The organism is Streptomyces sp. NPDC002690, from assembly GCF_053592415.1.
On the sequence record NZ_JBSFVR010000005.1, the window covers coordinates 1 to 57,671 of the forward strand.

Genomic DNA, 57,671 nt, shown 5'->3' on the forward strand with positions numbered 1-57,671 from the left:
GGCGTCTGGGAGTCCGCGAAGAACTGCATGCGCAACTACCTCATCCTCAAGGAGCGCGCCGCGGCCTTCCGCAACGACCCCGCCGTCCAGGAAGCGCTCACCGCCTCCCGCCTCGACGAGCTCGCACAGCCCACCGCCGCCGACGGCCTCAAGGGCCTCCTCGCCGACACCTCCGCCTACGAGGACTTCGACGTCGACGCCGCCGCCCAGCGCTCCATGGCCTTCGAAGCCCTCGACCAGCTCGCCCTGGACCACCTCCTCGGCGTCCGCTGACCCCAACGGACGGGGTGTCCCGCGCACGGTCGCGCGGGACACCCCCCGCCGGGTACGGAACCAGCCGGACCCGTACCCCGGAGCACCCAACTCCCCGGGACACAGTCGTCTCCGGGAGTCCGGCCCACTCCCCACGCAAGGGCACCCCCGTGACAGCACACATAACGGACGGATCGCGCCAGCGGCGCCGCCGTCTCGACCGGCGGGTCATCGTCCCGCTCACCGTTGTCTCCGCGCTCGTCGGCGCCGTCGCCCTCTCGGGCTGTGGCTCCCAGCGGGACGCGAGCGTGTTCACCGTCCTGAACTCCTCGACGGACGACTCGTATCACGGCTGGGACGCCGCGACCCTGAAGCGCTGCAGCGCGCAGCTGGGCGTCACCATCGAGCAGCAGTCCGTCCCCGCCGCGCAGGTCATGACGAAGTCGCTGCGCATGGCTTCCTCGAAGTCGCTGCCCGACATCATCCAGTTCGACGGCTCCGAGATGCCGACGTTCGCCGAGACCGGCGGTCTGCTGGACCTGAAGAAGCTGGGCGTCTCCACCGCGGACATCCCCCAGGGCATCCTCGACTACGGCTCGTACAAGGGCACGTACTACGGAGCGGCGCGCACGGTGAACACCCTCGCGCTCTTCTACAACAAGGACATCCTCGACAAGGCCGGCCTGCCGGTGCCCACCACCTGGGCCGAGATGCAGTCGACCGCCAAGAAGCTCACCAAGAAGGGGAGCTACGGCGTCGCGCTCAGCGCGGGCGGCGCGGAGGACGGCGTCTACCAGTTCACGCCGTTCATGTGGTCCAACGGCGGCGACGAGACCGATCTCGACTCGCCCGAGGTGGTCGGGGCCCTGGACTACTGGAAGTCCCTCCTCAAGGACGGCTCCCTCTCCAAGTCCACGGTCAACTGGACCCAGGCCGACGTCAACGACCAGTTCATGGCGGGCAACGCGGCCATGATGATCAACGGTCCGTGGCAGGTCGAGACGCTCAACACGAAGAAGAACCTGCACTGGGGCATCGCGCAGATCCCGGTACCGAAGGCCGGCGACGACTCGGTGGGTCCGCTGGGCGGCGGCATGCTGACCATCCCGGACGTCGGTGACACCGCGCGGGAGAAGACCTCCGCGAAGATCGTCAACTGCATGACCAGCGAGCAGGAGGAAGTCACCTACGCGCTGAACAGCTGGATGATCCCGGCCAACGAGAAGGCCGCCGCCGTGTGGCGCACGAAGGTGCCGTCGCTCAGCTCGCTCGCCGACCAGGTGGCCACCGCCCGCTCGCGTACCGCGAAGCTCGGCTCCGGCTGGACCTCCGTGTCGCTCGCGCTGCAGAGCGCCTTCCAGTCGGCCCTCACCGGGCAGTCCAGTGAGTCGGCCCTCCACCACGCTCAGCAGCGTGTCGAGAGCGGGAACTGAGGTATCTGAACATGTCATCCACCGCTGCCTCCGCACCCGCCGGCTCCGCACCCGCGAGCACCGCACCCAACGCTGCCCCCGTGGCGAAGGTCCCGAAGCCCGGCTCGCTCAAGCGCCGCCGCACGCTGGCCCAGTGGGGGTTCATCGCCCCCGCCGTGATCTTCATGCTGCTGTTCTTCGGCTACCCGCTCGTCCGCAACGTCGTGATGAGCTTCCAGCACTACACGCCGTCCACCTTCTTCACGGGTGAGGCGCCCTTCAACGGGTTCGACAACTGGAAGAACGTCTTCCAGGACGACCTGTTCGGCAAGGCCCTCTGGCAGACCATCCTCTTCACGATCGGCTCGCTGATCGGACAGTTCTGCATCGGCCTGGCTCTCGCGGTGTTCTTCAACCGCCGCTTCCCTCTCAACGGGGTGCTGCGGTCGCTGATCCTGCTGCCCTGGCTGGTCCCGATGGTCGTCTCCGGTGTCGTCTGGCGCCGCATCCTCGACCAGGACACCGGGGTGCTCAACTCCTTCCTGGGCCTGTTCGGTGCCGGTGACACCCCCTGGCTGAGCAGCACCGGCATGGCGCTGATCTCGGTCATCATGGTGAACATCTGGATCGGTATCCCGTTCAACATGGTGATCCTCTACGGCGGCCTCCAGGAGGTCCCGAAGGAGATGTACGAGGCGGCCTCGCTGGACGGTGCCTCCGCCTGGCGCCAGTTCCGCTCGATCACCCTGCCGCTGCTCAAGCCGGTCATCACCGTGGTGCTGGTGCTGGGCTTCATGTCGACCGTCAAGATCCTGGACCTGGTCCTGGCCCTGACGGACGGCGGTCCCGCCGACTCGACCCAGACGCTGGGCACCCTGACGTACCAGAACTCCTTCGCCCAGCTGGACTTCGGCGCGGGCGCGGTGGTCGGCAACATCCTGATCCTGATCTCCGCGGTCTTCGCGGTGTTCTACCTGCGGGCCAACCGCAACGAGGGGAAGTGAACGGCATGGCGACCACCACTCCCGCCGTTTCGGCCCGTACCGCGGGCGGGCCGGCCGAGAACAAGCCGAAGCGCCACTGGGGCGCGATGATCATCGGGATCGTCATCCTCTGCGTGATGCTGTTCCCGCTCTACTGGATGGTCAACACGGCCCTCCAGCCGGAGTCGGGTCTGCTGGAGGTCTCCCCCGTCCCGCACAGCCTGGACTTCTCGGGCTTCAGCGACGCGTTCAAGGAGCAGGGCGGGCACCTGCTGACGTCGCTCGGTGTCGCGCTCGGCGCCGTGGTCATCTGCCTCGCGTTCTCCGCTCCGGCCGCCTACGGGCTCGCCCAGTTCAAGCTGCGCGGCACGAAGACCGTCGTGTTCGGCACCCTGATCACGCAGATGGTCCCCGGCATCGTCATCGCCAACGCCCTGTACAGCGCCTACGTGGACCTGGGGCTGGTCAACTCGTACGCCGGTCTGATGCTGGCGGACGCCTCGCTGGGCATCCCGTTCGCGATCGTGCTGATGCGCTCGTTCATGGTGGCGATCCCGCGCGAGGTCATCGAGGCGGCCGAGGTCGACGGCGCGGGCAAGTTCCGTACCTTTGTCCAGGTTGTTCTGCCGATGAGCCGCAACTCCCTCATCACGGCGGGGCTGTTCTCGTTCCTGTACGCGTGGAGCGATTTCATGTTTGCCCTCACACTGAACACCACGGACGACGTGAAGCCGATCACCCTCGGCATCTACCAGTACATCGGTGCGCACGTCGGAGACTGGGGCTCGGTCATGTCCGCGGCGGTTCTGTCGGCGATCCCGGCTGCCGTGCTGCTCGTCCTGTCCCAGAAGTACATCGCCGCCGGGATTACCGGCGGCTCGGTCAAGTAAGGGCTTTTCATGAGTGAGTTCCCTGTCTTCCCTCCGGGTTTCGTCTTCGGTGCGGCCACCGCGTCGTACCAGATCGAAGGCGCGGTGGCCGAGGACGGCCGCGGCCCCTCCATCTGGGACACCTACAGCCACACGCCGGGACGTACGGACGGCGGCGACACGGGTGACGTGGCCTGCGACCACTACCACCGCTACCCCGAGGACGTGGCGCTCCTGCGCGACCTGGGCGTGGACTCGTACCGCTTCTCCATAGCCTGGCCGCGCATCCAGCCGACCGGCAGCGGCCCGGCCAACGCCAAGGGCCTGGACTTCTACTCCCGTCTGGTCGACAACCTGCTCGAAGCGGGCATCGAGCCCGCCGCCACCCTCTACCACTGGGACCTTCCGCAGGCCCTGGAGGACAAGGGCGGCTGGCGCGTGCGCGAGACCGCCGAGCGCTTCGGCGAGTTCACCGCGATCATGGCCGAGCACCTGGCCGACCGGGTGCCGCGCTGGATCACCCTCAACGAGCCCTGGTGCAGCGCCTTCCTCGGCTACTCGGTGGGCCGGCACGCCCCGGGCGCCAAGGAGGGTACCGGCGCGCTGGCCGCCGCCCACCACCTGCTGGTCGGCCACGGCCTGGCCATGAAGGAGCTGCGCGCCGCGGGCGTCCGCGAGGCGGGCATCACCCTCAACCTGGACCGCAACCTGCCGGCCGCCGACACCGACGCCGACCGCGGCGCGGTGCTCCGCGCGGACACCCAGCACAACCTGGTGTGGACCGAGCCGATCCTCGCCGGCCGCTACCCGGCCAGTGACGAGGAGACCTGGGGCGAGCTCATCACCGACCAGGACTTCCGTCTCGACGGCGACCTGGAGCTGATCTCCCAGCCGCTGGACTTCCTGGGCATCAACTACTACCGCCCGATCGTCGTCGCCGACGCCCCGTACCGCGAGGCCGACCCGGCGCTGCGCGTGGCGACCGACAACCGGCTCCGCGAGACGGAGTACCCGGACGTCCGCCGCACCGCGATGGGCTGGCCGGTCGTCCCGGAGACCTTCACCGATCTGCTGACGGATCTGAAGAAGACCTACGGCGAGGCACTGCCGCCCATCCACATCACGGAGAACGGCTCGGCCGAGTACGACACCGTCGACGAGGACGGCGCCGTGCACGACACGGACCGCGTCGAGTACCTGCGCGACCACCTGACGGCCCTCAAGGCCGCCATGGACGCCGGGGTGGAGGTCCAGGGCTACTACGTCTGGTCGCTGCTGGACAACTTCGAGTGGGCGCTGGGCTACGCGAAGCGGTTCGGGATCATCCGGGTCGACTACGACACCCAGGAGCGCACCCCGAAGGACAGCTACCGCTGGTACCAGGAGCTGATCAAGGCCCACCGGAAGTAGCGGGGCCCGGCTCCGGGTCCTGACCCCCGGAGCCATCGGATGCGGGGCCGTACGGCGTGTTGGTGAACACGCCGTACGGCCCCGCTTCCGTGTGCCCCGTGCCGCGCGGCGGGCGGGAGTTCAGAAGCGGACCAGTTCCAGCGCCTGCTTCAGGTTGTGCTCGGCGATGCCCGCCATGAAGGCCCGGTCGGGGAAGTCCCCGTCGAGCAGCCGCAGCGGTCCCGCCGTCAGCGAAAGCCGCTGGGCGAGCATGTACAGCGCCAGCCGGTCCTCGTCCAGCCCGTCCGCCTCCAGCGGCCGGTAGGCGTCGTGCAGGCGGATGCGCAGGAACACGTGCTCCCACTCGACGTCGAAGTACATCACCCCCTCGATGTCGATCACCACGGGGTTGCCGTCGGCGTCCACCCGCACGTGGTCGGGGCCCAGTTCGCCGTGGACGACCGCGTACTCCGCGCGCGGCCGCACCGCCGCCGCCAGGCCGAGCAGCCGTTCTTCCAGCCGGTCGCGGGCGTCGGCGATCCGGGGATCCCGCGAGGCCGCCTCGGCGAGGTCGCGCAGCGCACGACCGAGAACCACCTCCTCGCACGAGGAACCGCGTGACGTTCCTCCGCCGTCGACCACGGCCACCTTGCCGTAGGCCGGTGCCCGGTGGGCCCGCATCGCCTTCAGCGACTCCGCGAGCCGGTCCAGGACCGGACCGGCGGCGTGCCGGTCGCGCACCAGCAGTTCCTCCAGGCTCTCTCCCCGGAGGTCCTCGACGATCGCCAGGCCGGCCGGGCCATGGGTCCCGCCTTCGTCGAGGAGGCGGATCGCCGGCACGCGGACACCGAGGGCGTCGAGACGCGCGTGCGCGGCGCGGAACAGATCGATCCCGAGACCGGGCGAGAACGGGTCGGCGAGGTCGTCGTCGCCCTCGGCGGCGGGCCAGTAGTTCTCGTCCTCGTCCCACAGGTAGGCGACCACCGCCGTCGCGTCGTCCATCACCAGGCGGTACACGCCCTTCTTGCTGCCGCCCGTGACCCGTTCGACCGCCGCCAGCCGTCGCCCGCCGCCCAGCGCGGCCCGCGCCGCGTCCGCCAGCCGCTCCCTCGTCCCCGCCCCGGGTGCCACGTTCCGAACCGCCTCTCCCCGCCACGACGGTCGCGGCGCCCCGGGCACCGTACCCACACGCGGCAGGGGCCGCACCCCCGCCGGACTCTCGTCCGGGGTGGTGCGGCCCCTTCGTCGGCTCTTCACGGCGCGTGGTGGGCGCCGCTCGGGCCTACTTGCGGATCAGGCTGCGGAGCACGTACTGCAGGATGCCGCCGTTGCGGTAGTAGTCCGCCTCGCCGGGGGTGTCGATGCGGACGACGCCGTCGAACTCCACACCGGTGTCGGTGGTGACCTTGACCGTGCGCGGGGTGGTGCCGTCGTTCAGCACGGTCACGCCGGTGAAGGAGAAGGTCTCCTCGCCGGTGAGGCCGAGGGTCTCGGCGGTCTGGCCCTCCGGGAACTGGAGCGGCAGGACGCCCATGCCGATGAGGTTCGAGCGGTGGATGCGCTCGTACGACTCGGCGATGACGGCCTTGACGCCCAGCAGCGCGGTGCCCTTGGCGGCCCAGTCGCGGGACGAGCCGGAGCCGTACTCCTTACCCGCCAGGATGACCAGCGGGGTGCCGGCGGCCTGGTAGTTCTGGGAGGCGTCGTAGATGAACGACACGGGGGCCTCGCCCGCGGACGCACCCTGGGTGAAGTCGCGGGTGAAGCCGCCCTCGGTGCCCGGCGCGATCTGGTTGCGCAGGCGGATGTTGGCGAACGTGCCGCGGATCATGACCTCGTGGTTACCACGGCGCGAGCCGTAGGAGTTGAAGTCACGACGCTCGATGCCGTGCTCGGTGAGGTACTTGCCGGCCGGGGTGTCGGCCTTGATCGCACCGGCCGGGGAGATGTGGTCGGTGGTGACCGAGTCGCCGAGCTTGGCGAGCACCCGGGCGCCGGTGATGTCGACGACCGGGGTCGTCTCCATCGTCATGCCCTCGAAGTACGGGGGCTTGCGGACGTAGGTGGACTCGGAGTCCCACTCGAAGGTGTTGCCGGTCGGGATCGGCAGCGCCTGCCACTGGGCGTCGCCCGCGAAGACGTCCTGGTAGGACTTGTTGAACATGTCCTCGCCGATGGAGTTGGCGACGACGTCGTTCACCTCGGCCTCGGAGGGCCAGATGTCCGCCAGGAAGACGGGCTTGCCTTCCTGGTCGACGCCGAGGGCGTCCTTGGTGATGTCGACCTTCATCGAACCGGCGATGGCGTACGCGACGACCAGCGGCGGGGACGCCAGGTAGTTCATCTTGACGTCGGGGTTGATCCGGCCCTCGAAGTTGCGGTTGCCGGAGAGCACCGAGGTGACGGCCAGGTCGTGCTCGTTGACCGCCTTGGAGACCTCTTCCGGCAGCGGGCCGGAGTTGCCGATGCAGGTGGTGCAGCCGTAGCCGACGAGGTTGAAGCCGACCTTGTCGAGGTACGGCGTCAGGCCCGCCTTGTCGAAGTAGTCGGTGACGACCTTCGAGCCCGGGGCGAGGGTGGTCTTGACCCACGGCTTGCGGGTCAGGCCCTTCTCGACCGCCTTCTTCGCCACGAGCGCCGCGGCGACCATGACGTAGGGGTTCGAGGTGTTGGTGCAGGAGGTGATCGCGGCGACGGTGACGGCGCCGTGGTCGATCTCGTACGTCGTGCCGTCGGGGGCCGTGACCGTGGTCGGGTTCGACGGGACGCCGTTGGAGGCGGCCGGGGCGTCGGAGGCCGGGAAGGACTCCTTGCCCGACTCCTCGTCGTCCGAGACGTAGTTGCGCACGTCCTGGGCGAACTGCGCCTTGGCGTCGGCGAGGACGATGCGGTCCTGCGGGCGCTTCGGGCCGGCGATCGAGGGGACGACCGTGGAGAGGTCGAGCTCCAGCTTCTCGGAGAAGTCCGGCTCGGCGGCCGGGTCCAGCCAGAGGCCCTGCTCCTTGGCGTACGCCTCGACGAGGGCGACCTGCTGGGCGTCACGGCCGGTCAGGCGCAGGTAGTTCAGGGTCTCGTCGTCGATCGGGAAGATCGCGGCGGTGGAACCGAACTCCGGCGACATGTTGCCGATGGTGGCGCGGTTGGCGAGCGAGGTGGCGGCGACGCCCTCACCGTAGAACTCGACGAACTTGCCGACGACGCCGTGCTTGCGCAGCATCTCGGTGATCGTGAGGACGAGGTCGGTGGCGGTCGTACCGGCCGGCAGCTCGCCGGTCAGCTTGAAGCCGACGACGCGCGGGATGAGCATGGAGACCGGCTGGCCGAGCATCGCGGCCTCGGCCTCGATGCCGCCGACGCCCCAGCCCAGCACGCCGAGGCCGTTGACCATCGTGGTGTGCGAGTCGGTGCCGACGAGGGTGTCGGGGTACGCCTGGCCGCCGCGGACCATGACCGTGCGGGCCAGGTGCTCGATGTTGACCTGGTGCACGATGCCGGTGCCCGGGGGGACGACCTTGAACTCGTCGAAGGCGGTCTGGCCCCAGCGCAGGAACTGGTAGCGCTCCTTGTTGCGGCCGTACTCCAGCTCGACGTTCTGGGCGAACGCGTCGTTGGTGCCGAACTTGTCGGCGATGACGGAGTGGTCGATGACCAGCTCGGCCGGGGCCAGCGGGTTGATCTTCGCCGGGTCGCCGCCGAGCTCCTTCACGGCCTCACGCATGGTGGCGAGGTCCACGACGCAGGGAACGCCGGTGAAGTCCTGCATGATCACGCGGGCCGGCGTGAACTGGATCTCCTGGCTCGGCTGGGCCTGGGAGTCCCAGCCGCCCAGCGCCCGGATGTGGTCGGCGGTGATGTTCGCGCCGTCCTCGGTGCGGAGGAGGTTCTCCAGCAGCACCTTCAGGCTGTACGGGAGGCGGGCGGAGCCCTCCACCTTGTCCAGCCGGAAGATCTCGTACGACTCGTCGCCCACGCGCAGCGTGCTGCGGGCGTCGAAGCTGTTCGCCGACACGACAGTCTCCTTCATCAATGTGCGCGTACTACCGCGCCGCGCCTCACTCACGGCGGGCGCCGTGTGGTGCCGCCTACGACCTCTCGCCGATCCGCTAAGGTAAGGATTAGTTAGGTAACCCTTACCGGGCGGCGGCTGCGGTGCGCCTCGGCAGATATCTCGATGTCGAGATAACTCTAGTACATCGCCGTCGAACGGTCATGCCCGGGAGCCGGTCGAAGCAGTACGCCGAGCCGGCCTGGGCCATGTCCGACCGTGCGCGTCGGATCGGCGGCCGGCTGTCCGGTGCGGTGCGTCGCACGGCGGAGGCCGCCCGCGTACCGGAGGTACACGGGGGCGTCCGGCGCGACGCCGCGAGGTGCCGTGCCGGACACCCCCCTTCCGGCGGGAATGGTCGGACACGGCCTGGGCGAGTGCCGTACGCGGGCGTCGGCGGCATCGGCTGCCGGACCGTGCGACGGCGAGCGGGAGCGTCGGCACGCTCCGGACCGCTCCGGACCGCTCCAGACCGCTCCGGACCGCTTTGTACACCGCGCGGGCCACCGACGAAACGGATCGGGCCGCAGGGCGTGGAAGCTCAGCTTTCGAGGTCACCCGCCGGGCTGCGGCCGGGTGGGTGCAGCAGGGCGGTCCTGAACGACTCACGGTGCTCCGCCAGCCAGGTCTGCACACGGTCCCAGCGTTCCCATCGACCGCGCTCGGCCAGCGTCCGGAGATATACGGGGTCACCGTCGGCCACACGGCGGGCGACGAAGGCACGGCAGACCTCGGTGGCCTGCTCGATGACGCCCGGCAGCTCGGCACGGTCCTGCGGCGAGAGGCCGTAGCCGTCGGCCAGGACCGCCAGCCGCGTGGGCGCGTCCAGCCCGGAGGGGTAGAGGGCGGCCGCGGACGAGGGATCCGCCATGGGCACCCAGTAGCGGGCGGTCATGGCGACGTCCCAGAGGGGACGGCCCGGGGCTGCCAGGTCGAAATCGATCAGGGCGGCGGCACGGCCGTCGCGGAAGACGACGTTTTCGGGGCACACGTCGTTGTGGCACAGCATCGTTCCCCCCTCCGGGTCGGCCAGGTCCCCGGGCCATCCGGCACGGGAGTCGAATGCGACGGCCGCACCGGCCCCGTGCAGGCGCCGCAACAGGCGTCCCACCGAATCCAGGGCGCTCGTCGTCATCGCCCAGTCGGGGAACGGCGGCAGAGGCACCTCGCCGGGAACGAAAGTCAGCCGTTCCCGGCCGTCCTCGGTGAATCCGACAGGGGTCGGCGCCGCGTCGAAGCCGCGCTCCCCCAGTGCCAGGAGGTAGGCGTGCAGGGCGCGCGCGTGGCGCGGCGCCGGGCGCACCACCAGCGCACCACGCCGGAAGACCGCTCCCGCGTTCGCCATGCCCCCGACCAGCGCCTCACCCTCAGCCGTCACGACGATCACGCTACGGTCACATCGGCCCCGCGCGGGCGCGTTCCCGGAACTTCGCCGCGATCGCCTTTCGATCGGCCGGGGCAGGCACCACCGTGGCTGCGGACGGGGTCCGGGGCTCCACGACGAACGGTCAGCGCAGGCCGAAGTGCCGGACCCAGCCGGCCATGTCGGCGGTGGTCACGTTGCCGCCGCAGACCACCAGACCGAGCTTGGCCCGGTCACCGACGCGTTCCAGCACCCGGCGCGCTGCGGGCAGCAGGCATCCGGCGGCGGGTTCGGCCCAGACCTTCGCGTGCTCGGCCAGGTCGAGAGAGCCCTGGACGGCCTCGGCGTCGGTGACGGTGAGGACGTCGGTGACGAGTGCGGAGACGTGCTCGTGGGTGAGTGGTGAGGCGCTGGGGGCGCTCAGCGTCGAGACGATCGAGGAGAGTTCGACGGGAACCGGCCCGCCGCCGGCCAGGGCCGCCGACATGGCTTGCGCGCCTTCCGTTTCCACACCCCAGATCCGTACCCCGGGCCGGCGCGCGTGCAGCGCGGTGGCCATGCCCGCGACGAGTCCCCCGCCGCCGATGCTGACGAGTACGTCGGTGAGCTCCCCGGCGTCCTCCGCGAGTTCCAGGCCGACCGTGCCCTGGGCGGCGATCACGACGGGATCGTCGAAAGGGTGGACCAGGGTGAGACCCTTGGTCCGGAATTCGTCCACCAGCGCGAACGCCTCGCCCATGGTGTCGGTGAGGACGACGCTCGCTCCGGCGGACTCGGCGATGCGCACGGCGCGGCCAGGGGCGGACCGCGGCATGACGATGGTCGCTTCGATGCCCAGCGCGCCGGCCATGACCGCGACCCCGATGCCGTGGTTGCCGCCGCTCACCGCGACGACCCCGGCGGCCCGTTCGGTCGGACCGAGCGCGAGCAGCTTCGCCGTCGCGCCGCGCGCCTTGAAGGATCCGGTGCGCTGGAGCAGTTCCAGTTTCACGGTGACCTGAGCGCCCAGGAAGGCGGACAGCCCGGGGCTCGGCACCGTCGGAGTCCGTACGACGTGCCCCGCGATCCGCTCGGCCGCGGCTTCCACGTCAGCAACAGTGATCAGCACGTTCGCCCCGTCGTCCGACCCGAAGTGCGGTGACCGGGATCCGCGTCGCCCTCGGCGGAGGGGGCGGCCACGCGGCCACGCCGCCGCGCATCGGGATCCAGCGCGCGGCAACCGGATCATCCTACGCCGCGCGCCTCCGGCCGGCCCGGTCCGTTCGGCCCAATCCATTCGGCCCGCGCCCGGGTCGGGCGCCCCGGTTCGCCTCCTGCCGCACCCCGCCGCGGCGGGGACGGACATCTCCACCGGCGGCCGGGTGGCGCGATGTCCCGCGCGATCGGCGCCCCGGCCATCGGCCCCGTCCCCCGACGCGCACGGCGCGCCCCCGGGCATCGGCCCCGCCCTCTCCCGACGAGGTAGAGCCGCTCGACCGAGACGTGTATCGCGATATAGCGTAGGCCTTCCTCCCGCGCTGCCGACGCGCGTCGCGGAAGCCCTTCGACAGCACCCCTTCGACAGCACCCCCTCGACCGCACCGGGACGGAAGAAGCATGCCGGGAGAGATTTCGCCCCTTTCGCCCAGCGGGAAGCACTCCGGACCGGTGCCCTCGCCCGAGTTGCGGGCCTCCCACGCGGACCGGGACCGAGTGGTGGACGTACTGACCGTCGCGGCGGGGGACGGCCTGCTCACCGCGGAGGAGCTGGACGAACGCCTGGAGACCGCCCTGTCGGCGCGGACCTTGGGCGAACTCGCCCTACTCACCGCTGACTTGCCGGCCACGCAGGCCGGCCTCGCCGGTACCGCGACGACCGCCGAGGTCAAGGATGTCGTCCGGATCGAGCAGGTGTTCAGCGGCCCGGTCGAGCGGGTGGGCCGCTGGGTGCTGCCCCGGCGGCTGGAACTCGCGGTGAGCTGGTGCGACGTGACCCTCGACCTCACCGAGGCCGTGATCACGCAGGACACCTTGCGCGTGGACGTCGCCATGGCCGGGAAGAAGCTGACGCTGGTCACGAGGCCGGGCATCGAGGTCGACGTCGACGGCCTGTCCCTGGCCCACTGCAAGCTCAGCCACCGCCGGGAACGAACCGCGCCGGACACGCCGACCATCCTGAGGGTCGAGCTGGTCGGGCAGAAGGCCCACGGCAAGGTCGTGGTACGGCCCGCGCGCCGGACGCTCGGCCAGTGGCTGCTCCGTAGACCGGCGCCCTTCTTGGCCTGACCACGTGGTCGGCATACGCGAGTCCTGGCCTGACCACGTGGTCGGCATACGCGAGTCCTGGCCTGACCACGTGGTCGGCGTACGCGAGCCGCCTCCGTCCCGGAGCCTCCTGAGACGCCTCAGTGCGGCGGGCGGTTTTGGACCGACGCCGCGGCCTCTTCGGCGAAGCCTCCGGTGATCGCCTCCCTGATCCGCCGCCCGAGCCGCCGCTCGTCGGCGGGAGAGCGGCGCAGCACGCCGTTCTCGGCCATCAGCGCGTGGAACTGCTGCTCGGCGTACGGGACGCCGGGCGGCAGCGCCGCGACGTGCCAGTGGAGGTGTGCGTTGCCCTGCTGGCTGCCGAGCGAGTACAGGTACGTCCGCTCGGGCGCGACGACGGTCTCGACGGCCCGCGCCACCAGCCGGACGACCTCCGTCAGCCGGTGGAACCCCTCTGCGTCGAGGTCCGCGACCACGTGTTCCAGGTGCTCCTTGGGTGCCACCAGCACCTTCGCCGGGAGGGTCGGCCAGCGGTCCAGGAACGCGATGTGCAGAGCGTCCTCGTACACCACCTCGTGCACGTACCCCCGCCTCCGGGCCACCGCCGCGCACACGAAGCACGGGCCGCGGCGGGCCCGCTCCTCGTACGCGGCCAGGTCGAAGGGTTCCTCCGGAACCTCGGCCGTCACGCGGGCGCCTCGGGGCGTGGCGGCAGCTCCAGGTCGGCGGTGATGGCGGTCTCCAGCTCGGCCATCGTGCGCGTGAACGCGTGCCGGAGGTCGATGTCGTAGAGGTGGGCCAGGACGAGGACGGACCACAGGCAGTCGGCGAGTTCGTGGGCGAGGGCGCCGGGCGCGGCGGTGGGGTGCGGCCGGGCGCCCTCCTCGGCCATCACGATCTTGGCGAGGTCGCCCACGTCCCCGACGAACCCGAGCATGAACTCCTCCCGGCTCCAGGTGCGGCCGCGGGCCGTGAGGTTGAGCCGGTCGTACAGCGCGTGGATCCGCATCGCGCGCTCCGTGAGGGCGTCGAGCCCGTCAGGTTCCTGGTCCACGTAGGGGCTGTACCCACGAGCAGAGGTGCCGCAACGCCCGGAGCGCCCGGTCCGGCCGAACCGTGACACGGGTCCCGAAAAAGGGCGACATCCCCGCCCGGGACGGGTGCCCATGCGTTCATGGAGCGATCGTGCAACCCTGACGGCGGGTCACCGTCACGCGCGGACCTCAGCACCCGTGCGATGGAGGCCCGTGGATCCCGGGTGCGCCCGCGCCGGTGCCACGAACGGCCGCACGGCGCTCCGGTCATCATTTCACCCGATTGCCCCGCCCGAACGCATGCACATCTCATATGTGAGATAGCCTGCCGACATGTCAGACGACTACCTCGTACGCATCGGCAAGCTCATCCGTGACGCCCGTCAGCACCGGGGCTGGACACAGACACAGTTGGCCGAGGCTCTCGCCACCAGCCAGAGCGCCGTCAACCGCATCGAGCGCGGCAACCAGAACATCAGCCTTGAGATGATCGCCCGCATCGGCGAGGCGCTCGACAGCGAGATCGTGTCGCTCGGCTACGCCGGTCCCATGCATCTGCGGGTCGTCGGCGGCCGACGCCTCTCGGGCGCCATCGACGTCAAGACGAGCAAGAACGCCTGCGTCGCCCTGCTCTGCGGCTCCCTCCTCAACAAGGGCCGCACCGTGCTCCGCCGTGTCGCCCGCATCGAAGAGGTCTTCCGGCTCCTGGAGGTCCTCAACTCCATCGGGGTACGCACCCGCTGGATCAACGACGGTGTGGACCTGGAGATCGTGCCGCCCGCGCAGCTGGACATGGAGGCGATCGACGCCGACGCCGCGCGCCGCACCCGCTCGATCATCATGTTCCTGGGCCCGCTGCTGCACCGCATGGACCAGTTCAAGTTGCCGTACGCCGGCGGCTGCGACCTCGGGACGCGCACGATCGAGCCGCACATGATCGCGCTGCGCCGCTTCGGCCTGGAGATCGCCGCGACGGACGGCCTCTACCACGCGCAGATCGACCACACCGTCACGCCCGGCCGCCCCATCGTGCTGACCGAACGCGGCGACACCGTGACCGAGAACGCACTGCTCGCCGCCGCCCGGCACGACGGCACCACCGTCATCCGCAACGCCTCCTCCAACTACATGGTCCAGGACCTCTGCTTCTTCCTGGAGGAGCTGGGCGTACGGGTGGACGGGGTCGGTACGACGACGCTGACCGTCCACGGCGTGCCGCAGATCGACGTGGACGTGGACTACTCCCCCTCCGAGGACCCGGTCGAGGCGATGAGCCTGCTGGCCGCGGCCGTGGTGACGGAGTCCGAGCTCACGATCCGCCGGGTGCCGATCGAGTTCCTGGAGATCGAGCTGGCCGTACTGGAGGAGATGGGCGTGGACTGCGCCCGTACCACCGAGTACGCGGCGGACAACGGCCGTACCCGGCTCGTGGACCTGACCGTGCGCCCCTCCAAGCTGGAAGCGCCGATCGACAAGATCCACCCGATGCCGTTCCCCGGCCTCAACATCGACAACGTGCCGTTCTTCGCGGCCATCGCAGCCTCCGCGCACGGCCAGACGCTGATCCACGACTGGGTCTACGACAACCGTGCCATCTACCTGACCGACCTCAACCGCCTCGGCGGCCGACTCCAGCTCCTCGACCCGCACCGCGTCCTCGTCGAAGGCCCGACCCGCTGGCGCGCGGCCGAGATGATGTGCCCGCCGGCACTCCGCCCGGCCGTCGTCGTCCTGCTCGCGATGATGGCGGCGGAGGGGACCTCCGTACTCCGCAACGTCTACGTGATCAACCGCGGTTACGAGGACCTGGCGGAGCGGCTCAACTCGGTGGGAGCGCAGATCGAGATCTTCCGCGACATCTGAGAAGCCTCGGGGGAAGCTCCGTCACGCCCATCCTGACCTGCACAAATGCGGGGCGCGGAGAGGCGTGACGGAGTTCCTGGGACTTCCAGGGCGTACACCTGCGACAAGGTCGGCAACCGCCTGACCTCCATCCTCGGCACCGCGTCCACCGGCTACGCCTACGACGACGCCGACCAGCTCACCTCCACAACGGCCGGAGCGGCCACCACCGCCTGCACGTACGACGCGGAAGGCAACCAGGCCCGGGCGGGCGACAGCACCTTCACCTGCGATCTGGCCGGGCGGATCTCCGCCGCCACCGTCGCGGGCGCCACCTACGACCACGACGCCAGCGGCAACCAGGTCACCACCGCCAAGGACGGCACGGTCACTCCCGCATCCAGTGGGACCCCAACGCCCCCTGCCGATGCTCGCCACCGAGTACAACAGCGCGTGGGCCGTCAGGCAGTCGTACCGCTACGACCCCCTCGGCCAGCCCGCCGCCACCAGAACCGGCGCAGGCGCGGTCTTCTACTACCACCACGACGCCCGGGGCTCCCCGCTCGACGTCACCAGCAGCACCGGCCCCCTCCACCAGCGCTGGGCCTACGCCCCCTACGGCACCCGCGTCCTGGGCGCCGTCACCACCGGCACCCCCGGAAAGTTGTCGCAGGACGCCTGCTGTACGGGAACGCTGCCGGACCGGCCCGGCCGCAAGCAGCACCGCACCTCACCTCACCTCACCCATGACGAAGTGCCAGTGGGGGTCTGTCGGGACCTCTCCGGGACTCCCGGCAGCATCGACGTGCACGCGCAGGAGACACCTGATAGATGATCCACGCAGGTCAACGCTCTGCGACCGTGTGTCGCCGCAGGCCATTGAGCCGCGCGGTGCCTGGCGAACAGCCCGACATCACCCGATCAAGTTCAGTACTGGTTCCGCTCGGCCTCGCGCTGCTGGTAGTCGCGCGGGGACAGTCCGTGGAAGCGGGAGAAGGCGGCGCTGAACGTGGGCAGGTGGGCGTACCCGGTCCTGCGCGCGACGGCGCTGGGCGACGCGCCCCCTGCGAGCAGCTCGCGGGCGATGCGCATGCGGGCGGCATAGCGCCAGCGCCCCAGTGTCATACCCGTCTCGTCGCGGAAGGCTCGGTGGATCTCGGCGTCGACATCGACGTTCTGGGTCCCGCCCGGCTCGCCGATACCGCGCAGGCAGTCCATCGCGACAGCGCGGGCGCGCGAGTCCTGGGGCATCGGCACCGACAGTGCCCGCTGCGCGGCGACCTGTTCCGCGAACAGGTCGAGGATATGGCGGGGGTCGTAGTCGTAGGGGCGCAGTCCGGACCGGGCACTGATCGAACAGAACATCAGATAGTCGTCCCACGCGGGTGAGAACCGCACCTGCAGCGGCGCCGTGAGTGGGAGATCTCCGGTACTCGCGTTGCCCAGTGGCAGGGAGACGGAGTTCTCGCGGAGGCCGGTGACATGCTCCATCTCCGCGGGGATCCAGGTCGCTACCCCTCGCTCCCGCTCGTAGCGCCGGTCGCCGATGTCCAGGTACCCGCTGCCTCGGTACATCCAGCTGAGGACATGGACGTCGTTGGTGTGCGAGGGCGTGCTGGCCGCGGGCAGCAGCTCGGGCGCGGACGGGGTGTCCGTCGTGCGCATCATGCGGATCAGGTCGTCGGTCTGCCGTGCCGCCGCCGCCCGTTGCGTCAGCCCGCCGGAGCGGGGCCGGACGGAGAGCCTTCGTCCGAATTCGTGAGGGGTCAGTCCGAACCGTCCCTTGAAGGCCCGCGTAAGGCCGTTGCGGCTGGCGAAGCCCACACGGGCGGCCACCTGGTCGACGTCGTAACCGGCGGCGAGGAGCTCCACGGCGGCGGCGAGTCGGCAGCCCAGCCGCCACTGCTCGAAGGTGAGCCCGGTGTCGGTGAGGAAGTCACGGCGAAGGGTGCGCGCGCTGGAGAGCACCCGCGAAGCCCATTGCTCGACCGTGAGGTCGAGCGTGGGGTCCCGGGTCAGTTCCTCGGCAACGGTCCTGGCACCGAAGGCTCGTGGCATCGCGGGCGCGGCGAACTCCTCCGTGCTCGGATTCCGCCCGGCCTCGACGGGTGCCGGCGAGCGCGGACCGGGCCGCCGCAGGAGCTCCTCGATCGCCTCGGGTGAGTACCCGTCACCGCTGAAAGGGGTGACCTGCAGATTGAAGAGCTGGATCAGCCAGTCCTGCCAGCCACCGGGGACGTCGAACCGGGTCAGTTCCGACAGCCCTCGCGTACCGACACCTGCGTGCGGCCACAGCGGGAAGGCGACGGTGCCCGGTTCGGTGACGATCGTCCGCTCGGCCCAGCCGTCCGCGGGTATCCAGGTGCCCTCACCAGCCTTGAGAGAAACCTCCGGGCCGTCGTCGAGGCGCACCCGCGCCACCCCCGTGCGAACCCAGAGCAGCAGCGGTCGGACGGGCGCGTCCACCGGACCCAACCGGGCGGCCGGGATCGGCGGCGGGTCGCCGACGCCCGTGACGAACGAGGACGGATTCATCATGTCCTAACCCTACGGCAGTCTGCGCACACCCATTCAGGTAAGGTTCACCTAACTTTAGCAAGGCGCACCCTTCACGACGCCAGTGCGCGAACCCCTGCCTTCGAAGCGACCGGAAAGGTCCGTTCTCCGCATGCCCAAAACCTCGCGCCGACTCACCGTGCGCCCGCCGACCGTCCGCGAGGTCGAGGTGGTCCGGACCGTCGACATCACCCCGGGAATGCGACGGATCACGCTGCGCGGCGAACAGTTGCGCGCGTTCGCCACCGCGGACGGCCTCGCACGGCCGGCTTTCGAGTCCCCGGGCTTCGACGACGACCTCACGTTCTACTTCCCGTACCCGGGTCAGCGCGACCCGGTGCTTCCGGTCCAGGGCGAGGCCAAGTTGATCGCGCCCAAGGATCCCCGACCGCTGTCGAGGGTCTACACCGTCCGCCGGTGGGACCCGACGACCGGCGAGCTGGATGTGGACTTCGTCAAGCACGGGGTGGGCGCGGGAACGACGTGGGCCTACCGCTCCCGGCCGGGTGACCGTGTCCACCTCAGCGGCCCGAGCACGTCCAAGGCGTACCCGGCCGGCGCCGACTGGCTGCTCGTCGCGGGCGACGACACCGCGCTGCCCGCGATCGGCCGCCTGCTGGACGAACTCCCGTCCGACGCCCGGGCACAGGTGTTCGTCGAGATCGCCGAGGACGCCCACCGCCAGGAGCTGCGCGAGCTGCCCGGGGTCGAGGTGACGTGGCTGGTCCGCGCCGGCGCGAAGGCCGGGACCGCGAAGGCCGGGACCGCGAAGGCCGGGACCGCGAAGGCCGGGACCGCGTCGCTGCTCACCGAGGCCGTCCGCGGTGCGCAGTGGTGGCCCGGTCAGGCGTTCGCGTGGGTGGCCGGCGAGCACACGGCCGTACGCGACATCCGTAGGCACCTGGTCGAGGACCGTGGCGTGCCGAAGGAGGACATCGACTTCGCCGGCTACTGGCGTCGCTCCGAGGTCGTCGTCCTGGAGTCCGACGGAGCCGTACCCGACCCGGAGAAGACGGTCACCCCGTTCCAGAGACTCCACGACCTGACCGAACTCGTCGCGCCGCTCGCGATCCGCACCGCGGTCGAGCTGGGCGTTCCCGATCTGGTCTCCCGCGGCGTGACCGGTGTGACCGAGTTGGCCGCCAGGACCGGCGCCGACGAGCGCGCTCTGGGCAAGCTGCTGCGGTACCTGCACACCCTGGACGTGGTGGCCGAGACGGAACGGGGTCACTACGCCCTGACGCCGGTCGGCGACATCCTCACTCTCGAGTTCATCGCCGACCGGCTCCACTCCGGCGGGGTGATCGGTCGCGAGATGCTCGGGCTCCACGGCCTCACGGAATCGGTCCGCACCGGTCGGCCCGCCTACGTCTCGGTCACCGGTCAGACCTTCGACGACGTGCGGGCCGAGCAGGATTACGAAGACCGTCACCTGGAGCGCCTGGCGAAGTTCCAGCCCGCCTTGGCCGAACCCATCGCCTCGTCGGACCTGCTCGCCGGGGTCCAGCACCTGGTGATCCACTCCGGGGGCGCCGGCGCCCAGGCCCGTGAGTACGTCGCGGCCCACGAGAGCCTGCGCGTGACGATCTGTGCGCTGCCCGCCCAGGCCGACTGGCTGCGCCGCGACTTGCCCTCCACGATTCCCGACGACCGGCAACGCGCGCGGGTCGGTGTGCTGGAGCAGTCCGTCTTCGAGCCCGGCCCGCCGGCCGACGCCGTGCTCGTCAGCCGCGCCTTCAAGACCCTGCCCGACGCCGACGCCGCTCACGCACTGCGCCGGGCGGCCGAAAACCTCGTCCCCGGCGGGCGGATGCTGCTGATCGAGGAGGTTTTCGACACCGCCGAGCTCGACGAGCACGACGGCGAGGAAGACCTGATCGGCCTGGTCTGCCACGGCTCCGGCCTTCGCACCGCCGCGGAGCTGGACGCCGTCATCGCCCGGGCCGGCCTCACGCGCAAGACGGCGCACACCGTCGGCCTGGGCGTCACCGTCCACGAACTCCTCCGCTCCACCGCCGGCTGAGCCACCTCCTGCCCGCTGACCCCCTCCACCTCGAGAAGAAGAGAAATGAAGAGAACGCCCATGCGCACCATGCCCCTGATGAGACGCGGCGCGACCCTTGCCGCCGCGCTGTTGAGCGCGTCGCTCCTCCTCACCGCCTGCGGCGGTGACGGCGACGACACTGGTGACAAGGCCGCCGGGACCACCGGTGACAAGGCCACCCGGACCCGCGGCATCAAGGCCGAGAACGGCACCGTCGAGGTTCCCGTCGCTCCCCGGCGGATCGTCACGATCGGCAACACGAACCTCCCCTTCATCGACCTGGGCGGCAAGCCGGTGGGTGTCACCGAGGCGTCCGACTCCGATCTCGCCGTGCTGCCGAAGGACCAGAAGGCCGCGTACGAGGCGGCCGAGATCATCGGCAGCAGCGGTGGCGAGGTCGACGTCGAGAAGCTCGCCGCCCTCAAGCCGGACCTCATCCTGGTGCAGTTCTCCTCGGACGACTGGGCCAAGGTCGGCAAGCGGCTCGAGGCGATCGCCCCGACCGTGTACTGGGGGCTCGACACCGAGTGGAAGGCGTTCGCAGACGCCATCGCGCAGGCCGGCAACGTCACGGAGACGCTCGGCCGGCAGAAGGCGGCGTACCAGGAGAAGATCACCAAGATCCAGCAGACCTACGGCGAGATCATCGACGGCACCAAGTTCGTCGACGTCTCCCGCGGCGACTGGAGCGACCCGGGAACCTTCTACGTCGCGGACATCGGCTGCTCCGAGATCGCCCGGGACGACATCGGCCTCGACCTCCCCGAGGCAGCCGAGGGCAAGGACCCCCTGGCCTACGAGTCCCTGCCGTTCGAGCGGATCGGTGAGCTGTCCGAGTACGACGTGGTCACCTACCCCGTCGACGCCGACGGCAGTCCTAAGGAGCCCTTCGAGCCGGTCGTGAAGACCAACACCTGGAAGGCGCTGCCCGCCGTGAAGTCCGGTCGGGCGCTGGGGGTCTTCTGCCCCGGCAACAACTCCTACGGACCCGTCATCCAGTACCTGGACTCCCTCGACGGTGCACTGGCGACCCTCCCCGGCAAGCAGTGACGGCCCTCGCCCTGTGGCAGGGCGGTCCGGGCACCGAGAAGGTGCCCGGACCGCCCCGTCGTCTGCTGGGCCTGTTCGCCGCCCTGGTGGTGCTGACGGTCCTACTGGTGCTCAGCGTCATGATCGGTTCGACGAATGTCCCGCCGTCAGCGGTGTGGGACGCGCTGGTCCACGACGCGGCCGATATCGACCAGTTCGCGATCCGCGACTTCCGGCTGCCCCGCACGATCGTGGGTCTGGTCGTCGGCGTCGCCCTCGGTCTGTCGGGCGCGTTGATCCAGGCGCTCACCCGCAATCCCCTGGCCGATCCGGGTGTCCTCGGCGTCCACGCCGGTGCGTCCTTCGCGGTGACGGTCGCCGTGGGCCTGCTCGGCGTCCGCGACATCCAGGGCTACATGTGGTTCGCGTTCGCGGGGGCACTGATCGCCACGGTCCTGGTGCTCGCCTTCGGTTCGACACGGCAGGGCTCCTCGCCGGTGGTCATGGTGCTCGCCGGGGTCTGCGTCGGTGCCGTGCTCGGCGGTGCCAGGGAGGCCCTCCAACTGACCGACCCGGACGCCTTCGACGCGATGCGGAACTGGAACGCCGGGTCGATCGCGGGTCGTCCGCTCGACGCCGTGTGGCCGGTCCTGCCGTTGTTCGCGGTGGCACTCGTCCTGGCCTTCGCGGTGGCGGGTCCGCTCAACGCCCTTGCTCTGGGGGACGAGTTGGCGGTCGCCCAAGGGGTCCGGCTGATACCCACCCGTGTTCTCGCGGTGATCGCACTCACCCTCCTCGCCGGTGGCGCCACCGCGATCGCCGGGCCCATCGGATTCGTCGGGCTCATGGTGCCGCACGTGGCCCGCTGGATCGTCGGCCCGGACCAACGCTGGATCTTCGCCTACAGCGTCCTTCTCGCCCCCAGCCTGCTGCTGGTGTCGGACATCCTCGGCCGCGTCGTGATGCGTCCCGGCGAGATTCCCGTGGGTATCGTCACCGCCTTCGTCGGCGCCCCCGTTCTCGTCGCGCTGGTGCGACGGAGGAAGTCGAGCGGACTATGAGCACGCACATTCCGCGGGTGGATTTCGGGCGGCGGGTACTGGTGCTGCGGCGCCGGCGGATCGCGCTGAGACTCCAGTGGCGTCCGGTCGTCGTCTGTACGGTGCTCGCGGTCGCGATCGCCTCGATGGCGGTGCTCGCGCTGATGACCGGCTCGTACGCGCTGAGCCCCGGGCAGGTACTCTCCGCGCTGACCGGCCGGGAGACCGGCATCGTCCATGAAGTCGTGGTCGAGTGGCGGTTGCCCCGGGTGACCGCGGCGCTGGTGTTCGGCGCGGCTCTGGGCGTGAGCGGGGCGATCTTCCAGTCACTGATGCGCAACCCCCTCGCCGACCCCGGCATCGTCGGGTTCTCGCAGGGCTCCTACACCGGCGCGCTGATCGTGATCCTGGTCGTCAACGGCACCTACACGCAGCTGGTCGGCGGGGCGTTGCTGGGCGGGACGGCCACCGCCGTGGCCGTGTACCTGCTCGCCTACCGGCGAGGGGTGCAGGGGTTCCGGCTGATCATCGTCGGCATCGGTGTCTCGGCGATGCTCGGGTCGCTCAACACCTGGCTGATCCTCAAGGCCGACCTGGACCAGGCGATGTCCGCGGCGGCGTGGGGTGCCGGGTCGCTCAACGGCGTGTCCTGGAACCAGGTCGTCGTCGGCGGTGCCTGCGTCACCGGACTCCTGCTGCTGGCCGGGGTGTTGAGCCGGCCGATGCGGCAGCTGGAGCTGGGTGACGACGCGGCCGCCTCGCAAGGGGTGCGGGTCTCGCTCGTACGCCTTGGCCTGATCCTGGTGGGGGTGGCGCTGACGGCGACGGTCACGGCCGCGTCGGGGCCGATCGCGTTCATCTCGCTGGTCGCCCCGCAGATCGGACGCCGGCTCGCCCGTACCGCCGGGATCACCCTCGCCCCCGCCGCCTTCGTCGGCGCGCTGCTGTGCCTGGCATCGGACCACCTCGCCCAGCACGTCGCCCCCACCCCGCTGCCGGTCGGCATCATCACCGTCGTGCTCGGCGGCGGCTACCTCGCATACCTGCTGTTCACCGAAGCAAGGAAACGCCTGTGAACACGACCCCGCCCGACACCGCGCGCCTCCGAGTGGAGTCCGCGACGATCGGCTACGACAAGCGGATCATCTCCGAGCACCTCTCGGTGGCGATCCCCGACGAGTCGTTCACGGTCGTCGTCGGCCCGAACGCGTGCGGCAAGTCCACCCTGCTGCGCAGCCTGTCCCGACTGCGCAAGCCGTCGGCCGGACAGGTCGTCCTCGACGGTGCCGACATCAACTCCTACAAGACCAAAGAGGTGGCCCGGCGGGTCGGGCTGCTGCCGCAGACCTCGATCGCACCGGACGGGATCACCGTCGCGGACCTCGTGGCCCGGGGACGCTACCCCCACCAGGGGTTCGTCCGGCAGTGGACCGAGGACGACGAGCAGGCCGTGCTCAGGGCGATGCACCAGACCTCGGTCGCCGACCTGTCCCGGCGCCCGGTGGACGAGCTGTCGGGCGGTCAGCGCCAGCGCGTGTGGGTGGCGATGGCGCTCGCGCAGCACACCGACATCATGCTGCTCGACGAACCGACCACCTTCCTCGACATCACCCACCAGATCGAGTTGATGGAGCTGTTCACCGACCTCCACCACGCCGGCCACACCCTGGTCGCCGTACTGCACGACCTGAATCACGCCGCCCGCTACGGCACCCACCTGATCGCCATGAAGGACGGGGTCGTGGTCGCCGAGGGCGCGCCGGACGAGGTCGTCACGGCCGAGCTGGTCGAGGAGGTGTTCGGCCTGCGCTGCCTGGTGGTGCCCGATCCGGTGGCCGGCAGCCCCCAGGTGGTGCCGCTGGGCCGGGAACGGGCCCGGCGAAGGCCCACCCACCACACCGGTGTGAAGAGCGCGAAGAATGGCTGATCCGTCGGTCGGGAAGCCGGCAACCGGTGGATGGAGTCCGGAAGAGTTCGAACGACACCTCCGGGAGAGGGGTGCGCCGTTCGTCGAGCGGGTCTCCGCGGACGAGGTGGAGGTGACGTTCGTCGACGAGCCCGGAGACGGCACGTCGGTCACCCTCTCGGTGGTGATCGGACCCAGGATCGCCTTCAACCCGATCGACGTGGAGTTCTCCCCGGTGGCGGGGACGCCGTACCGCGTTCTCACCCTGCGGATGCGTTCCGACCTGCGCTTCTCGTACGTGTTCGTACGACGCGGGCCGACGGGTGGGAGCGTGCGGGTTCCGGACCTCTTCAACCCGCCGCCGAGGTTCTCGGAGTGCTCGGTGGAACGCTTCTCCGGGGCCTCCGTGGCCGTGCTGCCCGACGCGGTGCCGTTGCCCTGGCTCGATCGGGCCGAGGCACGGCCGGCCCCGGCGGTGGAACCCTCCGTACTGGCGAGCGAGTTCCTGGGAGACGAACGCCGCATCTGGGTCTCGATGCCCCCGGGAGATTTCCCGGAGGACGCCGCACTGCCTTTCGTGATCCACCTCGACGGGACGCCGCACCACAGCGCGCCGAGCGTTCGTGACGCCCTGGTCCGGGCGGGACAGATCCGCCCCTGCGTGGTGGTCCTCGTCGATCAGCCCGCATCGCGGCGCGACAAGGAACTGCTGTGCGACCCGGCGTTCTCGAACATGCTGGTCCAGGAACTGCTGCCGTGGCTCCACCACCGCTATCCGCTCTCGCGGGACCCCGGTGACGTCGCGCTGGCCGGCGAGAGCTTCGGCGGCCTGTGCGCCGGCTGGACCGTGCTCCACCACCCGACGACGTTCGGCAACGCCATCCTCCAGTCCCCGTCGTGCGGGTATCACCCCGACCTCAGGTGGGGCACCGGGGCGGGTGAACTGCTGCGCCGCACCCCCGTACCGACGCTGATCGCCGACTACCAGGCGGCAAAGACCGCACCGATCCGCATCTTTCACGACGTCGGTGAGCTGGAGGGTTCGAACACCCACAGTCGCTGGCTGGACCACGTGCTCACCGGTAAGGGCTACGACACCCTCTACCGGGAGTTCGCCGGCGGACACGACTACGCGTGGTGGCGAGGGATCTTCGCCGACGCCCTGCTCTGGTGCTTCCCCGTCATGAGCACGGATCGGAACCAGCCATGACGAACTCCTCGCGTTTCCCGGGCGGCGACGCCGCCGGACTGGGACGGGGGCCGCTGACCCGTCGGCTGCCGGTGCTCCTGCTCGCTCCCCCCGAGCCCCTCGGTGCCCGGCCGTTCGAGTGCGGGCCCGGGACCCCTCCGGGGCGGTTCCTGCTGCGCGTGATCTTCTCGGTGAGGCGTATCAGCGTTCCCGCGATGCTCCTGGCGATCGTGTGGCAGGTGGGCGAGTCCGCGGTCCCGGTGGTGATGGGACTGGCGATCGACCGGGCCGTCGCGACCGGGGACGGGGGGCAACTGGCCCTGTGGCTCGGCGTGCTGGTGGCTCTCTACCTCGCGCTGACGTCGGCGGCGCGATTCTCGCTGCGCCTGACCGCCCATGCGGTGCAGGTACTTCAGCACCGGCTCCGCACCACCCTCTCCACGAGCGTGCTGCACCCGGTCGGCGGCTCCGGCCGCGCGCCGGGGGGCAACGTTGTCTCGGTGATGACGAACGACGTCGCGCGTCTGTCCAACGCGGTGATCCTGACGATCATCCCGGTATCGAGGATCACGGCCATCGGATTCATCGCCGTGTCGCTGCTGGCGACGCACTGGCTGCTCGGACTCGTGGTGCTGCTCGGGGCGCCCGTCGCGGTCTGGTCGATGGGGACGCTCAGCGGGCGGCTTTCCCGGGACACCCGCGCGTACCAGGAGCTGCTGGCCTCCACGGTCGGGCAGGCCACGGACCTGGTCACCGGCTACCGGGTGATCAAGGGGATGCGTGCCGAGGCCGAGGCGACCAGCCGGTACCGGCGGGCGAGCCAGGAGACCCTGGTCGGCGCCCGGCGCAACGCGGGCCTGCTGGGGAGGTTCCTCGTGGGCTCGGGCACGGTCAGCGGCACGTTCGCCGCCGCGGTGGTGGGGCTGGCGGGCTGGTTCGCCGTGGACGGACAGCTCAGCATCGGCGGGCTGATCACCGCCGTCGGCCTCGCCCAGGCACTTCTGCCGCAGATCCAGGCGATCGCTAGCACGTCCATCCCCAACCTCGCCGGCGCCCGCGCCTCGTCCGTGCGTGTCCTCGAAGCGCTGCGGGATCACGCCACACCAGCGGCCGGGCCCGATGTCGCGACCGCGCGGGAGATCACCGGGCTGCCGGAGCTGGAGGTGGTCGTACCGAGCGTCGTGGGGCCCGACGTGACGATCCGGGTCGAGCCCGGTGAGCTCGTGGGCGTGCGCGCCGACGACCGGACGGCCGCCCGTGTCGTCGAGGCACTGCTGGACCCGCGGGCCGAAGGAGGGGTCGAGGCGCGGCTCGACGGTATCGCGGCGCGGAAGCTGTCCCCGGCCGAGTACCGCTCCCGGGTCACCGTCGCGCCGCACCGCACCACGCTGTTCAGCGGCACCCTCCGCGACAACGTCACCGTGATCGCGGGCGGGCCCGAGCGGGTGGACGCCGCCTTGCGAGCCGCTGCCTGCGACGACTTCGCGGTCGACCCCGACGTCCCCGTCGGCGAGGGCGGCAACCGGCTTTCGGGCGGCCAGCGCCAACGGGTCGCGCTCGCCCGCGCCCTGGCGAGCGAGGCGCCGGTTCTCGTACTGCACGACCCGACCACCGCGGTCGACTCGGTCACCGAACACACCATCGCGAGCCGGCTGCGCGATGCCCGGGCCGGACGCTCGACGCTGCTGATCGCCTCGGCCCCGGCGCTGCTCGCCGCATGCGACCGCGTCGTCGAACTCTCCGACCACCTACCCGCGACATCGAGGACGGCACAGTGAACGAGTTCTCCGCCGTACCCGAGACCGCTGCTTCCGATGCCGGGCAGCAAGGGCAGCCCGGGCTGCCCGTCGCGAGCGGGCGCGAGACGGTCAGGGAGGTGTGGCGGCTCAGTCACGGGTACCGGCTCCGGCTCGCCGCGACCGGGGTGCTGGGACTCGTGAGCACCGGCGCCAACCTGGTCGTCTCCGTGGCGATCGGGTCCCTCGTCGACCGCGTGCAGGCCGGCACCGCGGACCTGACCACGGTGCTGACGGTCACGGCCGTCATGGCTCTCTGCGCTGTCCTCGGTGCCGCGGGCACCGCGCTCACGATCGTGCTCGCCACCCGCGTCTACCACTGCGTCCTCGCCGCGCTGCGCGAGCAACTCGTGAGCCGCGCCATGGCGCTCCCACAGCACCTCGTCGAGCGCGCCGGCACCGGGGACCTGATATCCCGGTCCAGCGACGACGTCACCGCCGTCGCCGACGCCGCCCCCGCCGTGATCCCGGTGCTCACCGTCACCGCCTTCACCATCCTCGTGTCTCTGGGCGGACTCGCGGCCCTGGAATGGCCCTACGCGGCCGCCTTCGCCGTCGTACTGCCGGTCTACGTGCTGGCCGTGCGGTGGTACCTGCGCATCGGACTCGGGGTGTACCGCGCCGAGCGCACGGCGATGAGCTCGCGTACCCAGCAGATCCTCGAATCCCAGCGCGGCTGGGCCACCGTGCTCGGCTTCGGGATCGCCGACCAACGGCACCGGGCCGTGATGACGGACTCCTGGCGCGTCGCGAGGCAGTCGCTGCGCGCACGCACCGTGCTGAGCATGCTCAATGGCCGGCTCAACCTCGGGGAGTGCCTGAGCCTGTCCGCCGTACTCGTCGTCGGCTTCGTCCTCGTCGACCACGACGCGTCGACCGTCGGCGGCGCCACCACCGCCATGCTGCTCGTGCTGCGCCTGCTCGGACCGGTCAACCAGCTGCTGATGGTCATCGACACCCTCCAGTCCGCCCTCGCATCGCTGAGCCGCATGGTCGGAGTCGTCACGATTCCGGTCAGCCCGTCGAACGTCCCGGCGCAGGCCGCGAGCAGCGCCGTACGGCTCGACCAGGTCTCTTTCCGGTACGGCGAAGGGGCGCGGGTGCTCGACGGCATCACTCTCGACGTCCCGCCCGGTCAGCACTTGGCCGTCGTCGGCGTGTCCGGGGCGGGCAAGACCACGCTCGCCGGCGTGGTCGCCGGCACCCACTTGCCCGAGGCCGGGACGGTGACCCGTTCCAGCCGTACCGCGATGATCACCCAGGAGGTCCACGTCTTCGCGGGAACCCTGCGCGACAACCTCACCCTGGCGGTGCCAGGGGCCACCGACCGCGACCTCCACGCAGCACTGGAAGCCACCGGCGCCGCACCGCTCCTCGATGCTCTCCCCGATCGGCTTGACACCCTGCTGGGCGTCGGTGGACACCCGCTCACCGACGCCCAGGCACAGCAACTCGCCCTCACCCGCCTGCTGCTCGCCGACGCCGATCTGGTGATCCTCGACGAGGCGACCGCCGAAGCCGGGTCCGCCTACGCCGGACAGCTCGACCGGGCTGCCGACGCCGTCCTCGCCGGGCGCACCGCGCTCGTGGTCGCGCACCGTCTCTCCCAAGCGGCAGCCTGCGACCGGATCATGGTGATGGAAGGTGGCCGAATCATCGAGACCGGCACCCACGGAGAACTGGTCGACGCCGGTGGCGTGTACGCCGGGTTGTGGAACGCGTGGGAGGCCGCTCGGTGACAGCAGCATGGTGGGGCCAGGATCCGCCGTAGTCCGGGCGGCCTGTCGTCCCGGGTGATTCGGGCGGGGTGGCGGGTCAGCCACGCGGTGACCTGACGGACGGTCGGCCGACGCGCTCGGCGCACGGCCGGCGACCGCCGCCCCTCATCGCGGCAGGTCACCGCAGTGGCCCGGCGCACGTGCGCACACGTCAGGGCGCACCCGCGAAGCGGACCGCCCTCGGAGCGAGGGAGTGGAACGACCATTCTCCCGCGCGCTAACCTGGGCATATGAACCAGAGGCCAAAGGAACGAGGGACGTCGGAGGCGAGATCGCGGCTGCTCGACACCGCGACCAGGATTTTCTACGCGGAGGGAATCCACTCCGTGGGCGTCGACCGGATCGTGGCAGAGGCGCAGGTCACCCGTGCCACGCTGTACCGGCACTTCACGGGCAAGGAAGACCTCGTCCTCGCATACCTCGACCGGACCGACCAGGCTCTCCGGGCTCAGGCCGAGGCCGCTCAGGCGGGCGAGCAGGCACCCGCGGACAAGATCCGCGCCGTCTGCCGGACGATAGCCGCCGGCGTCGAGTCCGAGGGATTCCGGGGGTGCGCCTTCCTCAACGCGGCGGCCGAATACCCCGATGCCGACCACCCGGTCCACCGGGCCGTCCTGTCCCACCGCCAATGGTTCCTGGCCACCATCACGGGGCTGCTGGCCGAGACCGGAGACCCTGCGGCCGAGCCGGCCGCCCGCCATCTCGTCATGCTCCGGGACGGCGCGATGGTGTCCGGCTGTCTGGCCGACCCCGCGACGGTCTCCGAGACCTTTCTCCGGGGCGTCGAAGGACTCCTCCGAACCCTCTCCGCCTGACGGACCGGGGTGTGACCGGCCGCCCGCTCGCCGCGCCCGTCCCGCTCATCGCCCCTTCACAACGCCCGGCGCCGTTCCGTCGACCGCGGCCGCCGGGCTCCGCCACGGCCGGAACTGCCCCGGGCCTCACGGCGGCACGGGCGCGCCCCGGAACACGGGCGCGCCCCGGAGGACGTCACGGAAGGCTACGTCCGGGTCAGTTCCCCTTGGCCTTGCGGCCCAGGCGCAGGGCCGAGACGAGGAAGAAGATGCCACCCGGGACGGCGTAGCCGACGGCGCTGGTGAGCACCGGGTCGTCCGCGCCGGCGGACGCGACGAACGATGCCCCGGCCAGAGCCGAGATGGCGCCGCTGAGGATCATCGGCCACTGGCCCCCCAACTTGCGTCGGGGCACGGCGACGATCAGCTGGACCAGCCCGGACACGATCGCCCAGGCTCCCCACACACCCAGCACGGCCGAAATGCCGGACGCGCAGGCGATGGCCACACCGACGGCCGCGACGAGGCTGACCAGCATGTTCACGTAAAGCAGCACCGGCGATCCCGTGGTGCGCGACGACCTCGCGTCGATGACGGCCGCACCCACGTCGAACAGCGGGTACAGCACCAGCAGCACGGCCGCCGCCGGGGTGATCTCCGACGTCATCGTGAACATCACGAGCGCCCAGACGATGGCGAACACGAACCGGACGAGGTACAGCCGTCGCAAGACGGAAGCCGTCGCCGCGATGCCGGACGGTGCAGTGATGGCGCTCATGGTGATCCCTCTTCAGGCTTCGGTGGACTCGCAGGAGAGAACGGTTCGTTCGACGCCGGACGGTGTCCGGGTCGCCATGAACCCATGGCAAGAACGAACGTTCTCCCTCATTAGGCTGGCAAAGACTCCACACCTTGTCAAGACCGAACGTTCTCCCTTGTGTGCGGGCGCGTCCCCGGCGAGGGCAGGCCGGTGTTCGTCGTGGCCGACTCCAGGACGGAGGGCGTCCTGACGGGGCGCCCCTGACAGAACATCCTGACGGAACGTCCTGACGGGGCGCCCCTGACGGAACGTCCTGACGGAACGTCCGATCAAGTGGGGACCGGGCGGTCGGCCGACGCCGGTCTCACGAAGGTGCTGGGCGGGCCGGCTCCGGAAGTCCGGCGAACTCGCTCTCACGCGCCGGGAGTTCACGCGACCCCTGGCGCAACGCGAGAACCGAGCGCCCGCTGGGTGCGGGCGGGCGCGACGCCCCGGGCGGGCACGACGCGGCCACGGAGTGTGCCCCGGGCACGGCGTCCCGCCCGGGGCACACTCCGTGGCCCGTACCCTTACGCGCCCGCGCCGGCCCCACTGGTGCGTCGGGACCGGAGGACGCCGGAGAGGAGAACCGTGAGCACTCCCGCCAGGGGGACCACCAGCAGGCCGACGCGGAGACTGGTGGCGTCCGCGATCAGGCCGACGACCGGCGGGGAGAGCAGGAAGCCGAGGCGCATGAGCCAGGAGACGATCGTCAGGCCGGAACCGGGCTTGAGGCCGGGGAGGTTGTCCGCCTCGTGCATGGCGGCAGGGACCAGGGTCGCCACGCCGAATCCGGCGGCGGCGAACCCGAGCACGGTTCCGGGCAGTGTGGGTACGGCCAGCGCCAGGCCCATACCGAGCGCGGCGATCACGCCGCCGGTGCGGGCGACCGCCCGCTGACCGAACCGGTCGACGAGCCGGTCGCCGATGATGCGGCCGACGAACTGGGTACCGACCAGGGCGATGTAGCCGGTGGCGGCGAGGGTGGCCGAGGCACGCAGGGAGTCGGAGAGGTAGAGCGCGGCCCAGGAGTTGCCCGCGTCCTCCACGAGCGTTCCGGCGGTCGCGATGAGGACCAGGGCGGCCAGCACGTACGCGGTGCCGCGCCGCGCGGTGGCCGAGGGGCGGGCCTGTCCGGCGGGGAGGTCTGCGGGTGCGGGTTCGTTGTCCGGGCCGGGCAGGCAGTAGCGCAGCGCGACGAGGGCGGCGACGGCGAAGACGACGGCCGACACCGACAGATGCAGCCCGCGCGTCAGGTCCAGCGCCATGGCGCCGGCGGCCATGAGGCCGCCCACGACGGCGCCGACCGACCAGATCGCGTGGAACGAGTTGATGATGGACCGCCCGTAACGGCGCTGCACACGCAGGCCGTGCGCGTTCTGCGCGACGTCCGTGATCGCGTCCATCGCTCCGGCCAGGAACAGCGCCGCCGCGAAGAGCGGCACCGCGCCCGCGAGACCGGCGGCGAGGACCCCCACCCCGGTCAGCAGCGTGCCGGCAACCGCGACCCGGGCCGAGCCGAACCTGCGGATGAGCACTCCGGCCACCGGCCCGGCCACCAGGGCCCCGGTCGGGAACGCCGCCACGGCCAGGCCGTAGACGGCGTTGCTCATGCCGAGTTCCGCCTTGATCTGCGGATACCTCGGCAGAAGGTTGGCGAAGAGAGCCCCGTTGGTCAGGAACAGCACGGCCACGGCCGCACGGGCCCGCCGGTCTGCGGCAGGCAGCCGGACCGGTATGTCGACAGTCATGGGGGTGACCCTAGCGTCGAAGAGTACGAACGTACACCCCAGGTCGGACGCCTCGTACGGCCCTCGCGCGAGCGACCGGTGAGAACCTTCCCGTCCACACCCGTGGCGCCTCGCGCTCCCCGGAGCGCTTCCGCCAAGAACCCCGGGAAGCCTCCGGACGGCTTCGGTCAGGCGTCGACAGGCGTCGACAGGCGGTCGCGACCACCCTGGCGAGCGGCACTCTCACGCCGAGAAGGGCATCAGCTCCGGTGGAGCAACGGACAGATCGACGATCTGCGCGATCGCCTCCAGACTCCAGGGGCCAAAGATCGAGATCCACACCATCTCGCACTCCAGGCCGGCCTGGCCCCAGGCGCCTTCCCAGCTCCTGAGCTCGTGACCGCGCGCCTCGGCCGGCCAGTCGGATCTCCGGGCGGGCAGCAGCGAGACCTGGACGGCGTCGACGAAGCACGGTCCCGTCTCCCGCAGATCCTCCATGCGGAGGTGACGAATCCGCGCGAGGTGGAGCCACACCTGCGCGGACGACCCGCCCTCCTCCACGAAGCCGAGCGTCAGGTCCCCCTCGGGCCACGCCGCACCCATCTGGGACACCACGGTCCGAACGCAGTAGCCGGCCCATCGAGCGGTGATGTCCGAGATCACCTGGATCTTGCGGGCATACACGCTGAACGCGTCGGACTCGAACCCGTTGCCGATGACTGATTCAGCTGAGGACATGCCAACCGATTCCGTTCCAGGTGGGTCGTTCATCGACATGAAGGACGCCGAATCCACCTGTCCGGCATCCGGCGCGGGGGAGCCCGGTCTCAGGCCATCAGGCCCGCCGCGACGGTCGCGCCCAGCTCCCAGCAGGCTTCGACATCGGCCTTGGCCGGCTCTCCGGTGGCCGTCACGGCGTCCGCCGTACGGCGCCACCCCAGACCGGTGGTGATCGACTCGATCGCGCGCACGGCGCCGGTGACGTCGTTGCCGCCGTGCACCCAGTAGCCGAAGGGGCGGCCCCGTGTGGCATCCAGGCACGGGTAGTAGATCTGGTCGAAGAAGTGCTTGAGGGCGCCGGACATGTACCCGAGGTTCGCCGGGGTACCGAGCAGGACCCCGTCCGCCGCGAGCACGTCGGACGCCGTCGCGGCGAGAGCGGCCCGCCGCACGACGCGGACGCCCTCGATGCCGTCCGCCGCCGTCCCCGAGACGACGGCCTCGAAGAGCGCCTGGCAGTTCGGCGAGGGTGTGTGATGGACGATCAGCAGGGTGGCCACAGCCAAGAACCCTGCCTCCCTCGGCCGTCCGGCCGCAAGCGGGGCGCGCCGCCCCGTCGTACGCGCCCGTTGTACTCGTCGGCTCCAAATCGCCCGCCGTACGCGCCCCGGCGACACGACCCCCGCGGGGCCGCCGGATCCGGTGTCGCGAAACCTACGCTGACCGCATGGCCCACGAGAGCACCGAGGGACGCGGACCGCACCCGGCCGACGCTGCCGGGACCGGAACGGGCAGGGACGCGGAGCAACCCGCCGAGTGGCTCAACTGGCTCAAGGAACGGCTGTACGCGACGATCACCATGATCTCCGTGGTGATCGGCCTGTCGGCCGCCGAGCACCCCACCCCGGCCGGGGCGGCGGCGAGTGTGGCCGCTGCCGCCATCGGCCTCTGGCTGGCGACGCTCGTCGCCGACGAGCAGGCGCACCGCACGGTGCACGGCCGGATCGCCACCCGGGCGGAGCTGCGCCGGATGCTGTGGGTCAGCAGTCCGCTGCTGCTCTCCGCCGCCGGTCCGCTGATCCTGATCGGCGCCGCCGCTCTGGGCGTGATGCATCTGGAGACCGCGCTGTTCGCGGCGGCCGGAGTCAGCGTGGCCGGCCTGTTCGGCTGGGGCTGGTACGGCGGAATCCAGCTCGGCAACGGCGCCGCGATCGCCTTGCTGGCCGGTGCGCTCGATGCCGCGATCGGGCTGGTCGTCGCCGTGGTCAAGGCCGCCGTCAGCCACTGACGGCGGCCTCGACCTGGCCGTGTCGGACACGGCCAGGAGCTGGGTCCGATCACACCCTGCCGGGCCCTGGCCTCGCAGAGCCTCAGGGCCTCAGGGCCTCAGGGCCTCAGGAGGCGAGGAAGCCCGGCTGGACCGGGGCCTGGGGGCCGGACTCCGGGGCGGGCCGGCGGTGCAGGGCGGACAGGCGGACGGCGAAGTACGCGGCGGCCACGGCGGCGAGGGCGTCCAGGCCGTCAGTCACCGCGATCTTGGTGACGGCGTCCCTGATCTCCGTCAGCGACTCGGCGTCGGCGTACCACCTGCTGGTGAGCCGTCCGGCAATCGTCGACATGACGAAGAGGCTCCACCACAGCCCCACCGGCCAGGGGGACGGGTATCGCGCCGGTTCGGAGTTCAGGGTACGCGTGGGGGCGTTCCACATCTGGATGGCGATGCGGACGGGCATCCACAGCGCCGCGACCGGAATGAACCACGCCCCGATCGCCCAGCCGGGGCCCTGCACGAAGGCGTCCTGTGCCAGGAACCCGATGTACTTGCGCATACGGAAGAACCAGACGAGGAAGACGACCGCGCAGGCGACGAACGCGGTGAACTGGAACCCTCCGGCGAGTCCGGAGAGGTTGTCCGCGGCATCGAGATCTTCGGCGGAGGCGGTGACGAAATTCGCGTCGCCGCCGATCAGGTTCGCGACTTTCAGGTCGGCGAACACGGCGAAGAGGTCGGTGAGCGCCACCAGGCCCAGCAGCGCGACCACGGCCTTCAGCAGGCCCTCCGGGGCGCTGGCCGGCGCCTGGTACCGCTGGTACGGCTGGAAGTCGTACGGGAGCGGCTGCTCGGGATGTGAAATGAAGTTGGACACGACAGAGTCCCCCCGGACCGATCAAAGAGAACGCTCGCTTCGAGCGAGCAGGCAGATGGAAAGTACGCGCTCACACGAGGAAGGTCCATTCGATTCGAAGCCGGAGATCCGGAACCGGAGATCTGGAACCGGAGATCCGGACTTGGGCGACGGACCGCCGCGGGCCCGCACGCTCCCGGGGCGCGTGACCGCAGGGCAGCCCGCCTCACCCGGCCTACGTGCCGGCTCAGAGCATGATGAGGAGTCGGGTACTCGCCTTGAGCTTGCGGTTCACCGAGCGGCTCTGTACGTACACCTCCAACTGGGGGTTGTTGCCCGCCTTCACGGAGACGGTGCCGTGGATACCGGTCCCGAACAGCAGGTTGCGCGCGGCGTCGCCCGTGTACGCGCGGTCGGTGTCCTTCTCGACCACGATGACCTCCTTGTCGGGCTGAACCTGGACCCGAGCACCCAACTGGTAGTAACAGGAGCCGCGTTGGTAGGAGACACCCGGGTGCGAGTCGACGAAGGACCGGATCTCGGTCTCCTTGTCGACCTTCAGGAGGCGGTACTTGTCGGCCGCGATCGGCTCCAGGTTCGCCCGCACCTCGTCCACCGATATGTCCTGACCTACGGCGAAGAGGTTCTTCGTGCCCCGCACCCCCTGCTCGCGGCCCCGCAGGAAGCTGGTGGCGGCGGCGCGCACGGTACCTATCGCCTCCTCGACGCCTTCCGTGGAATCGGCGTCCCAGATGGCGATGTTTCCGGCGGGAAATCCGTAGTTCTGGGCGGTGCGCTTGGCCAGGGAGTTCGGGACGAGGATCGCGGAGGTCCAGTGGCCCGGAAGCCCGCCCATCTTCGCCGCGATCCGGTCGAGCCACGGGCCGAGGATCCTCATGTCGCCGTCATGTCGCCGGTCGCCGCCGGAGGCGTTCTCCTCGCCGTCCGTCACGACGATCTGGAGGAAGCTGTGCTCGCCGTACTCCTCCCAGATGTGCCCCAGGTCGTCCAGGGATTTCAGCGAGGCCTCGATGAGTGCGGTGGCGCCGTTGTTGACCTTGTACAGGCCCCGCATGGACGGCAGGTGCTTCACGTCCATGTCCCAGACCAGGTTCTCCACCCGGTGGTCGAAGGAGTAGAGACTGATCCGGGTCTCGTGACCGAGGCTGTCCGACTCGGCCTTCAGGCCCGCCACGAACTCATCGACGACACGGATGAGTTGTCCCTGGTGCGGACGCATCGAACCCGAACAGTCCACGACCAGCGCGACGTGGTTCACCTTGTGCTGGATCTTGTTGGCGGACATGCCTCGACTCCCCCTTCGGAGCTCCCCGAGTGATGCTTCAACACTAGGAGGAGCCACTGACAGTGACGGGTGACGAGCGGTCATTCACCGTCCGGTGAGGGACCCGGTCCGCTTTGCCGGGGCAACGGGCCGGTCGGCCGGTCGCAGCGCGCCGACCCTCCTCCCGGCCGCACGCGGGAGCCGGGTACGGGAAGCCCGGGCCGCGCTCCCCCGGCGACGGCGGGCCGCCCCGCGAGGCGGGCCGGAGGCGCCTCGGCGAGGAGCGGCACGAGCCCGGCGGCGGCGACGCGCGACCCGAGGACGGCGGCGCCGTGCGGGCCATGGGCGTCCAGCACGCTCCCGCCGAGGAAGGAGCCGCCGGCGATTCCGGCCTGGAAGGCGGCGGGCGTGTGCCCGCACAGGTCAACGGGCCCCGACGCGCAGCAGAACACCACTCGGTTCCCGGCAAGTCACGATCGAAAAAAACCGGACATCGCGCGGCGGACGGCAGTCGTGCGCCCGGGCAGCGAGCCCGCCCCCGGCGCACCCGCAGGCAGGCAGGGCCCGCCCGCGAGGGCGCGCCGCAGCAGGTGCGACGGGCTTACGCACAACGGAAGTTGAGAGGCCATCAGGGGTTTCCGGCCGATTGCCGCGGCGTGACCCGATCGTAACCGGGCCGCGGTTGTGAAGGTCTGGTGGCGAGTCGGCCGACCCGAGTATGTTGCCGCCCACAACATTCAACGCCCGCGGACTCACCGCAGGTGCGTCGCGTTGCCGGAGTACCTCCATCACTGCCGACCCGTGCGACCGGCGCCGGACGGCCGTACCCCAGAAAGGGGCCCTTCCGATGCGCAAGGGAATCCTCCTCGCCGGCACCTCCGTGGTGCTCATGACCTCGCTCGCCGCCTGCGGCAACTCCTCCTCGGGAGGCGACGACACCGGCGGCGGTGCCAAGAAGCCGAAGATCGGCGTGATCCTCCCGGACAGCAAGTCGTCGGCCCGGTGGGAGGACGCGGACCGCCCGCTGCTGACCGCGGCATTCAAGGCGGCGGGCGTGGACTACGACATCCAGAACGCCGAAGGCGACAAGCAGGCGTTCCAGACCATCGCCGACCAGATGATCACCAACGGGGTCAACGTCCTGGTGATCGTGAACCTGGACAGCGGCACCGGCAAGGCCGTCCTCGACAAGGCCAAGTCGCAGGGCGTCGCCACGATCGACTACGACCGCCTCACCCTCGGCGGCTCCGCCGCGTACTACGTGAGCTTCGACAACACGGCCGTCGGCAAGCTCCAGGGCGAGGGTCTCGGCAAGTGCCTGACCGACATGAAGGCCGAGAAGCCGGTCATCGCCGAGCTGAACGGCTCCCCGACCGACAACAACGCCACGCTGTTCGCCGAGGGTTACAACAGCGTCCTCGACCCGAAGTACGCCTCGGGCGAATACGTCAAGGGCCCCAACCAGTCGGTGCCGGACTGGGACAACGCCCAGGCCGGCACCATCTTCGAGCAGATGCTGACCAGCGAGTCCAAGATCGGCGGGGTGCTGGCCGCCAACGACGGCCTCGGCAACGCCGCCATCGCCGTACTGCGCAAGAACCACCGCAACGGCCAGGTGCCCGTCACCGGTCAGGACGCCACCGTCCAGGGCCTGCAGAACATCCTGGCCGGCGACCAGTGCATGACGGTCTACAAGGCGGTGAAGAAGGAGGCCGACGCCACCGCCGAGCTCGCGGTGAGCCTCGCCAATGGCAAGAACGCACAGACCAACGCCCTCGCCCACGACCCGGAGGGCAACCGGGACGTTCCCGCGGTCCTGGAGACGCCGGTGGCCATCTACCGGGACAACGTCAAGGACGTCGTGGCCGACGGATACGTCACCGCGGCCGATCTGTGCACCGGCGACTACGCCGCTCTCTGCACCAAGTACGGCGTCAAGTAACCGGGCCGGGCCGGCGTCCCCGGCCCGGCATCCGCCAGACCGGGCCGGAGTGTCCCGGCCCGTCCGTACGGCCCCGGAACCGGACCCGCCCTCCGGCCGGGGCCCGTGGCGCAACGACCCGTAAGGAGCCGTCCACCCATGACAGCGACCCCGATCCTCGAACTGCGCGGGATCGACAAGAGCTTCGGCGCGGTGCAGGTGCTGCACGACGTGAACTTCACCGCCTACCCCGGCGAGGTGACCGCCCTGGTCGGCGACAACGGCGCCGGGAAGTCCACCCTGGTGAAGTGCGTCGGCGGAATCCACCCGATCGACTCGGGTGAGTACCTCTTCGACGGCAAGCCGGTCCACGTGCACAGCCCGCGCGACGCCGGCTCCCTGGGCGTCGAGATCGTCTACCAGGACCTCGCGCTCTGCGACAACCTCGACATCGTCCAGAACATGTTCCTCGGACGTGAGAAGCGGCGCGGCATCGTTCTCGACGGCGGAACGATGGAGGAGATGGCCGCCAAGACGCTGAAGAGCCTCTCCGTCCGTACCGTGAAGTCGGTCCGGCAGAAGGTCTCCAGCCTCTCCGGCGGGCAGCGGCAGACCGTGGCCATCGCCAAGGCCGTGCTGTGGAACAGCAAGGTCGTCGTCCTCGACGAGCCGACCGCGGCACTCGGTGTCGCGCAGACCGCGCAGGTGCTCGAACTCGTCCGCAGGCTCGCCGACAACGGCCTCAGCGTCGTCCTGATCTCGCACAACATGAACGACGTCTTCGCGGTGTCCGACCGGATCGCCGCCCTCCACCTGGGCCGGATGGCCGCCCAGGTCAAGACCTCGGACGTGACGCACGCCCAGGTCGTGGAACTCATCACCGCAGGCCGCAGCGGGGACCTGGGCCTCGCCGACACCAACGGAGCCACCACATGACCGCCCTCGCTCCCGAAAAGCCGGAAGGACGCGGAAAGCCCGGAGCACCCGGCGCGGACGACCGCACCGAGGGGCCCGGCATCGGCGCCCTCGCCCGCTCCTACGTCGAGCGGGTGCGCGGTGGGGAGTTGGGGGTGCTCCCGGCCGTCCTCGGCCTGGTCGTCCTCTGCGCGTTCTTCGCGATCCTCCGCCCGGTGTTCCTGACCGAACTCAACTTCGCCAACCTGCTGACGCAGGGTGCGGGCAGCATCGTCATCGCCATGGGCCTGGTCTTCCTTCTCCTGCTCGGCGAGATCGACCTCTCCGCCGGATACGCCAGCGGCGTCTGCGCGGCCGTGCTGGCCATCCTCCTCACCAACCACGGGTGGCCCTGGTACGGGGCGGTGGCCGCCGCCATGCTGACCGGGGTGGCCATCGGCCTGCTCCTCGGCACCCTGGTGGCCAAGATCGGGATTCCGTCCTTCGTCGTCACCCTGGCCGCGTTCCTGGGATTCCAGGGAATCGTGCTGATCCTCCTGAAGGAGGGCACCAACATCTCGATCAGGGACGAGACGATCCTGGCCATCGCCAACGACAACCTCAGCCCCGCGCTCGGCTGGGTGCTGCTCGCCCTCTGCGTCGCCGCCTACGCGGGAGTCCTGTTCCGTGCGAACAGCAACCGCCGGGCCCGCGGACTCACCACCTCGCCGCCCGTCCTGATCGCCCTGCGCCTCGGTACCGCCGTCGTGCTCGGCGGGCTGGCGGTGTACCTGCTCAACCAGGAGCGCAGCCGCAACGTCATGGTCGACTCCCTCAAGGGCGTGCCCATCGTGGTCCCGGTCATCGGCGCCCTGCTGGTCATCGGCACCTTCGTGCTCCAGCGCACCTCCTTCGGCCTGCACATCTACGCGGTGGGCGGCAGCGCCGAGGGGGCCCGCCGGGCGGGCATCAACGTGGCGTACATCCGTGTCGCCGCCTTCGTCATCTGCTCGGCCATGGCGGCTGTCGGCGGCATCATCGCCGCCTCCCGCGGCAACTCGGTGGACCCGAACACCGGCGGCAGCAACGTCCTGTTGCTCGCCGTGGGCAGCGCGGTCATCGGCGGCACCAGCCTCTTCGGCGGCCGTGGACGCGTCGTCGACGCGGTGCTGGGAGGCATGGTGGTCGCCGTGATCCAGAACGGTATGGGCCTCATGGGGTACAGCTCGGGCGTCAAGTACGCTGTCACCGGTTCAGTACTGCTGGTGGCCGCAGGGGTGGACGCGCTGTCCCGCCGCCGCGCCACGCAACGATGAGGTTCACAGATGAAAGCCGGTCCTTCCCAGGAGGAAATACGCCGGCACAACCTCAGTACGCTGCTGCGCCACGTCCATCTCGGCGGCCCCGCCTCCCGGACCGTTCTCGCCGAACGGATGGGGGTCAACCGCAGCACGGTGCTGGGCCTGGTCAGTGAACTCACCGCCGCCGGCCTGGTGCGCGAGGAACTCCCGCGCGACACCGGTCGGGCGGGACGGCCCTCACTCGTCGTGCGGCCCGATCCCGCACGCGCGTACGTCCTGGCGTTCGACATCGGTGTCGACCGTCTGACGGCCGCCCGCATCGGCCTGGGCGGCCTCTTCCTCGACCGGCGCGAGATCCCCTGGCCCGGGGCGGGCCCCCAACGCCCCGGCGAGGTCGCGGAGTCGCTCACGGGGGCGGCCCGGCAGATGCTGGCCGCCACCGCGCCCGGCAGTCACTGTGTCGGCGTGGGGGTGGCGGTGCGCGGCATCGTCCGCCACCCGGACGGGCTGGTCCGTTTCGCGCCCAACCTCGGCTGGACGGAAGAGGACTTCGGCGCCCAGCTCGCCGACCGGATCGGCCTCTCCGTTCCGGTCACCATCGGCAACGAGGCCAACGTAGCGGCCCTCGCCGAGCACCTGCGCGGCGCCGGGGTCGGCTGCCGGAACGTCGTCTACCTGCACGGTGACATCGGCATCGGGGCCGGCGTCATCGTGGACGGACAGCTGCTGCGCGGTGAGGACGGGTACGGCGGCGAGGTCGGGCACATGATCGTGAATCCGCACGGCGGCAGGCGCTGCGGTTGCGGCGCCGTCGGCTGCCTCGAAGCCGAAGCCGGTTCCCGTGCCCTGTTGGAGGCGGCCCGGCGTGACGTCCCCGCTCCCGGCCACGAGACGGTACGCGCCGTCATCGAAGCCGCCGACCGGGGGGACGTCGTCGCCCGCGCCGCTCTGCACCGCGTCGGCGACTGGCTCGGTGTCGGGGTCGCCAACCTGGTCAACGTCTTCAACCCGGGAACGGTGATCTTCGGCGGTGTACTCCGGGACGTCTTCCTCGGGGCGGCCGCGCAGGTGCGCAGCCGCATCAACACCACCGCGCTGCGGGCCTCCCGCGAGAACCTCCGGCTGCGGGTCTGCGAGCTGGGTGAGCGCACCGTGCTGATCGGCGCAGCGGAACTCGCCTTCTCGGAAAGCCTGGACAACCCTCTGGAGGTCCTGGCCCGGCTCGACGGGCAGCGGGCACTCGTCGAATAGCCGGCACCACCGACGGGCCGGTCTCAGGCGGACCGGGTGAGCCTCCGTGCGGTGGCGCAGTGCGGGGTACGCCGGTGGTACCACAGCCGCGCGAGCGTGACTCCGAACAGCACGGTGAACACTACGAGGAGAACACCCGCGATCTCCAACTGACCACCGCCGCGCAGCGCATGGCCCTCCCCACGGGTGAGCAGGGCCAGCAGGGACAGCAGCGCACCCACCAGGTAGAAGGAGCGCACCCGCCGCAACTGCCGCAAAGCCCGGGGTGCCAGAGCCACACGCCTCATCGATGCCATGAACCCCTCCTGCCCCGATCGGAGTTGTGCAGACGGTTCGCCGGGCCACTGGGTCCGTATCGGGTTCTGGACCGGCCGAACCGTCGTTCCGGTGCGGGTGCGCCCCGCTCGACCGGTGCACTCCTCGGCGGGGACGTCTTGCTGCCTGAGCAGAGTTCAGCAGCAGGGTCCGACCGGCGCGGACGATGTCAGGGCGAGCGCGGCCACCCGCAACTCCGCCGCCCACGCACGCTGGTCGAGGCCCAGCGTGTACTCGACGCAGCACGCGCACTGCGGGATCAGGGACAGGAACGACTGCTCCTGCGCGGTTTCGGCCTCCGTCTCCCACCAGTCGTCCGACGCCAGGTCGGCGGGGGCCGTCTCCTCGTTGATCACCCTGGCCGCCAGCCGGCGCAGGGCGTGGCGTCGCGCGAGGGCCGGATCGGGCAACTCGATCCCCAGCTCGGAGAGTGCCTGCTCGAACGCGTCGCGGACGTCGCGGGTGTCCGCGTTCCGGGGCAGACCCGCGAGCTCGCACAGGGTGGGGGTGTCCAGCCCGGCCGCGAGCGCCTCGGCGGCGATCATCGGCAGGTCTTCCGGGCGGATCTCGTCGGCCCGGTAACGGCACGCCACTTCGCCCGGAGAGGTGAAGCCCCTCGGTGCCGAGGGCTCCGTCGATGTCGTTCCCGCTGTACCCATGGCCGCCACGATGCCACCACCGCTCACCGCGACGGAACCTGGCGGGAGTTCGGGGCGGCGAGACCGCACACCGGCGGCTCTCTCCGCAGAGGTTTCTCTGCAGAGAGACCTCTGCAGAGAAACCCCCGCACCCTATACTGCCGGCATGTCCGACGAGTCCATACACGCGTCCCAGCCTGCCAGGCCCTCCCGACGGCTCGATGCGCGCAGCCTGCGGGGCCTGGCCCATCCGCTGCGGATGAGCATCTTCGAACTGCTCGGTCTGGACGGCCCGGCCACCGCCACCGGGCTCGCCGAGCGTCTCGGGCAGAACACCGGCACCATCAGTTGGCACCTGCGCCACCTCGCCGAGCACGGCTTCATCGCGGAGGAGACCGGGCGGGGCACGAAGCGCGAGCGCTGGTGGAGAAAGACCGACGTCTCGAATGAGCTGAACACCGCCGATTTCCGCGACGATCCCGACACCCGGGGCGCCCTGTCGGTCTATCTGCACCAGCTGCTGCAGCAGTACTTCAGCCGGGCCGTGAACTACATCGGCGAGGACTGGGACGACAGTTGGCGCAGCGCCGGCACCCTCTCGGACCGGAGCGACCTGCGGATGACCCCGGCACAGCTGGCGGCGCTCAACGCGGAGCTGATGGCTGTCATCGCCCGCCATGCCCCCGCTCCGGATGCCGAGCCCGGCCCGGACGCGCTCCCTGTCGTCGTGCAGCTCCAGTCCTTCCCCCGCAAGGAGCGTGGCTCCGTATGAGCCGCGGCACACGGGGTGGCCTCCTGCGTCGCCACCGAGATTTCCGACTGCTGTGGTGCGGTGAGACCGCCGGCAAGTTCGGCGCGTCGGTCACCGGGGTGACGATGCCACTGATCGCCGTCTCCACCCTGCACGCCGGCGCGTTCGAGGTCGGCCTGCTGAGCGCCGCCGCCTGGGCTCCTTGGCTGATCATCGGGCTGCCGGTCGGTGTCTGGGTGGACCGGCTGCCGCGCAGACCGATCATGCTGGCCGCCGCCGCGGCCTCGCTCGTGCTCTTCGCAAGCGTTCCGGTCACCGCGTCCTGGGGCCGGCTGAGCATCGGAGCGCTACTGGCCGTCGCCCTGCTGACGGGCACGGCGGCGGTGTTCTTCCAGACCGCCTACAGCGCCTATCTCCCCAGCATTCTGGAACCCGACGACCAGGCCGAGGGCAACACCACCCTGCACGGCAGCGCGTCCGCGGCCCAGATCGCCGGGCTCGGCTCCGGCGGCCTGATCGCGCAGGCGGCAGGTGCGGTGAACGGGATGTTCGCCAACGCCGCGACCTTCCTCGTCTCCCTCCTGTGCCTCGCGGGCATCCGGCATCGGGAGCCGCGCGTCAGCAGAACCGGGCGTCGCCCCACGTCACTGGCCGAAGAGGCCCGCGAAGGCCTGCGGCTGGTCGCCCACGACCCGTGGTTCCGCACGTTCACGCTGTTCGGCGCCGCTTCCAACCTGGCCCTGATGGGATACCAGTCGATGCAAGTGGCCTTTCTGGTCCGGAGCGTCGGCCTGCCGCCGGGGACGGTCGGCGTGATCGTCGCGGCGACCAGTGCCGGAGGCGTGGCCGGGGCATTCGCCGCGCGCCGGGTCGCTCACCGGATCGGTACGGCCCGCGCGACGCTCCTCTTCGAGCTGGCGCTTCCCCTGCTCGGTCTGCTCATCCCGCTGACCTTCGGCGGGGCCGGGGTCCTGCTCTTCGTGGCAGGCGGATCCAGCGTCTGCGCGGGCGTCGTCGCCGGCAACATCATCAAGGCGGGCTTCCAGCAACGCTACTGCCCGCCGGATCTCCTCGGACGTCTGACCGCCGGCACGGCGTTCCTCAACTACGGAACGATCCCTGTCGGAGCACTGCTCGGCGGCCTGCTCGGAACCGCGCTCGGCCTCCGCACCGCCATGGCCGTCATGACGGCAGGGGTACCGCTCGCCGCGCTGATCCTGCTCTTCTCCCCGGTCGGGCGAGCACGGGACCTGCCGGCGTCCCCTCGGGCCATGGGCCGTCCGGCACCTCTGCCGGATGCCGACGGTGAGTCCGCCGTGTCCGTGACGTGCCCCGTGAGCGACGTTCGAACCGGGTAGGGCACGGCCGGACCAGGGATCTTCCACCGGACACCGCTCGGCACCCGGCCGATGCTCACCGCCGCTCGTTCAGGCGGAGTTGCAGGGCCGGAAAGCGTGGGACCTCGAAGCCGAGGGATTCGTAGAGGCGCGCCCCGTCCGCTGTCGCGTGGAGATCGACCGTGGTCGCCCCGGTTTCCTCGGCGAACCAGCGGAGCAACTCCTCGGTGCAGGCGCGCGCGTAGCCCTTGTGGCGGGCGACCGGTTCCGTGCTGACGTTGAAGACGTGCCCGCGCAGACCGCTGAGGCTGCTCGGTCCGGGGGCGCGGTGCTCGCAGGTGCCGACCGCGCTGCTGACGGCGGGGCCGAGTTCGGGGTCGTCCACCACGAAGGCGGCGAACTCGGTCTCTCGCGTCAGCCGTTCCGCGAACCAGCGGGCGGCGGCGGCGCGCCAGGGCGCGTCCTCGGGCCCGACCGCCACCCCCATGTCGGCCAGCATCAGCCCTCGGAGTCGTACCAAGGCCGGTACGTCATCGGACGTAGCACGGCGGGGCTTCGGGGCGGGGGCAATCTGCGCGCTCTCCATGCCGCACATCGTGCGGTCGAACTCCCGGGCCGGCAAGCGGATGGGATGGTGTCCGACCAGGCTTCGCGCCGACCGCCGACCGGCGTCCGGCGCGTGCTCCGGACCCCTGCGGGCCCCTGCGCGGAACCTCCGGATCTGCGCCTTCGTGCAGGTCAGCGCGGCGTGGGGCGTAAAAGTGGGAGCGTCGGACCTGTTCCCTGCAAGGGGGGAGCTGGGCTAAGGTCCCGTCCCGTCCGGTCGGAAAATCTCACCGGGCGCCCTCCGAGACCCGCACGGAGTTCCTTTCTCATGCCCAGAATCTCCAAGGCCGTCCTCGCCGCGACCGGCGTCCTGGTCGCCACCGCTCTCGTCGGCCCCGGTGTGGCCGCCGCCCAGACCGCGCCCCCGAGCCACGGCAGCGGCCACGACGGCGCCACCTCCGCCCAGGTGTGGATCACCACGCCGGACGGCGAGCAGAAGCTGGCCGACGCCGGTACGGTCCCCTTCACCACCACGCCGAGCAGCGCGCCGACCGTGGTGGTCGACGCCGGCCGGACGTACCAGACGATGTCGGGCTTCGGCGCCTCGATCACCGACTCCTCGGCTTCGGTCCTCTCCGGGCTGGCCCCGAAGGCCCGCGACGCCGCCATGCGCTCGCTCTTCGACCCCCGTACCGGCGACGGCCTGAACTACCTCCGCCAGCCCATCGGCGCCTCCGACTTCACCGACGGCCCCGCGTACACCTACGACGACATGCCGGCGGGCCGCACGGACTACGACCTCGCGCACTTCTCCGTCGCCCACGACAAGAAGCAGATCCTGCCGCTGCTGCGCCAGGCCGAGCGGATCAACCCCGGCATCAAGATCGTGGCGACCCCGTGGAGCCCGCCGGCCTGGATGAAGACCGGCGGTTCGCTGGAGGGCGGGCGCCTGATCGACGACGCCCGTGTCTACCGCGCCTACGCGGCCTACCTGGTGAAGTTCGTCCAGGCCTACCGCGCGGAGGGGGTCGACATCGACACCCTGACGGTCCAGAACGAGCCGCAGAACCGGAACCCGAAGGGCTACCCGGGGACGGACATGCCGTCCTGGCAGGAGGCGAAGGTCATCGAGCAGCTCGGTCCGCTGCTCAAGAAGGCCAAGCTGAAGACGGAGATCCTCGCCTTCGACCACAACTGGTCGGAGCACCCGGACGACACCGTGGGCGCGCCGGCGGACGAGGCGGCCGACTTGGACGCCTACCCGCAGCAGCTGCTGGGCTCGTCGGCGGCACGGTACGTCTCGGGCACCGCCTACCACTGCTACTACGGCGACCCGAGCGCGATGACCGCGCTGCACGACCGATTCCCGACGAAGGACGTCTACTTCACCGAGTGCTCGGGCAGCCAGTCGTCGGTCCCGGAGAACACCTTCGCGGACACGCTCAAGTGGCACACCCGCAACCTGGTCATCGGCGCGACCCGCAACTGGGCCAAGACGGTCATCAATTGGAACATCGCGCTCGACCCGGAGGGCGGTCCGCACGCGGGTGGCTGCACCGGGTGCACCGGTGTGCTGACGGTGGCGGGCGACGGCACGGTCACCCGCAACGCCGAGTACTACACCCTCGGCAGCCTCTCGCGCTTCGTCGACCAGGGCGCGGTGCGCATCGCCAGCACCTCCTTCGGCACCACCGGCTGGAACGGTCAGGTCGAGGACGTCGCCTTCCGCAACCCGGACGGCAGTACCGTGCTGGTCGCGCACAACGAGAGCGACGCCCCGCAGACCTTCGCCATCCGTGAGGGCGACCGCTACCTGACGTACACGTTGCCCGGCGGCGCGCTGGCCGACTTCGTCTGGCACTCCGGCCGCGTCCCGGGCACGGACGGCACGCCGGTGGCACCGGCGGGCTGGACCGCCACCACCTCCACCTCGGGCGCGGCGGCGGACGCCGTCGACGACGACGCCAGCACCCGATTCTCCTCGGGCGCGGCGCAGGCCCCCGGTCAGTACCTCCAGGTCGACCTGGGCAAGAAGGGCCGGGCGGACCGGGTGGTCTTCGACACCGGCTCCTCGACCGGCGACTACCCGCGTGGCTACACGGCGTCGGTGAGCACGGACGGCAGCCACTGGACCGACGTGGTCACCGACGCCCGGGGCGCCGGTCAGTTCACCACCGTCGAACTCCCGCACCGCCAGGTGCGTTACGTCCGGCTGACGCTCACCGCGTCCGCCGGCGACTGGTGGAGCGTGGCGGACGTCCGCGCCTACACCGACCCCCGCTGACGGGTCGCCGTCACCGACCTCACGGGTCAGCACACCCGGCACGGCCGTTCCTCAACTCCGGGGAGCGGCCGTGCTGTTGCGTACGACGAGGCTCGTGGCGAGCTCCATCCGCGTGGTCATGGGGACTTCGTCGCGGAGCCGTACCAGCATCTGGACCGCCTCCTCGGCCATCTGCCGCAGGGGCTGGTGGACGGTGGTGAGGGCGGGGCTGGACCAGCGGGCGATCGGCACGTCGTCGAACCCGACCACGGAGAGGTCGTGCGGGACGCGCAGTCCGCTGACCCGCGCCGCTTCAAGCACGCCGAGTGCCTGGAGGTCACTGCCCGCGAAGATCGCGGTGGGCGGGTCGGGCAGGGCGAGCAGCTCCATCGTCCGGTCGTAGCCGCCCTCGACGTGGAAGTCGCCGTAGAGCACCAGGTCGGAGGAGGCTTCCAGGCCGGCCATGCTCATCGCGGAGCGGTAGCCGTCCAGCCGGGCGAGGGAGCAGATCATGTCCTCGGGGCCGGTGATGATGCCGATCCGGCGGTGACCCAGCTCGATGAGGTGGCGGGTCGCGGCGAGGCCGCCGCTCCAGTTGGCCGAACCGACCGAGGGTACGTCGGGTTCGGGATCGCCGGCCGGGTCGATGATCACGAAGGGGATCGACCGGGACCGCAGCTGCTGCTTGAACTCCACCGGGAGCGCCGAGAAGACCAGCACCACACCGAGCGGGCGGCGTTGGAGCACCCCTTCGATCCACTCGGGGCTGGGCGAATGGCGGGTGCCGCTCTCGGTGAGCACCACACCCGCCCCGTGGAGCTTGGCGACGTTCTCCACGCCCTTGATGAGCTCCATCGCCCAGATGCTCTCCAGCTCGTGGAAGACGAGCTCGATCAGCGGGGCCTCGCGGGCGGAGCGGGTCGTCCGCCGGTAGGAGTGCGTCTCCAGCAGGCGTTCCACCTTGACCCGAGTCGGCGCGGCAACGTCCTGTCTGCCGTTCAGCACCTTCGAAACTGTCGAAATGGAGACGCCGGCCTGCTGGGCCACCTGGGCGAGGGTGATGCGGCCCACGTTCTCGTCATCGCGCATGGTGAGAAGCATAGGGCACGAACAATTGGCCAACAGAGATAACAAATCAGCAACTTGAGCCGCGAGGGTTGACCCCTCCAGTCGCCGAGCCCTAGCGTCCCGACGCATGAAGTTTCGGTAATGAAGCCGAAACATTTTCGAGAGGCGAGACGATGACGCGACGCACACGACTCCCACGTACCGCGGTTGTCGGCGGGGCAGTCATGGCCATGGCGCTGTCCCTGGCGGCATGCGGAGGGGACGACTCCGCGTCCGGCGGCGACAAGATCCACGTGCTGGTCTACGGGGACGCCACGAACAAGGTGGAGAAGCAGCTCGTCGCCACCTTCAACAAGACCTCGAAGGTCAAGGTGGTCCTGGACACCATCCCGGGCGCCGACTACCAGGCCAAGCTCCAGACGATCATCAACAGCAAGCAGGCGCCGGACGTCTTCTTCAACTGGGGCGGCGGCAGCATCAAGCCCTTCGTCGACGCCGGGCTGCTCCTCCCGCTGGACGACTTCATCGCGAAGGACCCGGGACTCAAGGACAACTTCCTCCCGTCCGTGTTCAACAGCACCGTGGTGGACGGCAAGGCCTACGGCGTCCCGATGCGCGGTACGCAGCCGGTGCTGATGTTCAACAACAGCAAGGTGCTCAAGGAGAACGGCCTGGCGGCCCCCAAGACCTGGGACGAGCTGCTGAACGCCGTGAAGGTCCTCAAGTCGAAGGACGTCACCCCGATCGCCCTCGGCGGCGGCGACAAGTGGCCGACGCTGATGTGGTTCGAGTACCTCTTCGACCGCGTCGCCGGCCCCGAGCTCATCCAGAAGGCCATCAAGGGCGACAAGGACGTCTGGGCGACCGACGACAGCAAGGCGGCGCTCAACAAGCTCAAGGAGCTCATCGACGCCGGCGCCTTCGGCACCAACTTCGACTCCGTGAAGTTCACCGACGGCGGCTCGCCCACGCTGCTCGCCACCGGCAAGGCGGCCTTCGAACTGATGGGTTCGTGGGAGTACTCGACCCTCCAGGACTCCCAGCCGGACTTCGCCAAGTCGGACCTCGACTACAGCGCCTTCCCCAGCATCGACGGCGGCAAGGGTGCCCCGACCGACATCGTCGGCAACACCAACAACTTCTACTCCGTGCTGAAGAAGACCAAGCACCCGGAGGAGGTCGCCGAGTTCCTGAAGCTCATGTACTCCGACCAGTTCGTGAAGGCGCAGCTCTCGATCGGCAACCTGCCGACGACGACCAACACCGAAGCGCAGCTGGACACCGCCACCAACCCGGACTACGTGCACTTCCAGTACGACCTCGTCAAGAACGCGCCGTCCTTCCAGCTCTCCTGGGACCAGGCGTACCCGCAGACCGCCGGAACGGCCCTGTCGACCGCGGTACAGCAGTTCTTCAACGGCGGGATCGACGTGGACGGCTTCATCAAGGCGATGCAGGGCCTGCCCACCTCCTGACCGCGCTCCACCATCCGACTTGGAACACCTCTCATGACCACAACTGCCACCGCGGTCTCCGCGGCCAGCAAAGGGGTCCAGGGGAGCGGCCGCGGACCCGGCCGCTCCCGTGAAGGCGCCAGCCGTCCCGGTTTCGCCTGGGCGGCTCCGGCTGCCGTCTTCTTCGGCCTCTTCGCCATCGTCCCGCTCTTCCTGGTCGTCGCTCTCTCCTTCGCGAGCTGGAACGGGCTCTCCGACCCCGAGTTCACCGGTCTCGACAACTGGAAGAAGTTGTTCGACGACCCGATCCTGATCAAGAGCCTCTGGCTCAGCGTGCTGCTCACCTTCCTGGGCGTCGCCGTGCAGACGCCGCTCTCCATCCTGCTGGGGGTGTGGGCGGCCGGCCACCAGCGCAACCGGGCCGTGCTGTCCGCCATCTACTTCGTTCCGCTGCTGCTCTCCGCCACGGCCGTCTCCGTGCTGTGGCGTGCGGTGCTCGACCCCAACTTCGGTGTCCCCGCGCAGGCCGAGTGGCTGTTCGGAGACGGGAACCTGTTCGGTCAGCAGGCCAGCGCGATCGGGGTGCTCATCTTCGTCAGCACCTGGCAGTTCACCCCGCTGCACACCCTGATCTACCAGGGCGCCGCACGTTCGGTGCCCCGGGTGCTCTACCAGGCGGCGGAGATCGACGGAGCGGGCCGGTACCGGCAGTTCTTCCACATCACGCTGCCGCAGCTGCGCAACAGCGTCGTCACCTCGATGATCCTGATGGTGGTCGGCGGTCTGACGACGTTCGACACGGTCCTCATCCTCACCCAGGGCGGGCCGGGCACCGACACCACGATCAGCGCCTACTACATGTACCAGAAGGCGTTCAAGACCTTCGACTACGGAACGGCCTCGGCCATCGGCGTGATGCTGATCCTGGTCGCCACGGTCATCTCGCTGGTGATGGTGCGCCTCACGGGCTACGACAAGATGAACAGCACCATGGAGGGCATGTGAGCAGGCGCCGCCCCAATGTCCTCGCCGGCTTCGGCTCCACCGTCTGGCTTCTCGTGGTCGGCCTCCCGCTCTACGTGATGCTGGTCGCGACCTTCCAGAACCGTGCCGACTACGGGTCGAACGGGCCGTTCGCCCTGCCCAAGCACTTCACCCTCGACAACTACATCAACGACTTCAACAGCGGGTTCGGGCAGTACTTCCTGAACACCGTGATCGTCACCCTCTCCGTGGTGGCCATCGTGGTCCTGCTCGTGGCACCGCTGTCGTACGCGATCGTCCGCAGCCGCAGCCGCGTGACCGGCATGGTGTTCCGGCTCTTCCTGCTGGGTCTCGCCATTCCCTCGCAGGCCGTGATCGTGCCCATGTTCTTCGCGATGAGCGAGGCGGGGCTCTACGACAACCTCCTCGGCATCATCCTGCCGACGGCGGCCTTCGCGATGCCGGTGTGCGCCCTCATCCTCACCGGCGTGATGCGCGACATCACCCCGGAGCTGTACGAGGCGATGACGATGGACGGCGCCACCCACCGCCGGGTCTTCTTCCAGCTGGTGCTGCCGCTCTCCAAGAGCGGGATCTCCACCATCGTCGTCTTCTCCGCCCTCCAGGCGTGGAACGGCTTCCTTTTCCCGCTCGTCCTGACGCAGTCCGCCGAGTCCAAGGTCATCACCATGGGGCTCTACGACTTCCAGACCGAGCACGGGGTCGACATGCCGGGGATGCTCGCGGCTGTCGTGCTGTCCATGCTTCCCATCCTGCTCGTATATCTGTTCGCCCGGCGAGCCCTGGTCCAGGGGCTGATGGGAGTCGGAGGAAAGTGACCGACCACGTGTCCGTACAGACCGAACCGGCCGAGGAGGTGACGCTCCCGTCGTGGCGGGACGCGTCCCGCACTCCGGCCGAGCGTGCCGACGCCCTGCTCCAGGAGATGACGCTGGAGGAGAAGATCGCCCAGCTCTTCGGAGTGTGGGTGGGCGCCTCCGACGAAGGGGCCGAAGTCGCCCCGCACCAGCACGACATGGAGGAGCCCCCGCCGCTGGCCGACCTGCTGCCCGAGGGACTGGGCCAGCTCACCCGGCCGTTCGGCACGGTCCCGGTCGACCCCGCGCTCGGCGCGCTCTCGCTGCTGCGTACCCAGACCGCGATCACCACCGCCAACCGCTTCGGCATCCCGGCCGTGGCCCACGAGGAGTGCCTCGCGGGATTCGCCGCCTACGGAGCGACCGCGTACCCCGTACCGCTCTCCTGGGGCGCGACCTTCGACCCGGCTCTCATCACCGACATGGCGGGGGCGATCGGCCGCGACATGCGCTCGGTCGGCGTCCACCAGGGCCTCGCCCCCGTGCTCGACGTGGTGCGCGACGCCCGCTGGGGCCGCGTGGAGGAGACCATCGGCGAGGACCCGTACCTCGTCGGCACGATCGCCACGGCCTACGTCAAGGGCCTGGAGCAGGCCGGCATCGTCGCCACCCTCAAACACTTCGCCGGGTACTCCGCCTCCCGCGCGGGCCGCAACCTGGCGCCGGTCGGCATGGGCTCGCGCGAGCGCGCCGACGTCATCCTGCCGCCGTTCGAGATGGCCGTGCGCGAGAGCGGTGTCCGCTCGGTGATGCACGCCTACACCGACACCGACGGCGTCCCGTCCGCCGCGGACAGGGAACTGCTGACCGGACTGCTCAGGGATGTCTGGGGCTTCGAAGGCACCGTGGTCGCCGACTACTTCGGCATCGCCTTCCTCAAGACCCTGCACGGTGTGGTCGAGTCCTTCGGGGAAGCGGCCGTCGCCGCGCTCCTCGCCGGCGTCGACGTGGAGCTGCCGACCGTCAACACGTTCGGTGAGCCGCTGCGTGCCGCCGTCGCCGAGGGCCTCATCGAAGAGGCCGACATCGACCGCGCCGCCCGCCGGGTCCTCGTGCAGAAGGCGCAGCTCGGCCTCCTGGACGCCGGCTGGAGCCCGGTGCCCGACGCGCTCTCCGGGGCCGAACTCGCCCCGGAGACGCTGCGCGGCACGGTGGTCCTGGACAGCGACGCCAACCGCGCTCTGGCCCGCCGGATCGCGGAGCGGGCCATCGTGCTGCTCCGCAACGACGGCATCCTGCCGCTCAAGGGCGAGAAGGCCCCCGCGCGGATCGCGCTGATCGGCCCCAACGCCGACCTGCCCACCGCCGTGCTCGGCTGCTACTCCTTCCCCGTGCACGTCGGCAGCCAGCACCCACACCTGCCCGTCGGCGTCGAACTGCCCACCCTGCGCGAGGCGTTGGTGGCGGAGTTCCCCGGCAGCGAGATCGTCACCGTGGCCGGCTGCGGCATCGACGACGACAGCACGGACGGATTCCGCCAAGCACTGGCCGCCGCCCGCGACGCGGACGTCGTCATCACCGCCCTGGGCGACCGGGCCGGCCTCTTCGGCCGGGGCACCAGCGGCGAGGGCTGCGACGCCGGCTCCCTCACCCTGCCGGGCGTCCAGCAGCAGTTGCTGGACGCGCTCCTGGACACCGGTACCCCCGTCGTCGTCACGCTGCTGGCGGGCCGTCCGTACGCGCTCGGCCGCGCGGTGGACGAGGCCGCGGCCGTCGTGCAGACCTTCTTCCCGGGCGAGGAGGGCACCCACGCGCTCGCCTCGGTGCTGAGCGGCGGGGTCGCCCCCTCCGGACGGCTCCCCGTCAGCGTGCCGAGGAAGCCGGACGCGCAGCCGTCGACGTATCTCGCGGCCCGCCTGGGTCACGCGAACGAGGTCTCCAACATCGACCCGACGCCCGCGTTCGGTTTCGGCCACGGGCTCACGTACACGACGTTCGAGTGGTCCGGCCTCGCCGTCGCGGCGGCGGAGATCCCCACCGACGGTCTGGCCGAACTGGAGTGCACGGTACGGAACACGGGTGACCGCGACGGCGTCGAGGTCGTCCAGCTCTACCTGCACGACCCGGTCGCCTCGGTCGTCCAGCCGGTGCAGCGGCTGGCCGGTTACGTACGGGTCGAGCTGGCCGCCGGAGAGGCGGTCAGGGTGCGCGTCGGCGTCCCCGCCGACCTCGCCTCCTTCACGGGCCGCGACGGCGTGCGCGTGGTGGAGCCGGGCGCGCTGGAGCTGCGGCTCAGCGCCTCCAGCACGGACCCGCGCCTCACCGCCGAGGTGAGGCTCACCGGTCCGGCGCGGCAGGTGGACCACACCCGCCGACTGCACGCCGAGTTCCAGGTGGAGACGGTCGAGGGCCTCTGACGCCCTCGCCTCTCCGTCGGCGCGTGCAGGAGCCCGGCCCCCGTCCGAGGGGGCCGGGCTCCGTCATGTCCGAGGTCCGTCGTCCAGAACGCACGGTCGCCCCCGGGCGGCGGCGCCACTCAGGGGCGGGTGGCAGGAGCGGAGCCACGCGCTCCCACGGGCGTCCGGGACTAGATCGGCACGCGCCCGCCAGGAATCGCGGGACAGCCCATGGGCGCAAGATCCACGCGCGGCTCATGCCGACGGCCGGAAAATCGGTGGCCGCTCAGGTGACGGAAGGATTGACTGACCGTTGTGAACCTGGCATGCGCGGCCGAGCGGCTCGGGTTGGGACAGGTGCTGGAAGCACCGCTGCTACTCAAGGATGACGAGCAGGGCCCGGTGTGGAAGGCCGTTACCGACTCCGGCTCGTGGGTGGTGAAGCTCAACCGGCCTTGGGGTGACTTCTGGCTGTCCATGGCCGCTCAGGCCGGGGCACTCGAAGTCGCCGCGGGGGAGACCGGTGTCGCGATGCCCGAGCCGCAGTCGACGGCTCTGGCCGAAGCGGGTCTGTGGCGACCGGTCGGGGACGGTGTCTACGCCCGCGCGGTACGTTTCGTAGAGGGCTCGCATCCGACCGCGCCGACGTCCGAAGCGTTGGCGGCGTGGGCCGGCGGGCTCGTCGCCGACCTCGCCCGGTGCGCGATTCCGGCCGATCCGGCCGTCGACGGCGACTACAGGTCCTACTCCCGGGGGGAGTGGGAGGAATGGCTGGCTCAGGTCGAACGCCTTGAGATCCTCAGCGCCGAGCAGGTTCGCTCCCTCAGGCTGTCGGTGGAACACGCCCGGGCCATGGTCGAGGATCAGCGGGATTCGTGGCGGTCGAAGTTGGTCATGCACCGCGACATCCGGCACCAGAACATTCTGACCGGCTCCGGTGGTCCGGTGCTGTTGGACTTCGACGCCGCGGGGGCGCAGGAGCCGTGGTGGGAGCTTGTCGTCACCGCTTTCGGTCTTGCCGGCTTAGGCCGTGGGCCGGAAGTGCCCGAGCGCCGCATCGTCGAAGCGTGTCTCTCCGGGTATGCCGCTGCGGGAGGGGCGGTCGGGGCGGTCGACGAGTCCGCGTTCACCGGCTTGTTCGCCGGACACGTCGGAACGGCGGCCTGGCAGCTGTGGATGGCCTGCGGCCACCGGGGCGGGAGTCCGGAGTACCGGGCCGGCTTCGCCCGGGCACTCGGAGAGTCGGTGGAGGCGATGGCCGTGATGCGCGAGGCCATGCGCGTCTGGGCGACTTGGCTCGCCGCGTAGGCGCAGAACGGCGGACGCGGCGCCGCCGGCAGCCGATCCCATGGAGAGGTGCCAGAGGTGCCCCAGCAGGTGAACCCGGTGCCGAGTTGACGGGGCAGCCCCCGTTCCGGAGCGGAGATTCGTCCGTTCCCGCCCGGACGGCCCAGTCTCCGCTCCGGAACGATCAGCAGGGGAACGCCTCGGCCGGCGTGAGCCGAGCCTCGCCGTCGGCCACCTCGTGCGCCGCCGCCCGACGACCGGCTCCGCCCACGCGAAGATGCCCGGTCGCCCCCTCTGGAACGGGCGACCGGGCATCCGCGCGTGGGCCTCACGGCCGATTCGGGGACGGACGTGCGGCGGTGCTCAGGACGCGGTGCAGACGCTCACGGTGGGGGCGGCGGTGTTGCCGTTCGCCTGCACGGTGAAGCCGAAACTGGTCGAAGCTCCGGCCGCCAGGCTGCCGTTGTAGCTCGGCGTGATCGTCATGACCTTGCCGGTGCTGTCCCAGGCGGTGGTGCCGTTCCAGACCCCGGTGGTCGTCTGGTTGGCGCCGAGGGTCACCTTGACGCTCCAGCCGGTGATCGCGGCGGAACCCGCCTTGATGGTCACCTGACCGTTGAAGCCGCCCTGCCAGGTCTGCGTCGCCGTGTAGGTGGCGGTGCAGGTCTTCGTACCGGTGCCGGGGTCCGTGCCGCCGCCCGTGCCGGGGTCGGTGCCGCCGCCGGAGGAGCTCCCGCCGAGGGCCGTCAGGACCGCGGTGTAGGCGGCCTTCTTGCCGTAGTTGTCGTCGAAGAGCAGCGGGGTGCCGCTGGCCCGCCACGAGTACTTGTCCGGGATGCCCCAGACGGTCATCCCGGTGCAGCGGGTCACGGCGAGGCACGCCTTGACGACGTTGCCATAGTTGGTGGCCTGGGCGCTGCCGGAGCCCTCGATGTCCAGCTCGGTGATCTGCACGTCGACGCCGAGGTCGGCGAAGCGCTGGAGGTTGGCCTGGTAGTCCGACGGGACGGGCGAGTTGCTGTTGAAGTGGCTCTGGAAGCCCACGCAGTCGATCGGGACGCCCCGCGCCTTGAAGTCCTTCACCATGTTGTAGACGGCGGTGGACTTCGCGTTCACGCCGTCGGTGTTGTAGTCGTTGTAGCAGAGCTTCGCGGCGGGATCGACGCTGCGGGCGGTCGTGAACGCCTCCTCGATGAAGCCGTTGCCCAGCTTGTCCTGGAAGGGCGAGGAGCGCCGCGCGCCGCTGCTGCCGTCCTGGAACGCCTCGTTGACCACGTCCCAGGCGTAGATCTTGCCCTTGTAGTGGGTCATCACCTGGGTGATGTGGTTGTTCATGGCGGTGCGCAGGTCGGTGGCGGCGAGTCCGCTCACCCAGCTCGGCAGCTGGGAGTGCCAGACCAGCGTGTGGCCCCGGACCTTCATGTTCTTGCTCTGGGCGTGGCTGACGATCTGGTCGGCGTTGGAGAAGTTGAAGGTGTTGCGGGTGCCCTCGACGGCGTCCCACTTCATCTCGTTCTCCGGCGTCACCGCGTTGAACTCGGTGTCGAGCGTGGTCGCGTACCCCGATTCGCCGAGGTGGTTGGCGGCGACGGCCGTCCCGAAGTAGCGGCCGGAGCCGGCGGCCGCGGCGCCGAGTGTGCTTCCGGGAAGCGCTCCACGTCGAGGAAGTCGGCGGAGCGCAGGTGCTTGTCGCGCATGCCGTTGCCGGTGTCGATGCTCGCCGCGTCGATGACGGCGTCCACCCGGGACCGGGCGATGTCCTCGTCGATCACGATCCGGCCGCTGAACTCGGTGAACCGGCCGCGCACGCTGGAGATGCCCAGGTGCTGGGCGGAGGCGGCCACCGAGCTGTGCGCGGGGTCGAGCGACCAGTCGCCGGGCGGGGGGAGTTCCACGCCGCCCTGGCGGGCCAGGACCACGGTGCCGGCCTCGATCCGGCCGCCGGCCGTGACGAGGGCGGTGGAGGCGGCGGGCGCGTAGCCGACGGCGGTCACGATCACCGTGTACGCACCGGCGGGCAGCGGCTCTTCCGTGCGGGTCGCGCCGTCCTCGTCGGCCGTGGCGCGCAGTATCTGGGTGCCGGTCATGTCGGTGACCGTGACGATCGCGTGCTGGACCGCCCAGCCGTCCCGCGTCCGTACCTGTGCGCGAAGTCCCATGACGTTCTCTTTCCTTGTTCACTGACGTGACGACTCGGGATACGAGTCGGGCCCCGGGGGCGG

The 57,671-nt window shown here is 70.5% G+C and carries 46 protein-coding genes and 3 pseudogenes; 30 read left to right on the plus strand and 19 right to left on the minus strand.

Features of this window, described 5'->3' with window-relative positions; translation table 11 throughout:
• The 5 genes and pseudogenes from ACWD3D_RS01315 to ACWD3D_RS01335 all read left to right on the plus strand — a co-directional run.
• Positions 1 to 273, plus strand: a pseudogene (locus ACWD3D_RS01315) (xylose isomerase); the annotation flags it as partial.
• A gap of 149 nt (positions 274 to 422) precedes the next feature.
• On the plus strand, positions 423 to 1,685 hold the full coding sequence (locus ACWD3D_RS01320) for an ABC transporter substrate-binding protein (protein ID WP_451458852.1): 1,263 nt from the start codon (positions 423 to 425) through the stop codon (positions 1,683 to 1,685).
• 11 nt (positions 1,686 to 1,696) lie between these two features.
• Positions 1,697 to 2,668: a carbohydrate ABC transporter permease gene (locus tag ACWD3D_RS01325; RefSeq protein ID WP_451458853.1), complete on the plus strand. Its 972-nt coding sequence runs from the start codon at positions 1,697 to 1,699 to the stop codon at positions 2,666 to 2,668.
• Between the two features lie 5 nt (positions 2,669 to 2,673).
• A complete protein-coding gene (locus ACWD3D_RS01330; protein WP_328718759.1) occupies positions 2,674 to 3,537 on the plus strand; it encodes a carbohydrate ABC transporter permease in 864 nt (287 codons plus the stop codon).
• 9 nt (positions 3,538 to 3,546) lie between these two features.
• Positions 3,547 to 4,926 (plus strand): GH1 family beta-glucosidase, encoded by a 1,380-nt coding sequence (locus ACWD3D_RS01335; protein WP_451458854.1) that lies wholly within the window; start codon positions 3,547 to 3,549, stop codon positions 4,924 to 4,926.
• A gap of 120 nt (positions 4,927 to 5,046) precedes the next feature.
• Here the strand turns inward: ACWD3D_RS01335 and ACWD3D_RS01340 are convergent, their stop codons facing one another.
• The 4 genes from ACWD3D_RS01340 to ACWD3D_RS01355 form a co-directional block, all read right to left on the minus strand.
• Entirely contained in the window at positions 5,047 to 5,922 is an 876-nt protein-coding gene (locus tag ACWD3D_RS01340; protein ID WP_451458897.1) for a phosphotransferase family protein, read from the minus strand.
• 265 nt (positions 5,923 to 6,187) lie between these two features.
• Positions 6,188 to 8,914, minus strand: a complete 2,727-nt coding sequence (gene acnA, locus ACWD3D_RS01345) for an aconitate hydratase AcnA (protein WP_451458855.1) — start codon at positions 8,912 to 8,914, stop codon at positions 6,188 to 6,190.
• 577 nt (positions 8,915 to 9,491) lie between these two features.
• Positions 9,492 to 10,337: a phosphotransferase family protein gene (locus tag ACWD3D_RS01350; protein WP_451458856.1), complete on the minus strand. Its 846-nt coding sequence runs from the start codon at positions 10,335 to 10,337 to the stop codon at positions 9,492 to 9,494.
• Between the two features lie 121 nt (positions 10,338 to 10,458).
• Complete coding sequence (locus tag ACWD3D_RS01355; protein WP_451458898.1) at positions 10,459 to 11,418, minus strand: threonine ammonia-lyase; 960 nt, start codon at positions 11,416 to 11,418, stop codon at positions 10,459 to 10,461.
• 491 nt (positions 11,419 to 11,909) lie between these two features.
• On the opposite strand from ACWD3D_RS01355, the gene ACWD3D_RS01360 reads away from it, so the two are divergent.
• Entirely contained in the window at positions 11,910 to 12,578 is a 669-nt protein-coding gene (locus tag ACWD3D_RS01360; RefSeq protein ID WP_451458857.1) for a DUF1707 SHOCT-like domain-containing protein, read from the plus strand.
• Positions 12,579 to 12,697: 119 nt separating this feature from the next.
• Here ACWD3D_RS01360 and ACWD3D_RS01365 read toward each other — a convergent pair whose 3' ends face one another.
• Both ACWD3D_RS01365 and ACWD3D_RS01370 read right to left on the minus strand, forming a co-directional pair.
• A complete protein-coding gene (locus ACWD3D_RS01365; protein WP_451458858.1) occupies positions 12,698 to 13,246 on the minus strand; it encodes an HIT family protein in 549 nt (182 codons plus the stop codon).
• Positions 13,243 to 13,611 (minus strand): MazG nucleotide pyrophosphohydrolase domain-containing protein, encoded by a 369-nt coding sequence (locus ACWD3D_RS01370; RefSeq protein ID WP_451458859.1) that lies wholly within the window; start codon positions 13,609 to 13,611, stop codon positions 13,243 to 13,245. Before ACWD3D_RS01370 ends, ACWD3D_RS01365 begins: the two co-directional genes overlap by 4 nt.
• Positions 13,612 to 13,924: 313 nt before the next feature.
• On the opposite strand from ACWD3D_RS01370, the gene ACWD3D_RS01375 reads away from it, so the two are divergent.
• Together ACWD3D_RS01375 and ACWD3D_RS01380 are read left to right on the plus strand one after the other, a co-directional pair.
• Entirely contained in the window at positions 13,925 to 15,454 is a 1,530-nt protein-coding gene (locus ACWD3D_RS01375; protein WP_387367443.1) for a helix-turn-helix domain-containing protein, read from the plus strand.
• 382 nt (positions 15,455 to 15,836) lie between these two features.
• Complete coding sequence (locus ACWD3D_RS01380) at positions 15,837 to 16,268, plus strand: hypothetical protein (protein WP_451458860.1); 432 nt, start codon at positions 15,837 to 15,839, stop codon at positions 16,266 to 16,268.
• 92 nt (positions 16,269 to 16,360) lie between these two features.
• On the opposite strand, the gene ACWD3D_RS01385 is transcribed toward ACWD3D_RS01380, so the two are convergent.
• Complete coding sequence (locus ACWD3D_RS01385) at positions 16,361 to 17,971, minus strand: helix-turn-helix domain-containing protein (protein WP_451458861.1); 1,611 nt, start codon at positions 17,969 to 17,971, stop codon at positions 16,361 to 16,363.
• Between the two features lie 130 nt (positions 17,972 to 18,101).
• Between ACWD3D_RS01385 and ACWD3D_RS01390 the strand changes: the two genes are divergently transcribed.
• From ACWD3D_RS01390 to ACWD3D_RS01430, 9 genes are all read left to right on the plus strand, one after another.
• Positions 18,102 to 20,012 (plus strand): SIP domain-containing protein, encoded by a 1,911-nt coding sequence (locus tag ACWD3D_RS01390; protein WP_451458862.1) that lies wholly within the window; start codon positions 18,102 to 18,104, stop codon positions 20,010 to 20,012.
• Positions 20,013 to 20,072: 60 nt separating this feature from the next.
• Positions 20,073 to 21,083, plus strand: a complete 1,011-nt coding sequence (locus ACWD3D_RS01395) for an ABC transporter substrate-binding protein (RefSeq protein WP_451458863.1) — start codon at positions 20,073 to 20,075, stop codon at positions 21,081 to 21,083.
• The gene (locus ACWD3D_RS01400) at positions 21,080 to 22,123 is read left to right on the plus strand and encodes a FecCD family ABC transporter permease (RefSeq protein WP_451458864.1); all 1,044 of its coding nucleotides are present in this window, start codon (positions 21,080 to 21,082) and stop codon (positions 22,121 to 22,123) included. Before ACWD3D_RS01395 ends, ACWD3D_RS01400 begins: the two co-directional genes overlap by 4 nt.
• On the plus strand, positions 22,120 to 23,178 hold the full coding sequence (locus tag ACWD3D_RS01405; RefSeq protein ID WP_451458865.1) for a FecCD family ABC transporter permease: 1,059 nt from the start codon (positions 22,120 to 22,122) through the stop codon (positions 23,176 to 23,178). Before ACWD3D_RS01400 ends, ACWD3D_RS01405 begins: the two co-directional genes overlap by 4 nt.
• Complete coding sequence (locus ACWD3D_RS01410; RefSeq protein WP_451458866.1) at positions 23,175 to 24,029, plus strand: ABC transporter ATP-binding protein; 855 nt, start codon at positions 23,175 to 23,177, stop codon at positions 24,027 to 24,029. The genes ACWD3D_RS01405 and ACWD3D_RS01410 overlap by 4 nt, the downstream gene beginning before the upstream one ends.
• Positions 24,022 to 25,218 (plus strand): alpha/beta hydrolase, encoded by a 1,197-nt coding sequence (locus ACWD3D_RS01415; protein ID WP_451458867.1) that lies wholly within the window; start codon positions 24,022 to 24,024, stop codon positions 25,216 to 25,218. Before ACWD3D_RS01410 ends, ACWD3D_RS01415 begins: the two co-directional genes overlap by 8 nt.
• Entirely contained in the window at positions 25,215 to 26,975 is a 1,761-nt protein-coding gene (locus ACWD3D_RS01420) for an ABC transporter ATP-binding protein (RefSeq protein WP_451458868.1), read from the plus strand. Before ACWD3D_RS01415 ends, ACWD3D_RS01420 begins: the two co-directional genes overlap by 4 nt.
• On the plus strand, positions 26,972 to 28,732 hold the full coding sequence (locus tag ACWD3D_RS01425) for an ABC transporter ATP-binding protein (protein WP_451458869.1): 1,761 nt from the start codon (positions 26,972 to 26,974) through the stop codon (positions 28,730 to 28,732). The genes ACWD3D_RS01420 and ACWD3D_RS01425 overlap by 4 nt, the downstream gene beginning before the upstream one ends.
• A 269-nt stretch (positions 28,733 to 29,001) precedes the next feature.
• Entirely contained in the window at positions 29,002 to 29,586 is a 585-nt protein-coding gene (locus ACWD3D_RS01430) for a TetR/AcrR family transcriptional regulator (RefSeq protein WP_451458870.1), read from the plus strand.
• A gap of 196 nt (positions 29,587 to 29,782) precedes the next feature.
• Here the strand turns inward: ACWD3D_RS01430 and ACWD3D_RS01435 are convergent, their stop codons facing one another.
• The 4 genes from ACWD3D_RS01435 to ACWD3D_RS01450 all read right to left on the minus strand — a co-directional run bounded on the left by ACWD3D_RS01435 (position 29,783) and on the right by ACWD3D_RS01450 (position 33,374).
• Positions 29,783 to 30,343, minus strand: a complete 561-nt coding sequence (locus ACWD3D_RS01435; RefSeq protein WP_451458871.1) for a DUF308 domain-containing protein — start codon at positions 30,341 to 30,343, stop codon at positions 29,783 to 29,785.
• Between the two features lie 551 nt (positions 30,344 to 30,894).
• Positions 30,895 to 32,115 carry an MFS transporter gene (locus ACWD3D_RS01440; protein WP_451458872.1) on the minus strand — a complete coding sequence of 407 codons (1,221 nt, stop codon included), beginning with the start codon at positions 32,113 to 32,115 and terminating at the stop codon, positions 30,895 to 30,897.
• 222 nt (positions 32,116 to 32,337) lie between these two features.
• Positions 32,338 to 32,832, minus strand: a complete 495-nt coding sequence (locus ACWD3D_RS01445; RefSeq protein WP_451458873.1) for a hypothetical protein — start codon at positions 32,830 to 32,832, stop codon at positions 32,338 to 32,340.
• Positions 32,833 to 32,921: 89 nt separating this feature from the next.
• Positions 32,922 to 33,374 (minus strand): flavodoxin family protein, encoded by a 453-nt coding sequence (locus ACWD3D_RS01450; RefSeq protein WP_451458899.1) that lies wholly within the window; start codon positions 33,372 to 33,374, stop codon positions 32,922 to 32,924.
• Between the two features lie 167 nt (positions 33,375 to 33,541).
• Between ACWD3D_RS01450 and ACWD3D_RS01455 the strand changes: the two genes are divergently transcribed.
• Positions 33,542 to 34,102, plus strand: a complete 561-nt coding sequence (locus ACWD3D_RS01455; RefSeq protein ID WP_451458874.1) for a hypothetical protein — start codon at positions 33,542 to 33,544, stop codon at positions 34,100 to 34,102.
• Between the two features lie 106 nt (positions 34,103 to 34,208).
• Here the strand turns inward: ACWD3D_RS01455 and ACWD3D_RS01460 are convergent, their stop codons facing one another.
• Together ACWD3D_RS01460 and ACWD3D_RS01465 are read right to left on the minus strand one after the other, a co-directional pair.
• Complete coding sequence (locus ACWD3D_RS01460; RefSeq protein ID WP_451458875.1) at positions 34,209 to 34,961, minus strand: DUF4328 domain-containing protein; 753 nt, start codon at positions 34,959 to 34,961, stop codon at positions 34,209 to 34,211.
• Between the two features lie 226 nt (positions 34,962 to 35,187).
• On the minus strand, positions 35,188 to 36,246 hold the full coding sequence (locus ACWD3D_RS01465; protein WP_451458876.1) for a VWA domain-containing protein: 1,059 nt from the start codon (positions 36,244 to 36,246) through the stop codon (positions 35,188 to 35,190).
• An 826-nt stretch (positions 36,247 to 37,072) separates the two neighbouring features.
• Here ACWD3D_RS01465 and ACWD3D_RS01470 point away from each other — a divergent pair.
• The 4 genes from ACWD3D_RS01470 to ACWD3D_RS01485 all read left to right on the plus strand — a co-directional run bounded on the left by ACWD3D_RS01470 (position 37,073) and on the right by ACWD3D_RS01485 (position 41,592).
• Positions 37,073 to 38,167: a sugar ABC transporter substrate-binding protein gene (locus ACWD3D_RS01470; RefSeq protein WP_451458877.1), complete on the plus strand. Its 1,095-nt coding sequence runs from the start codon at positions 37,073 to 37,075 to the stop codon at positions 38,165 to 38,167.
• Between the two features lie 138 nt (positions 38,168 to 38,305).
• Positions 38,306 to 39,082 carry an ATP-binding cassette domain-containing protein gene (locus ACWD3D_RS01475; protein ID WP_451458878.1) on the plus strand — a complete coding sequence of 259 codons (777 nt, stop codon included), beginning with the start codon at positions 38,306 to 38,308 and terminating at the stop codon, positions 39,080 to 39,082.
• Complete coding sequence (locus ACWD3D_RS01480; RefSeq protein ID WP_451458879.1) at positions 39,079 to 40,356, plus strand: sugar ABC transporter permease; 1,278 nt, start codon at positions 39,079 to 39,081, stop codon at positions 40,354 to 40,356. Before ACWD3D_RS01475 ends, ACWD3D_RS01480 begins: the two co-directional genes overlap by 4 nt.
• Before the next feature lie 9 nt (positions 40,357 to 40,365).
• Positions 40,366 to 41,592 carry an ROK family protein gene (locus ACWD3D_RS01485; protein ID WP_451458880.1) on the plus strand — a complete coding sequence of 409 codons (1,227 nt, stop codon included), beginning with the start codon at positions 40,366 to 40,368 and terminating at the stop codon, positions 41,590 to 41,592.
• A 23-nt stretch (positions 41,593 to 41,615) separates the two neighbouring features.
• Here ACWD3D_RS01485 and ACWD3D_RS01490 read toward each other — a convergent pair whose 3' ends face one another.
• Both ACWD3D_RS01490 and ACWD3D_RS01495 read right to left on the minus strand, forming a co-directional pair.
• Positions 41,616 to 41,888 carry a hypothetical protein gene (locus ACWD3D_RS01490; RefSeq protein WP_451458881.1) on the minus strand — a complete coding sequence of 91 codons (273 nt, stop codon included), beginning with the start codon at positions 41,886 to 41,888 and terminating at the stop codon, positions 41,616 to 41,618.
• Between the two features lie 156 nt (positions 41,889 to 42,044).
• Positions 42,045 to 42,566, minus strand: a complete 522-nt coding sequence (locus ACWD3D_RS01495; RefSeq protein WP_451458882.1) for a hypothetical protein — start codon at positions 42,564 to 42,566, stop codon at positions 42,045 to 42,047.
• A gap of 145 nt (positions 42,567 to 42,711) precedes the next feature.
• On the opposite strand from ACWD3D_RS01495, the gene ACWD3D_RS01500 reads away from it, so the two are divergent.
• Positions 42,712 to 43,317, plus strand: a complete 606-nt coding sequence (locus ACWD3D_RS01500) for a helix-turn-helix domain-containing protein (RefSeq protein WP_451458883.1) — start codon at positions 42,712 to 42,714, stop codon at positions 43,315 to 43,317.
• A complete protein-coding gene (locus tag ACWD3D_RS01505; RefSeq protein ID WP_451458884.1) occupies positions 43,314 to 44,654 on the plus strand; it encodes an MFS transporter in 1,341 nt (446 codons plus the stop codon). The genes ACWD3D_RS01500 and ACWD3D_RS01505 overlap by 4 nt, the downstream gene beginning before the upstream one ends.
• A gap of 55 nt (positions 44,655 to 44,709) precedes the next feature.
• Here the strand turns inward: ACWD3D_RS01505 and ACWD3D_RS01510 are convergent, their stop codons facing one another.
• On the minus strand, positions 44,710 to 45,219 hold the full coding sequence (locus ACWD3D_RS01510; protein ID WP_451458885.1) for a GNAT family N-acetyltransferase: 510 nt from the start codon (positions 45,217 to 45,219) through the stop codon (positions 44,710 to 44,712).
• A gap of 288 nt (positions 45,220 to 45,507) precedes the next feature.
• On the opposite strand from ACWD3D_RS01510, the gene ACWD3D_RS01515 reads away from it, so the two are divergent.
• Positions 45,508 to 47,463: a discoidin domain-containing protein gene (locus tag ACWD3D_RS01515; protein ID WP_451458886.1), complete on the plus strand. Its 1,956-nt coding sequence runs from the start codon at positions 45,508 to 45,510 to the stop codon at positions 47,461 to 47,463.
• Positions 47,464 to 47,514: 51 nt separating this feature from the next.
• Here the strand turns inward: ACWD3D_RS01515 and ACWD3D_RS01520 are convergent, their stop codons facing one another.
• A complete protein-coding gene (locus ACWD3D_RS01520; protein WP_451458887.1) occupies positions 47,515 to 48,543 on the minus strand; it encodes a LacI family DNA-binding transcriptional regulator in 1,029 nt (342 codons plus the stop codon).
• 140 nt (positions 48,544 to 48,683) lie between these two features.
• Between ACWD3D_RS01520 and ACWD3D_RS01525 the strand changes: the two genes are divergently transcribed.
• The 5 genes from ACWD3D_RS01525 to ACWD3D_RS01545 all read left to right on the plus strand — a co-directional run bounded on the left by ACWD3D_RS01525 (position 48,684) and on the right by ACWD3D_RS01545 (position 55,470).
• Positions 48,684 to 49,985 (plus strand): ABC transporter substrate-binding protein, encoded by a 1,302-nt coding sequence (locus ACWD3D_RS01525; RefSeq protein WP_451458888.1) that lies wholly within the window; start codon positions 48,684 to 48,686, stop codon positions 49,983 to 49,985.
• 33 nt (positions 49,986 to 50,018) lie between these two features.
• Complete coding sequence (locus tag ACWD3D_RS01530; RefSeq protein WP_451458889.1) at positions 50,019 to 50,969, plus strand: carbohydrate ABC transporter permease; 951 nt, start codon at positions 50,019 to 50,021, stop codon at positions 50,967 to 50,969.
• On the plus strand, positions 50,966 to 51,787 hold the full coding sequence (locus ACWD3D_RS01535) for a carbohydrate ABC transporter permease (protein ID WP_451458890.1): 822 nt from the start codon (positions 50,966 to 50,968) through the stop codon (positions 51,785 to 51,787). Before ACWD3D_RS01530 ends, ACWD3D_RS01535 begins: the two co-directional genes overlap by 4 nt.
• Positions 51,784 to 54,183, plus strand: coding sequence for a beta-xylosidase/alpha-l-arabinosidase (locus ACWD3D_RS01540; RefSeq protein WP_451458891.1), 2,400 nt, complete (start codon positions 51,784 to 51,786; stop codon positions 54,181 to 54,183). The genes ACWD3D_RS01535 and ACWD3D_RS01540 overlap by 4 nt, the downstream gene beginning before the upstream one ends.
• A 294-nt stretch (positions 54,184 to 54,477) precedes the next feature.
• Positions 54,478 to 55,470 (plus strand): aminoglycoside phosphotransferase family protein, encoded by a 993-nt coding sequence (locus ACWD3D_RS01545; RefSeq protein ID WP_451458892.1) that lies wholly within the window; start codon positions 54,478 to 54,480, stop codon positions 55,468 to 55,470.
• Between the two features lie 342 nt (positions 55,471 to 55,812).
• Here the strand turns inward: ACWD3D_RS01545 and ACWD3D_RS01550 are convergent.
• Both ACWD3D_RS01550 and ACWD3D_RS01555 read right to left on the minus strand, forming a co-directional pair.
• A pseudogene (locus ACWD3D_RS01550) lies at positions 55,813 to 57,087 on the minus strand (endo-1,4-beta-xylanase); the annotation flags it as partial.
• Positions 57,088 to 57,089: 2 nt separating this feature from the next.
• Positions 57,090 to 57,608: pseudogene (locus ACWD3D_RS01555) on the minus strand (YceI family protein); the annotation flags it as partial.
• Positions 57,609 to 57,671 lie beyond the last annotated feature (63 nt).

Bases quoted from the DNA above. Each gene is read 5' to 3' on its own strand.
- ACWD3D_RS01375 (WP_387367443.1), top strand. From the start codon at position 13,925: ATGTCAGACGACTACCTCGTACGCATCGGCAAGCTCATCCGTGACGCC.
- ACWD3D_RS01385 (WP_451458861.1), bottom strand. From the start codon at position 17,971: ATGATGAATCCGTCCTCGTTCGTCACGGGCGTCGGCGACCCGCCGCCG.
- ACWD3D_RS01515 (WP_451458886.1), top strand. From the start codon at position 45,508: ATGCCCAGAATCTCCAAGGCCGTCCTCGCCGCGACCGGCGTCCTGGTC.
- ACWD3D_RS01520 (WP_451458887.1), bottom strand. From the start codon at position 48,543: ATGCTTCTCACCATGCGCGATGACGAGAACGTGGGCCGCATCACCCTC.
- ACWD3D_RS01390 (WP_451458862.1), top strand. From the start codon at position 18,102: ATGCCCAAAACCTCGCGCCGACTCACCGTGCGCCCGCCGACCGTCCGC.
- ACWD3D_RS01360 (WP_451458857.1), top strand. From the start codon at position 11,910: ATGCCGGGAGAGATTTCGCCCCTTTCGCCCAGCGGGAAGCACTCCGGA.
- ACWD3D_RS01530 (WP_451458889.1), top strand. From the start codon at position 50,019: ATGACCACAACTGCCACCGCGGTCTCCGCGGCCAGCAAAGGGGTCCAG.
- ACWD3D_RS01445 (WP_451458873.1), bottom strand. From the start codon at position 32,832: ATGTCCTCAGCTGAATCAGTCATCGGCAACGGGTTCGAGTCCGACGCG.
- ACWD3D_RS01415 (WP_451458867.1), top strand. From the start codon at position 24,022: ATGGCTGATCCGTCGGTCGGGAAGCCGGCAACCGGTGGATGGAGTCCG.
- ACWD3D_RS01470 (WP_451458877.1), top strand. From the start codon at position 37,073: ATGCGCAAGGGAATCCTCCTCGCCGGCACCTCCGTGGTGCTCATGACC.
- ACWD3D_RS01430 (WP_451458870.1), top strand. From the start codon at position 29,002: ATGAACCAGAGGCCAAAGGAACGAGGGACGTCGGAGGCGAGATCGCGG.
- ACWD3D_RS01435 (WP_451458871.1), bottom strand. From the start codon at position 30,343: ATGAGCGCCATCACTGCACCGTCCGGCATCGCGGCGACGGCTTCCGTC.
- ACWD3D_RS01325 (WP_451458853.1), top strand. From the start codon at position 1,697: ATGTCATCCACCGCTGCCTCCGCACCCGCCGGCTCCGCACCCGCGAGC.
- ACWD3D_RS01440 (WP_451458872.1), bottom strand. From the start codon at position 32,115: ATGACTGTCGACATACCGGTCCGGCTGCCTGCCGCAGACCGGCGGGCC.
- ACWD3D_RS01475 (WP_451458878.1), top strand. From the start codon at position 38,306: ATGACAGCGACCCCGATCCTCGAACTGCGCGGGATCGACAAGAGCTTC.
- ACWD3D_RS01490 (WP_451458881.1), bottom strand. From the start codon at position 41,888: ATGGCATCGATGAGGCGTGTGGCTCTGGCACCCCGGGCTTTGCGGCAG.
- ACWD3D_RS01495 (WP_451458882.1), bottom strand. From the start codon at position 42,566: ATGGGTACAGCGGGAACGACATCGACGGAGCCCTCGGCACCGAGGGGC.
- ACWD3D_RS01505 (WP_451458884.1), top strand. From the start codon at position 43,314: ATGAGCCGCGGCACACGGGGTGGCCTCCTGCGTCGCCACCGAGATTTC.
- ACWD3D_RS01405 (WP_451458865.1), top strand. From the start codon at position 22,120: ATGAGCACGCACATTCCGCGGGTGGATTTCGGGCGGCGGGTACTGGTG.
- ACWD3D_RS01510 (WP_451458885.1), bottom strand. From the start codon at position 45,219: ATGGAGAGCGCGCAGATTGCCCCCGCCCCGAAGCCCCGCCGTGCTACG.
- ACWD3D_RS01420 (WP_451458868.1), top strand. From the start codon at position 25,215: ATGACGAACTCCTCGCGTTTCCCGGGCGGCGACGCCGCCGGACTGGGA.
- ACWD3D_RS01335 (WP_451458854.1), top strand. From the start codon at position 3,547: ATGAGTGAGTTCCCTGTCTTCCCTCCGGGTTTCGTCTTCGGTGCGGCC.
- ACWD3D_RS01500 (WP_451458883.1), top strand. From the start codon at position 42,712: ATGTCCGACGAGTCCATACACGCGTCCCAGCCTGCCAGGCCCTCCCGA.
- ACWD3D_RS01465 (WP_451458876.1), bottom strand. From the start codon at position 36,246: ATGTCCGCCAACAAGATCCAGCACAAGGTGAACCACGTCGCGCTGGTC.
- ACWD3D_RS01480 (WP_451458879.1), top strand. From the start codon at position 39,079: ATGACCGCCCTCGCTCCCGAAAAGCCGGAAGGACGCGGAAAGCCCGGA.
- ACWD3D_RS01330 (WP_328718759.1), top strand. From the start codon at position 2,674: ATGGCGACCACCACTCCCGCCGTTTCGGCCCGTACCGCGGGCGGGCCG.
- ACWD3D_RS01485 (WP_451458880.1), top strand. From the start codon at position 40,366: ATGAAAGCCGGTCCTTCCCAGGAGGAAATACGCCGGCACAACCTCAGT.
- ACWD3D_RS01455 (WP_451458874.1), top strand. From the start codon at position 33,542: ATGGCCCACGAGAGCACCGAGGGACGCGGACCGCACCCGGCCGACGCT.
- ACWD3D_RS01395 (WP_451458863.1), top strand. From the start codon at position 20,073: ATGCGCACCATGCCCCTGATGAGACGCGGCGCGACCCTTGCCGCCGCG.
- ACWD3D_RS01525 (WP_451458888.1), top strand. From the start codon at position 48,684: ATGACGCGACGCACACGACTCCCACGTACCGCGGTTGTCGGCGGGGCA.